Origin of the sequence: Micromonospora sp. NPDC049101, assembly GCF_040648675.1 — a bacterium.
Lineage (GTDB): Bacteria > Actinomycetota > Actinomycetes > Mycobacteriales > Micromonosporaceae > Micromonospora.
This window is the reverse complement of the sequence record NZ_JBEZED010000002.1, coordinates 288,358-346,028: the sequence shown is the minus strand read 5'-3', so window position 1 is coordinate 346,028 and position 57,671 is coordinate 288,358. Positions and strand designations below refer to the sequence as shown.

12 protein-coding genes (2 of these 12 only partly in view) are annotated in these 57,671 nt (G+C 74.9%); all 12 read right to left on the bottom strand.

Annotated elements, in window-relative coordinates; genetic code table 11:
- Positions 1-4,236 carry the start of a type I polyketide synthase gene (locus AB0B57_RS03975; RefSeq protein WP_357064903.1) on the bottom strand. Its footprint begins 6,648 nt before the window's first position, so only the first 4,236 of its 10,884 coding nucleotides appear in the window; its start codon is at positions 4,234-4,236; its stop codon lies off the left edge, out of view.
- Between the two features lie 62 nt (positions 4,237-4,298).
- Positions 4,299-9,290, bottom strand: a complete 4,992-nt coding sequence (locus AB0B57_RS03970) for a type I polyketide synthase (protein WP_357064901.1) — start codon at positions 9,288-9,290, stop codon at positions 4,299-4,301.
- A 42-nt stretch (positions 9,291-9,332) separates the two neighbouring features.
- Positions 9,333-18,674 (bottom strand): type I polyketide synthase, encoded by a 9,342-nt coding sequence (locus tag AB0B57_RS03965; RefSeq protein WP_357064900.1) that lies wholly within the window; start codon positions 18,672-18,674, stop codon positions 9,333-9,335.
- A gap of 2 nt (positions 18,675-18,676) precedes the next feature.
- On the bottom strand, positions 18,677-24,961 hold the full coding sequence (locus AB0B57_RS03960; protein ID WP_357064899.1) for a type I polyketide synthase: 6,285 nt from the start codon (positions 24,959-24,961) through the stop codon (positions 18,677-18,679).
- Between the two features lie 21 nt (positions 24,962-24,982).
- Positions 24,983-39,682, bottom strand: coding sequence for a type I polyketide synthase (locus AB0B57_RS03955; RefSeq protein WP_357064897.1), 14,700 nt, complete (start codon positions 39,680-39,682; stop codon positions 24,983-24,985).
- A gap of 152 nt (positions 39,683-39,834) precedes the next feature.
- Positions 39,835-40,233: a nuclear transport factor 2 family protein gene (locus AB0B57_RS03950; RefSeq protein ID WP_357064895.1), complete on the bottom strand. Its 399-nt coding sequence runs from the start codon at positions 40,231-40,233 to the stop codon at positions 39,835-39,837.
- Between the two features lie 127 nt (positions 40,234-40,360).
- Positions 40,361-43,207 (bottom strand): AAA family ATPase, encoded by a 2,847-nt coding sequence (locus AB0B57_RS03945; protein ID WP_357064893.1) that lies wholly within the window; start codon positions 43,205-43,207, stop codon positions 40,361-40,363.
- 448 nt (positions 43,208-43,655) lie between these two features.
- Positions 43,656-48,899 carry a type I polyketide synthase gene (locus AB0B57_RS03940; RefSeq protein ID WP_357064892.1) on the bottom strand — a complete coding sequence of 1,748 codons (5,244 nt, stop codon included), beginning with the start codon at positions 48,897-48,899 and terminating at the stop codon, positions 43,656-43,658.
- A 52-nt stretch (positions 48,900-48,951) separates the two neighbouring features.
- Entirely contained in the window at positions 48,952-49,143 is a 192-nt protein-coding gene (locus AB0B57_RS03935) for a ferredoxin (protein ID WP_357064890.1), read from the bottom strand.
- Positions 49,140-50,372, bottom strand: coding sequence for a cytochrome P450 (locus AB0B57_RS03930; protein ID WP_357064888.1), 1,233 nt, complete (start codon positions 50,370-50,372; stop codon positions 49,140-49,142). The genes AB0B57_RS03935 and AB0B57_RS03930 overlap by 4 nt, the downstream gene beginning before the upstream one ends.
- Positions 50,373-50,399: 27 nt before the next feature.
- Positions 50,400-51,941, bottom strand: a complete 1,542-nt coding sequence (locus AB0B57_RS03925; protein ID WP_357064887.1) for a long-chain-fatty-acid--CoA ligase — start codon at positions 51,939-51,941, stop codon at positions 50,400-50,402.
- Positions 51,938-57,671, bottom strand: partial view of a type I polyketide synthase gene (locus AB0B57_RS03920; RefSeq protein WP_357064885.1) — the 3' portion only. Its footprint extends 581 nt past the window's final position; 5,734 of the gene's 6,315 nt are visible here — the last part of the coding sequence; its start codon lies off the right edge, out of view; the stop codon is at positions 51,938-51,940. The genes AB0B57_RS03925 and AB0B57_RS03920 overlap by 4 nt, the downstream gene beginning before the upstream one ends.

Sequence of the window (57,671 nt, the reverse complement as noted above, 5' to 3'; positions counted from 1 at the left end):
GGTCTCGTCGCCGGCCAGCGCGTCGGCGAGCGCGGCGACCGCCGCCTCCGGGTCCATCGGAGGGACACCCGCGGCGCGCAGCCGTTCGCCGATGGCGCCGTCGGCCAGCCCGCCGCCGCCCCACGAACCCCACATCACCGAGGTGGCCGGCAGCCCGGCCCGGCGGCGGTGCTGCGCGAGGGCGTCCAGGTAGGCGTTGGCGGCGGCGTAGTTGGCCTGCCCGATGTTGGGGAAGACGCTGGCGAACGACGAGAACGTGACGAACGCGTCCAGTCCGAGATCGGCGGTCAGCTCGTGCAGGTGCCGGGCGGACAACGACTTGGCGGCCGCGACGGTCTGCGCGCGGTCCGGGGTGAGGGTGTCCAGGATGGCGTCGTCGGTGATGCCGGCCGCGTGGAACACGGCGGTCAGCGGGTGCGCCGCCGGCAGCGACCGCAGCAGCGCGGCCAGCGCGTCCCGGTCGGCGACGTCGCAGGCCGCCAGGGTCACCTCGGCGCCCAGGGCGGTCAGCTCGTCGCGCAGTTCGGTGGCGCCGGGCGCGTCCGCGCCCCGCCGGCTGGTCAGCACCAGGTGCGCGGCGCCGGAGCGGGCCAGCCAGCGCGCCACGTGCGCGCCGAGCGCGCCGGTGCCGCCGGTGACCAGCACGGTGCCGTGCGGCTGCCACACGTCGGCGGGACCGGTCGGGCGGGTGGCGCGGGCGAGCCGGGCGGCGAGCCGGCCGGTGCCGCGGATTGCGATCTGGTCCTCGCCGTCGGTGGCGGCGAGCGTCGCGACGAGCCGGCGCAGAGCGGTGCCGTCGGGTGCTTGCGGGAGGTCGGCGAGCCCGCCCCAACGCTCCGGGTACTCGAGCGCGGCGACCCGGCCCACGCCCCAGGTGTGTGCCTGGTCGGGCTCGTCGAGCGGGTCGGTGGCGGAGACCGCGACCGCACCCCGGGTGATGGTCCACAGGTGGGCCGAGGGCGCGTGTTCGGCGACCCGGCGGACCAGCGCGAGCGTGGCGACGGTACCCACGGTGAGCGCCGGGAAGCCGGGGTGGTCGCGGGTGTCGAGCGGCAGCAGCGACAGCACACCGGCGACACTCGTGTCGCCGGCCGCTTCGCCCAGCGCGGCGGCCAGCGCGTCCGGCGTCGTGGTGGCGGCGTCCACGGTGACCCGGCGAGCCTCGGCGCCGTGCTCGCCCAGCACGGCGTCGATGTCCGCGGCGAGTGCCGTGGCGGCCGGGGTGTCCGGCGTGACGAGCAGCCACGTGCCGGTCAGCGTTGGCCGGTCGGTGTCCGGCAGCGGTTGCCAGGTCAGGTGGTACCGCCAGGAGTCGAGACGGGAGCGTTCCCGCTGCCGGCGCCGCCAGGTGGACAGGGCCGGCAGCACCCGGCGCAGGTCGTCGGCGCCGGTGTCCAGCGACTCCGCGAGCGACGGCAGGTCCTCGTCCTCCACGGCCTGCCAGAACCGGTCCTCGGCCGGATCGGTGGTGCGGGCGGGCGGGTCGCCGGCCGGTGCCTCCAGCCAGTACCTGTCGCGCTGGAAGGCGTACGTGGGCAGGTCGACGGTGGCGGCGTCGCCGGACAGCGGCGCGAACGAGACCGGCAGACCGGCGGTGAATCCCTCGGCGAGCGACGTGACAAACCGGCCGGGGCCCCCGTCGTCGCGGCGCAGGGAGGCGACCACGGCCACCTCGACGCCGGCGTCGTCGGCGGTCTCGGTGATGCCGAAGGACAGCACCGGGTGCGCGCCGCACTCGACGAAAACGCTGTGCCCCGCGCCGGTCGCGGCCCGCACGGCGGCCTCGAAGCGGACCTCCTGCCGCAGGTTGCGCACCCAGTACGCGGGACCGAGGCCCGCCGTGTTGATCGTGGCGCCGTCCACCGCGGAGAAGAACGGGATCCGCGACTCGCCGGGGCTGATCCCGTCGAGGGCGGTCAGCAGTTCGGCTTCCAGGGCGGCCACCTGCGGCGAGTGGGAGGCGTAGTCCACCGGGACCCGCCGGACGCGCACGCCGTCGGCCGCCAGCGCGGCGGTGACCTCGTCGATCGCGGCGGGCTCGCCGGAGAGCACCACCGAGCGGGGGCCGTTGACGGCGGCGACCGCGACCGTCCCGGCGTACCCGGCCAGGCGGTCCCGTGCCTCGTCGGCGGAGAGCGCGACGGAGGCCATGGCACCGGAGCCGGCCAGCCGCTCGCGGATGATCCGACTGCGCAGCGCGACCACCCGGGCCCCGTCGGCGACCGACAGCGCGCCGCACACCACCGCGGCGGCGATCTCGCCCTGGGAGTGCCCGATGACCGCGGCCGGGCTGACGCCGAACGACTCCCACAACCGTGCGAGCGACACCATCACCGCCCACGACGCCGGCTGCACGACGTCGACGTCGGCGAGGTCGCCGGCCAGGGCCTCGGGCAGGTCCCAGTCGGTCACCTCGCGCAGCGCGTCGGCGCATTCGCGCAGCGCGTCGGCGAACACCGGGAACGCGGCCGCGAGGTCCAGGCCCATCCGGGACCACTGCGCGCCCTGACCGGGGAACACGAACACGGCACGGTCGCCGCGTACGCCGGCACCGGACACCGCCTCGGCCGCGGCGGTTGCGCCGGCCACCGCCCGCAGGCCGGACAGCAGCGTGTCCCGGTCGGCGCCGACGGCCACCGCCCGGTGCTCCAGTTTCGCCCGGTGCTCGGCCAGGGACCGGGCGACGCCCGCCGGAGTCCACTTCGGATCGTCGTGCAGACGGTCGAGCAGCCGGGTGGCCTGGGCCTGGACGCCGTCGGCGGTCTTCGCGGACAGCGGCCACGGCACCACTCCCCCACCCACGGCCGGCGCGGGCGGGCCGGCGTCCGGCTCGTCCGCGACGTCGTCGCTGCCGGCCTGTTCGAGGATGACGTGCGCGTTCGTGCCGCTGATGCCGAACGACGACACGCCGGCGCGGCGCGGTTCGCCGGTCTCCGGCCACGGCGCCGACTCGGTGACCAGCGAGACGTCGCCCGCGGTCCAGTCGATGTGCGGCGACGGCTCGTCGGCGTGCAGGGTCCGGGGCAGCACGCCGTGCTGGAGGGCGAGCACGGTCTTGATCACACCCGCGACACCGGCGGCCGCCTGAGCGTGGCCGATGTTCGACTTGAAGGAGGTCAGGTGCAGCGGACGGCCGGCCGGGCGGTCCTGCCCGTACGTGGCCAGCAACGCGTGCGCCTCGATCGGGTCGCCCAGCGTGGTGCCGGTGCCGTGCGCCTCCACCAGGTCGACGTTGCTCGCGGTGAGCCGGGCGTTGGTCAGGGCCTGGCGGATCACCCGCTGCTGGGCCGGCCCGTTCGGCGCGCTCAGCCCGTTGCTGGCGCCGTCCTGGTTGACCGCGGAACCCCGGACCACGGCGAGCACCGGGTGCCCGTTGCGGCGGGCGTCGGAGAGCCGTTCCAGCAGCAGGACACCGATGCCCTCGGCGAGGCCGAGCCCATCGGCGCCCGCGCCGAACGCCTTGCAGCGGCCGTCCTTGGAGAGCCCGCGCTGGCGGCTGAACGCCACGAAACCCTCCGGGCCGGACAGCACCGCGGCACCGCCGGCCAGCGCCATGCCGCAGTCACCGTGCCGCAGCGCCAGGTTCGCCAGGTGCACGGCGACGAGCGACGACGAACACGCGGTGTCCAGCGTGACCGCCGGCCCCTCCAACCCGAAGGTGTACGCGATGCGCCCGGAGACCACGCTGGCGTTGCTGCCGGTGAGCAGGTGCCCCTCCATGCCGTCCGGCACGCGGGCGAGGTTGTTCGCGTAGTCCGGGCGGTTCGCGCCGATGAACGTGCCGATCCGGCGTCCCCGCACCGACTGCGGATCGATGCCGGCCCGCTCGAACACCTCCCAGGAGGTCTCCAGCAGCAGCCGCTGCTGCGGGTCCATGGCGAGGGCCTCGCGCGGCGAGATGCCGAACAGGTCGGGGTCGAACTGCGCGGCGTCGTGCAGGAAACCGCCGTGGCGCACGTACGACTTGCCGGGCGCGTCCGGGTCGGGGTCGTAGAGGCCGTCGACGTCCCAGCCGCGGTCGACCGGGAAGCCGGAGACCGCGTCCTGCCCGTCGAGCACCATCCGCCAGAGATCCTCCGGTGAGGCCACCCCGCCGGGGAAGCGGCAGGCCATGCCGATCACCGCGATCGGCTCGTGGGCCGCGTCCTCGAGGGTCCGGAGCCGTTGCTTGGCCTCGTGCAGGTCGGCGGTGACCCACCGGAGGTAGTCACGGAGGGTGTCTTCGTTGCTTGCCACTGGTGTCTCCCGCGAAGGTCGCCGAGGGTGTCGTCTGAGAGGTCGTACGGGGGCCCGCCGAGTCAGGAACGGCCCAGCTCACGCCGGATGAAATCGAACATCTCGTCATCGGAGGCCGACTCCAGCCGTTGGGCGACGGAGGCGCCGGCCGCCGCTTGGCCGGCACACCGCTCCTGGAGCCCGCGCAGCCGGTCGGCCAGCGGGCCGCGTTCCAGGTCGTCGAGCGTCACGCCGCCGAGCGCGGTCTCCAGCCGGTCGATCTGGGCGTGCAGCGATTCGGCGGTGACCAGGGTCTCCGCCAGCAGTTCCCGCTGGAGCAGGGCGGCGATGGCCGCCGGGGTCGGGTGGTCGAACACCAGGCTGGCCGGCAACCGCAGGCCGGTCGCCCGGCCCAGCCGGTTCCGGAGGTCGACCGAGGTCAGCGAGTCGAACCCGAGGTCCTTGAAGGCCCGCGACGCCGCCACCTCACCGGTGCCGTCGTGGCCGAGCGCGGCGGCGGCGTGGTCCCGGACCAGGTCCACCAGGTGCCGCTGGGCGTCGGCGGGAGGCATGCCGGTGAGCTGCCGGAGCAGCGGTGACGCGTCGGCGGCCTCGTCCGGTTCGGCGGGCTCGTTCTGCCGGCGTAGGGCCTGGACCGCCTCGGGCAGCTCGTCCAGCAGGTGCGTGGGCCGCGCCATGGTGAACAGCGAGACGAAGCGTTCCCACTCGATGTTGGCCAGCGCCACGTACGTGTCGTCGTTGTCCAGCGCCTGCATCAGCGCCGCCACCCCCAGGTCCGGCTCCAGGAACGGCAGGCCCTGGGCCTGGGCCCGCTCACTGATCGCCATCCGCTCGGCGACGTAGCTCTCCTGGATGTCCACCGGTCGCCAGACGCCCCAGGCCACCGAGGTGGCGGTGAGTCCGCGGGCCCGGCGGCGGTGGGCGAGCGCGTCGAGATGGGCGTTGGCGGCCGCGTACGCGCCGTGGTAGCCGCTGCCCCAGAACGCGGCGATCGACGAGTACAGCACGAACGCGTCGAGGGTGTCGGCGGCGAACAGCCGGTCCAGGTTCTCCGCGCCGGCCACCTTCGCGGCGTACGTGTCGGCGTACTGCTCCATCGTCGTCTCCTCGAGCGAGCCGAGGTCGATGTGCGCGGCGGTGTGCACGACGGCGGTGATCGGCGGCCCGTCCGCGGTCACCTGGTGGACCACCGCGGACAGCTCGTCGTAGTCGGTGATGTCGCAGGCAGCGTTCGTGACGCGCACCCCGAGCTCGCCCAGTTCGGCGGCGAGCTCCCGGGCGCCCGGCGCGTCCGGGCCACGGCGACTGGTGAGCACCAGGTGCTCGGCGCCGTTGCCGGCCAGCCAGCGGGCGAGCAGCCGGCCGAGCGCGCCGGTGCCGCCGGTGATCAGGACGGTGCCGCGCGGGCGGTACTCCCGTACCGGCGGGCGGTCGGGGAGCCGGTCGCGGACCATCCGGCGGGCGAGGACACGCTCGCCGCGTACCGCGAGCTGGTCCTCGCCGTCGGTGCGGCGCAACGCTCCGGCGAGCTGTCCGGCGTCCGCCACGGCGGGCAGGTCCACCAGACCGCCCCAGAGGCGGGCGTTCTCCAGCGCGGCGACCCGGCCGATGCCCCAGAGCTGCGCCTGCACGGGGTCGGCCAGCGGGTCGGCGTCGTCCACCGCGACGCCGCCCCGGGTGACGCACCACAGCGGGCCCGGCAGGCCGGAGTCGATGAGCGCCTGCAACAGGCACATCGTCCCGGCGCCGGCGACGGGGACGCCGGGGCGGTCGGGGTGGTCGGCGGTCTCCAGCGCCCAGAGGTTGAGCACACCGCCGAGGCCGGTGCCGTCGCCGAGGGTCTCGGCGAGCCGGACGGCGAGCTTGCCGCGGTCGGCGTCGGCCGGCGCGACGGTGAGCGTGACGACGTCGGCGCCGGCGTCGCGCAGTGCGGCGGCGACCCCGGTGGCGAACTCGCCGTCCGCGGCCGGCTCCGGCACGACCATCAGCCAGGTGCCGGTCAGCGCACCGGGTGCCACGGCGCCGGCCGGCCGCCAGTCGACGCGGTAGCGGAGGTCGTCCAGGGCGGCGCGTCGGCCGCGCTCGCGGTGCCAGCCGGACATCGCGTCCACCACACCGCCGAGGGTCTCGGTGTCACCGACCTTCAGCATGCCGGCGACGGCGGCGACGTCACGGCCGTTGACGGCGGCCCAGAAGCGGTCCACCTCGGCGTCGCCGGTGACGGTGGGCCGGGCGGTGGGGGCGGGCGATTCGAGCCAGTAGTGCTTGTGCTGGAACGCGTACGTGGGCAGCGGCACCCTCCGCCGGCCCGGGAAGGAGGGCGCCCAGTCGACCGCGACGCCGTGCACGTGCGCCTCGGCCAGCGCCGCGAGGAAGCGGGCCCGGCCGCCGTCGCCGCGGTGCAGGGAGCCCACCGTGACCACGTCGGTCCCGGCCGTCTCCTCGATCGCGCCGGTGAGCACCGGGTGCGCGCTGACCTCGATGAACACCGTGTGCCCGGCGTCGTGCAGCAGCCTGGTGACGGCCTCGAACTCGACAGTCTGCCGCAGGTTGCGGACCCAGTAGTCGGCGTCCATCAGGGTGTCGATCGGTCCGGGCTGCACGGTGGACCAGAGCGGGACGGTGGTCGCCCGGGGGCGGATCTCGCCGAGCTCGGCCAGCAGCTCCGGCCGGATCGTGTCGACAGCCGGCGAGTGGGAGGCGTAGTCGACCGGCAGGCGCCGGGTGCGGATGCCGTCGGCAGCCGCCGCGGTGAGGAACTCGTCGAGCGCCGCGGGCTCGCCGGCGACGACTGTGGAACGGCTGCCGTTGACCACCGCGACGCCGAGTCGGCCCGCCCACGGGGCCAGCCGCTGCGCCACCTCCGCCTGGCCGAGCGCGACCGAGCCCATGGCGCCGTGGCCGGCGAGCCGCTCGGCGATGACGCGGCTCCGGCGGGCGACGATCCGGGCGCCGTCCGCGAGCGTCAACGCGCCGGCCACCACGGCAGCGGCGATCTCGCCCTGGGAATGGCCGACGACAGCGGCCGGCTCGACGCCGTGCTCGCGCCACAGCGCGGCCAGCGACACCATCACCGCCCACGAGGCGGGCTGCACCACGTCGACCCGGGTGAGGTCGCCGCCAAGCTCGGTCAGTAGGTCCCAGTCCACGTGCGGGCGCAGCGCGTCCGCGCAGGCACGCAGGGACGCCGCGAACGACGGGTACGCCGCGGCCAGCTCGACCGCCATGCCGGTCCACTGGGCGCCCTGTCCGGGGAAGACCAGGACCGGCCGTCCCGCGCCGGCCACGGCCGCCCCGCTGAGCGTCGTGTCGGCGGCCGGGGCGGACGCCGGGTCGGCGATCGCGGCCAGACCGGCGAGCAGCTCCGCCCGGCCGGTGCCGATCACCGCGGCCCGGTGCTCGAGCGCGGCCCGGGTGGTGGCCAGCGACCAGCCGACATCGGCCGGATCGACGTCGGCCAGGTCGGCGGCGGCCGAGTCAGCGCCGGCGGTAGCCAGCTCGGCGCCGGCCAGCTCGGCGCCGGCGCCGGCGCCGGCGAGGTAGTCGTGCAGGCGGGCGGCCTGGCGGCGGCGGGCTTCCGCGGTACGGCCGGAGACGACCCAGGCGACCGGCTCGCCGAAGGCCGGCGTCACCGGCGGCGCCTCGGGTGCGCTCTCGGCCTGTTCCAGGATGAGGTGGGCGTTGGTGCCGCTCATGCCGAACGCGGAGACGCCGGCGCGGCGCGGTCGGCCCGAGCCGGGCCACGGCACCTCGTCGGTGAGCAGCCGGACCGCACCGCTGCTCCAGTCCACCTCGGGGGTGGGGACCTCGGCGTGCAGGGTGCGGGGCAGCACACCGTGCCGGATCGCCTGGACCATCTTGATCACCCCGCCGGCACCGGCGGCGGCCTGGGCGTGACCGATGTTGGACTTGAGCGACCCGATCCACAGAGGCCGGTCGGCGGGGCGGGTCCGGCCGTACGCGGCGAGCAGGGCCTGCGCCTCGATCGGGTCGCCGAGCCGGGTGCCGGTGCCGTGCGCCTCGACCGCGTCGACCTGGTCCGGGGCGAGTCGGGCGTCGGCCAGCGCGGCCTCGATCACGCGCAGCTGGGCCGGGCCGCTGGGCGCGGTGAGGCCGTTGGAGGCGCCGTCCTGGTTGATCGCGGAACCGCGGACGACGGCGAGCACCGGGTGCCCGTGGCGGCGGGCGTCGGAGAGCCGCTCGACGAGCAGCACGGCCACGCCCTCGCCGAGCCCCATGCCGTCGGCGTCGGCCGAGAAGGCCCGGCAGCGGCCGTCGCGGGACAACCCGCGCTGCCGGCTGAACCCGACGAACTCGGCGGGCGTCGACATCACCGCCACACCGCCGGCGACGGCCAGCGTGCAGTCATCCTGGCGCAGCGCCTGCGTCGCCAGGTGCAGTGCCACGAGCGACGACGAGCACGCCGTGTCGAGGGTGATGGCCGGACCCTCCAGGCCGAACGTGTACGCCACCCGCCCGGAGACCACGCTCGCCGCCGCGCCGGTCATCAGGTGCCCCTCGAAACCGGCCGGCACCTCGGTGACCCCGGAGCGGTAGTCGAGCGGGTTCGCACCGAGGAAGGTGCCGATCCGCTGGCCCCGTACCGACAGTGGGTCGATGCCGGCCCGCTCGAACACCTCCCACGTGGTCTCCAGCACGAGCCGCTGCTGCGGGTCCATGGCGAGGGCCTCGCGCGGGGAGATGCCGAACAGCGCCGGGTCGAACCGGCCGGCGTCGTCCAGGAAACCGCCGCGCTCGACGTACGTGCGGCCCTCCGCGTCCGGGTCGTCGTCGTGCAGGGCGGCCAGGTCCCAGCCCCGGTCGGCGGGGAACGCCGAGACCGCGTCACCGCCGTCGCCGAGCAGTCGCCACAGGTCCTCGGGGTCGCGGACACCACCGGGGAAGCGGCAGGCCATGGCGACGATCGCGACGGGTTCCTGGTCGCGGTCCTCCGCGGCGCGCAGCCGGGCCTGGGCCTGCTGCAGGTCAGTGGTGACCTTGCGCAGATAGCCGAGGAGCTTCTGTTCGTTCGCCGACGTAGGGGTGTCCGACATGGTCTTCTCCAGTTCGGTGCGAGGGCTCGTGCCGGGCGGCGCTCAGGGGGTGGTGAGGCCCCGGTCGATCAGGTCGAACAGTTCGTCGGCGGACGCGGACGACACGTCCACGGCGGTCTCCCGGGCGACCGCGTGGTCGCCGTTCGTGCCGGTGATGCTCCAGACCAGGCTCTGCAGGCGCTTGGCGATCAGTGCGCCGGTCTCCGGGTCGGGCGGTGTGGCGCCCAGTGCCGCCTCCATCGCCGACAGGGAGCCGAGCATCGGATGACAGTCCTGGTCCGGCACCAGCCGGTCGACAAGCTGGGCGGCCAGTTCGGCCGGTGTCGGGTGGTCGAAGACGAGGGTGGCGGGCAGGGTGAGGCCGGTCGCCGTCCGCAGCCGGTTGCGCAGCTCGACGGCGGTCAGCGAGTCGAACCCCATGTCGCGGAAGGCGCGCCCGGTGTCGATCGCCTCGGCGCCGCCACCGTGGCGGAGCACCGCCGCGGCCTGCGCCCGGATCAGGTCGAGCACCAGGTGCTGCTGCTCCACCCGGGGCCGGCCGGACAGTTTCGCGGCGAACTCGCCGGTGCCCTCGGCCGCGTCGCCGCCGGTAGGTTCGTCGGCGGCGATCTGCGCCTCCGGAAGGTCGGCGAGGAGGCGGTTGCCGCGGGCCATGGTGAACAGCGCGGTGAACCGGTCCCATTCGACGTCGGCGACGGCGACGACTGTCTCGTCGTGGCCGGCGATCTGCTGGAGCGCCGTGAACGCCGGGCCGGGGTCGAGCAACGGCAGGCCGTGCCGGCTGGACTTCTCGTTCTTGAGGGTCCGGATGCGGGTGTTCCGCTCGTCCCAGTCGTTGGCGGCGTCCCAGATGCCCCAGGCGATCGAGGCGGCGGCGGAACCGTTCGCGCGGCGGCGTTCGGCGATCGCGTCGAGGTGGGCGTTGGCGGCGGCGTACGCGCCGTGGTCGCCGCTGCCCCAGAACCCGGCGATCGACGAGAACAGCAGGAACGCGTCCAGGTCGGCCCCGGCGAAGATCTCGTCGAGGTGCTGGGCGCCGACGACCTTGGCGCGGCAGATCTCGGCGAGCGTGGCCGCGTCGAGGTCGGCGAGCGAGCCGAGGCCGATGTGCGCGGCGGCGTGCACCACGGCGGTGATCTTCTCTCCGGCGTCGCGCAGGCCGCCGACCAGGCCGTCGAGCGCGTCCCGGTCGGTGATGTCGCAGGCGGCGACAGTCACCCGGGCGCCCAGCTCGGTGATCGCGGCGGCCAACTGGGGCGCGCCGATCGCGTCGGTGCCACGGCGGCTGATCAGCACCAGGTGCTCGGCGCCGTTGCGGGCGAGCCACCGGGCGAGGTGGCTGCCGATCCCGCCGACGCCGCCGGTCACCAGGACGGTCCCGCGCGGCTGCCAGGGCCGCGTCGGGGTACGCCCGGCCAGCGGCGCCCGGGCGAGCCGGCGGACGAACGTGCCGCCCGGCCGGACGGCCAGTTGGTCCTCGCCGTCCGGCGCGGTGAGCGCCCGCGCGACCTGACGCAGCGCCCGGTCGTCGAGGTGCTCCGGTAGGTCGATGAGGCCGCCCCAGAGGCGGGGGTGCTCCAGCGCGGCGACCCGGCCCCAGCCCCACACCTGCGCCTGGCCGGGCGCGGTGACCGGCTCGCCGCCGCCGGTGCTGACCGCGCCCCGGGTGAGGAGCCACAGCGGCGCCTCGATTCCCAGGTCGTGCAGGGCCTGCAGCAGGTGGAGGCTGCCGACGGCGCCGACGCTGAGGCAGGGGTGCTCCGGGTGGGCAGTCTCGTCCAGCGCCCACAGACCGACCACCCGGCCGATCGTGGTCCCGGCGGCGGCCAGCTCGCCGATCCGGGCGGTGAGCACGGCACGGTCCAGGTCCCCGGCGGTGACGTCGAGGCGGTGCACGTCGGCACCGCCGGCCGCCAGGTGCGCGGCGAGCGCGTCGCCGGCCGGCTCCGCCCGGTGCGCGACGACCAGGACGGCGCCGGTGAGCGGCGGCGTGACGGCGCCGGGCAGCGGCCGCCAGTCGATGCGGTAGCGCCAGGAGTCGATGGTGCTGTGCTCGCGGTGCCGGCGACGCCAGCCGGACAGGGCCGGCAGCACCCGTTCGAGGTCGTCCGGACCGGCACTCAGCGAGTCGGCCAGGGACTCCAGGTCCTCGCGTTCGACCGCCTCCCAGAACTTCGCCTCGACGTCGTCCCGGGCGCTCGCCGGGGTTTCGGCCGGTTCGGCCCGCAGCCAGTAGCTCTCCCGCTGGAACGGGTACGTGGGCAGGTCGGCCAGTGGCCCCTCCCCCACCAACGACCGGAAGTCCACCGGCACCCCGGCGACGTACGCCTCAGCCAGGCTGGTCACGAAGCGACGGGCCCCGCCGTCGTCGCGGCGCAACGAGCCGACCGCCTCCGGAATACCGAGGGTCAGCACCGGGTGTGAGCTGCACTCGATGAACGTGTCGAACCCGTCGGCCCGCAACACCTCCACCGTCGCGGCGAACTCCACAGTCTGGCGCAGATTCCGATACCAGTACCCCGCATCCATCGTCGCCGTGTCGAGCACACCCCCGGTCACCGTCGAATAGAACGGCACCCGCGACCCCCGCGGCTCAATCCCACCCAACGCCTCGAACAGATCCGCACGCAGCACCTCCACCTGCGCAGAATGCGACGCGTAATCCACCGCCACCCGACGCACCCGCACCCCAGCGGCATCCCACGCCGCGACCAACGCATCGACCTCCCCCGGGTCCCCCGAGATCACCACCGACGACTCCGCGTTCACCGCCGCCACCGCCACCCCACCAGTCAACGCGGCCCGCACCTCACCCACCGGCAACGCCACCGCCGCCATCGCACCCCGACCAGCCAACCGTGACGCGATCACCCTGCTCCGCAGGCCGACCACCCGCGCACCATCGGCGAGCGACAACGCACCCGCGACCACCGCCGCCGCGATCTCCCCCTGCGAATGACCGACCACCGCCGCCGGTGTCACCCCGAACGACTCCCACAACCGAGCAAGCGACACCATCACCGCCCACGACGCCGGCTGCACCACCTCCACCCGCGACAGATCACCCGACAACTCGGCCAGCAGATCCCAACCCACCACCGGACGCAACGCATCCGCACACTCCGCCAACGCATCCGCGAACACCGGAAACGCCTCCGCCAACTCCACACCCATCCCGGCCCACTGCGCACCCTGACCCGGGAACACGAACACCGGACGGTCGGGCGAGGCCGCGCTCGCCGTACCGACGATGTCGGCGACTCCGGCGGCGACCCGGTCCAGGCCGGCGACGAGCTCGGGCAGGTCCGCGCCCACCACGACGGTGCGGTGGCTCAGCTGCGCCCGGGTGCGGACCAGTGACCGCGCGACGGCGGCCGGGTCCGCGTCCGCCAGGTGCTCACGGAGCTGGGTCGCCTGGGCCTGCAAGGCCCGGCCGCCGCGCGCGGAGAGCACCCACGGCACGACAGCGGCCGCCGGATGCTCGGCCGGAGTCGTCGCGGGCTCTGGCTGCTCGAACAGGATGTGGGCGTTCGTGCCGCTGATGCCGAATGACGAGACGCCGAAGCGGCGCGGCGCACCGGTCTGCGGCCAGGGCCGGGCCTCGTCGAGCACTGTCACCCCGCCGGCGGACCAGTCGATGTGCGAGGAGGGCGCGTCGACGTGCAGCGACTTCGGCAGGGTGCCGTGCCGCATGGCCTGGACCATCTTGATCACGCCGGCCACACCGGCGGCGGCCTGGGTGTGCCCGATGTTCGACTTCAGCGAGCCGATCCAGAGCGACCGGTCCGGGTCGCGGTCCTGCCCGTACGTGGCCAGCAGCGCCTGCGCCTCGATCGGGTCACCAAGCGTGGTACCCGTGCCGTGCGCCTCCACCGCGTCCACCTCGGCAGCGGACAGACCCGCATCGGCCAACGCCTCCCGGATCACCCGCTGCTGCGACGGACCATTCGGCGCGGTCAACCCGTTCGACGCACCATCCTGGTTCACCGCCGAACCCCGCACCACCGCCAACACCCGATGCCCGTTACGCCGCGCGTCAGAAAGCCGCTCGACCAGCAGCAGCCCGATCCCCTCGGCGAGCCCGAACCCGTCGGCGGACTCGGCGAACGGCTTGCAGCGCCCGTCGGGGGCCAGGCCGCGCTGACGGCTGAACTCGGTGAACGCGGCCGGGGAGGACATCACGGTGACACCGCCGGCGATCGCCATCGCGCACTCGCCGCGGCGCAGCGCCTGGGCCGCGAGGTGCAGGGCGACGAGCGACGACGAGCACGCGGTGTCCACCGTGACGGCCGGGCCCTCGAAGCCGAACGTGTACGCGATGCGGCCGGACGCGACACTCGCGGTGCTGCCGGTCATCCGGTAACCCTCGAGCCCCGCCGGCACCGGCACGCCGGGGTCGGTGATGCCGTAGTTGTGGTGGGTGAGCCCGGCGAACACGCCGGTCCGGCTGCCCCGCAGGGTCTCCGGGTCGATGCCGGCGTTCTCGAACAGCTCCCAGCCGACCTCGAGCAGGAGCCGCTGCTGCGGGTCCATGGCGAGCGCCTCGCGCGGGGAGATGCCGAAGAAGTCGCTGTCGAAGCGGTCCGCGTCGTGCAGGAAACCTCCGACCCGGACGTACGTGCGGCCGGGCGCGTCGGGGTCCGGGTCGTACAGGCCGTCGACGTCCCAGCCGCGGCCGGCGGGCATCGGGGTGATCGCGTCGCCCGCGGAATCGACGAGCCGCCACAGGTCGTCCGGCGAGGCGACCCCGCCGGGCAGGCGGCAGGCCATCCCGACGATGACGATCGGGTCCTCCGCGCCGGTGTGCACGGCGGCGGGCGACTCCGGCGTGTGGTCGCCGCCGGTCAGGGCGGTCCGCAGGTGCTCGGCGAGCACCCGGGGCGTCGGGTAGTCGAACACCAGGGTGGCGGGCAGTTGGAGCCCGGTCAGGCCGTTGAGCCGGTTGCGCAGCTCGACGGCGGTCAGCGAGTCGAAGCCGATCTGCCGGAACGCGTGCCGGGGGTCGATCGTGGCGGGCCCGTCGTGGCCGAGCACCAGCGCGGCGTTGACCCGGACCAGCTCGGTCAGCTCGCGGGTCTGCGCCTCCGGCGACAGGGTCCGCAGCCGCCGGGTCAGCGTCCCGGTCTCTTCTGCCTCCGGCACCTCGACGGTGGTGAACGCCGCCCGGGCCTCCGGGATCTCGTCGAGCAGCCGGCTGGGCCGTTCCGAGGTGAAGACCACGGCGAACCGGTCCCACCGCAGGTCGATCACGATCGGACAGGTCTCGTCGTGGTCGAGGGACTGCTGCAGAGCCCGGGTGGCGGCGTCGGCGGACATCTCGAAGATGCCGTGCCGCCGTGCCCGGTCACCGACGGCACCCTCGGCCATCCCGGCGCCGGCCCAGGTGCCCCAGGCGACGGCGGTGGCGGGCAGGCCGTCCGCGCGGCGCTGCGCGGCGAGGGTTTCGAGGAAGACGTTGCCGGGCGCGTAGTTGCCGAGGCCCGGCGTGCCGAAGGTGGCGGAGAACGACGAGAAGAGTACGAAGGCGGAGAGATCGAGGTGCCGGGTCAGCTCGTGCAGGTGTACGGCGCCCAGGGCCTTGACCCGCAGCACCCGGTCGGCGCGGGCGGGGCTCAGCGCGTCGACCATGCCGTCGTCGAGCACCGCGGCGGTGTGCACGACGGCGGTCAGCGGGCGGTCGGCCGGGATGGCGTCGAGCTGCGCGGCGAGCTGGTGGCGGTCGGTGATGTCGCAGGCCGCGAGGGTGACCTCGGTGCCGAGCGCGGTGAGTTCGCGGCGCAGTTCCGCGGCGCCGGGCGCGTCGGCTCCCCGGCGGCTGAGGAGCAGCAGGTGCGGTACGCCGGCCCGGGCCAGCCACCGGGCGACATGGGCGCCGAGCGCGCCGGTCCCACCGGTGACCAGGACGGTCCCGTCGGGACGCCAGGTGCGGCCCGGCGTCGCGCCGTGCAGCGGCGCACGGACCATCCGGCGGGCCAGGACGCCGGTGGGCCGCAGCGCCACCTGGTCCTCGTCGCCGAGGCCGGCGAGGACCGCGGTGAGCCGGTCGCGGGCGTCCGCGTCGGGTGTGGCGGTCAGGTCGATCAGGCCACCCCAGAGGTCGGAGTGTTCCAGGGCGACGGCCCTGCCAAGCCCCCACAGCGCGGACTGCGACGCGCTGGCGGGTCGTTCGCCGGGGGTCGCGGCGACGGCGCCCCGGGTGGCGCACCACAGGCGGGCCCCGGTGCCGGCGTCGGCCATCGCCTGGGCGAGCGCGAGGTTCGCGGCGTACCCGGCGGTGACGGCCGGGTGGTCCGGCAGCGGGTGCTCGTCGAGGGCGAGGAGGGACAGGACGCCGGTCAGGCCGTCCCGTCCGGCGAGGTCGCCGCCGAGGGCGGCGCGGTCGGCGGTGGCGGCGTCGAGCACCAGCTCGGTGACGTCGGCGTCGGCGTCGCGGAGGGCGCGTACGGCCTCCGCGGCCCACGGTTGGGTGGGGCCCGCCGGGATGACGACAAGCCAGGCGCCGGTGAGGGTGCCGGGGCCGGTGACGGTGACCGGACGCCAGTCGATGCGGTAGCGCCAGGAGTCGAGCGTGGCCTGCTCCTGCCGGCGGCGGCGCCATCCGGTCAGGGCGGGCAGCACCCGCCGCAGGTCGTCCTCGGCGGTCGCCAGCGAGCCGGCCAGGGCGGCCACGTCCCCGTTCTCGACGGCCGTCCAGAAGCCGTCGTCGTCGCCGCCGCTCGTCGCCGCCTCGGCCGGGACGAGCCAGTAGTGCCGGCGCTGGAAGGCGTACGTGGGCAGCTCGGCCAGTGGCCCCTCCCCCACCAACGACCGGAGGTCCACCGGCACCCCGACGACGTACGCCTCACCCAGACTCGTCACGAACCGACGAGCACCACCGTCGTCGCGGCGCAACGAGCCGACCGCCTCCGGAACACCCACCGTCAACACCGGGTGTGAGCTGCACTCGATGAACGTGTCGAACCCGTCGGCCCGCAACACCTCAACCGTGGACGCGAACTCGACAGTCTGGCGCAGGTTCCGGTACCAGTACCCGGCATCCATCGTCGCCGTGTCGAGCACACCCCCGGTCACCGTCGAATAGAACGGCACCCGCGACCGCCGGGGCTCGATCCCGGCGAGCGCCTCGACCAGATCCGCACGCAGCACCTCGACATGCGACGAGTGCGACGCGTAATCCACCGCGACCCGCCGCACCCGCACCCCAGCGGCGTCCCAACCGGCGACCAGAGCGTCGACACCCGCCGGGTCACCGGACACCACCACCGACTCCGCCGCGTTCACCGCCGCGACCGCTACACCATCGGGCAGCACCGCCCGCACCTCATCCACCGGCAGAGCCACCGATGCCATCGCACCCTTACCGGCCAACCGTGACGCGATCACCTTGCTCCGCAGGCCGACCACCCGGGCACCGTCTTCGAGCGACAACGCACCGGCGACCACGGCCGCGGCGATCTCCCCCTGCGAGTGGCCGATCACCGCCGCCGGTGTGACACCGAACGACTCCCACAACCGGGCCAGGGACACCATCACCGCCCACGACGCCGGCTGCACCACATCCACCCGCGACAGATCACCTGCGAGCTCGCTGCGCAGATCCCAACCCACTACCGGCCGCAACGCCTCCGCACACTCCGCCAACGCATCCGCGAACACCGGAAACGCCTCCGCCAACTCCACACCCATCCCGGCCCACTGCGCACCCTGACCCGGGAACACGAACACCGGACGCGACGCCGCCTCCGCGATGCCACCCCCGGGAACGACAGTGTCCAGGCCGGACAGCAGCTCTTCCCGGGTCGATCCGACGACCACCGCGCGCCGGCCGAGCACCGCGCGGCCCCGCGCCAGGGTGCGGGCCACGGCGTCCGGCGCGGCCGTCGCCGCGGCCGCACGCAGTCGTTGCGCCTGGGCGAGCACCGCCTCGGGATCGTGGGCGGACAGCACCCAGGGCAGCATCCCGCCGCCGACCCGCGCCGGCGCGACTGCTGCCTCCTCGTCGGGGGCCTCCTCCACGATCACGTGGGCGTTGGTGCCGCTCACGCCGAACGACGAGACCGCGGCACGCCGGGTGCGGTCACCGGCCGGCCAGGGACGGGCCTCGGTCAACAGGGACACCGCGCCGGACGCCCAGTCGACGCGGGGCGTCGGCTCGTCGACGTGCAGGGTGCGGGGCAGCAAGCCGTGGCGGAGCGCCAGCACCATCTTGATCACGCCGCCGACGCCCGCCGCCGCCTGGGCGTGCCCGATGTTCGACTTGAGCGAGCCGAGCCAGAGCGGCCGGTCCGGCTCGCGGCCCTGCCCGTACGTCGCGAGCAACGCCTGCGCCTCGATCGGGTCGCCAAGCGTCGTGCCGGTGCCGTGCGCCTCCACCGCGTCCACCTGGTTGGAGGCGAGCCCGGCGCTGGCGAGCGCCTGCCGGATCACCCGCTGCTGCGACGGACCGTTCGGCGCGGTCAACCCGTTCGACGCACCATCCTGGTTCACCGCCGAACCCCGCACCACCGCCAACACCCGATGCCCGTTACGCCGCGCGTCGGACAGCCGCTCCACCAGCAGCACACCGACACCCTCGGCCCAGCCGGTGCCGTCCGCGGCACCCGCGAACGGCTTGCAGCGCCCATCGGGGGCCAGTCCGCGCTGCCGGCTGAACTCGGCGAACAGTTCCGGCGAGGGCATCACGGTGACCCCACCGGCCAGCGCCAGCGAGCACTCGCCCTGGCGCAGCGCGCGGACCGCGAGGTGCAGGGCGACAAGCGAGGACGAGCACGCGGTGTCCACCGTGACCGCCGGACCCTCCAGCCCGAACGTGTAGCTGATCCGCCCGGTGATGACGCTGGCCGCCTTGCCGGTCATCGAGTAGCCCTCGAGTTCCTGCGGCGTGCTGCCGAACTTGGCGCCGTACCCCGGGTGGCCGGCGCCGATGAACACGCCGGTGTCGCTGCCGCGCAACGTGCCGGGGTCGATCCCGGCGCGTTCCAGCGCCTCCCAGGAGCTCTCCAGCAGGATCCGCTGCTGCGGGTCCATCGCCAGTGCCTCGCGGGGGGAGATGCCGAACAGGCCGGCGTCGAACTCGCCCGCGTCGTGCAGGAAGCCACCCTCGCGGACGTACGAGGTGCCCGGTGTCCGCAGGTCCGGGTCGTAGAGCGCGTCGAGGTCCCAGCCGCGGTTCACCGGGAAGCCGCTGATCGCGTCCCGGCCACCGGCGACCAGGTCCCACAGGTCCTCGGGGGACGCGATGCCGCCCGGGTAGCGGCAGGCCATGCCGACGATCGCGACCGGTTCCTGGTCGCGTTCCTCCAGATCGGCGAGGCGCTGGCGCGCGTCCCGCAGGTCGGCGGTGGCCCGCTTGAGGTACGAACGGAGCTTCTCTTCGTTGCTCATGGTCACCTGTCCCGGGCCGCGTCAGGAGTGCGAAGTTCGTCGTCGAGCAAGCTGAACAGTTCGTCGTCGGTGGCGGTCGCCACGTCACCGACCGCGTCGGCGGGCCGGTCCGGGGTGTCGTCCCAGCGGGCGAGGATGGTGCGCAGCCGCAGGCTGATCTCGAGGCGTGCGGCGTCCCCGGCGACGAGGCCGGCGAGTTCCGCCTCCAGCCGTCCGAGGTCGTTGAGGATCCGGGGCACCGCCCGGCTCTCGTCGGCCGGATCGAGGTGGGTGATCACGTGCGCCGACAACTCACCCGGCGTCGGATGGTCGAACACCGCCGTCGCCGCCAGCCGCAGACCGGTCACCGCGTTCAACCGGTTTCGCAGTTCGACGCCGGTCAGCGAGTCGAAACCCACCTCCCGGAACGGCCGGTCCACCGGAACCCCGGTCACGTCACCGAATCCGAGCACCGCCACGGCCTGCTCCCGGACCAGCTCCACCACCAGCCGGAGCCGTTCCTCCCCGGACACCGACTCCACCCGCCGCAACCACTCCCGCCCGTCCGGCGCCGCCGTGGAGCCGGCGGTCGCGCGGCGGGTGGCGGGCCGGACGAGCGCGCGGAACAGCGCGGGCACGGGTTTGCCGGCGGCGGCGGTCGCGCGCAGGGCGCCGAGGTCGAGGCCGATCGGCACGGCCAGCGGCTCGTCGAGGCGCAGCGCCGCGTCGAACAGCGACAGTCCCTCGGCCGTGGTGAGGGGACGCGCGCCGGAGCGCTGCACGCGGGCCCGGTCGACGTCGCCGAGCTTGCCGGTGATCGTGCTTTCCGCGTCCCACAGCCCCCAGGCCAGCGAGACGGCGGGGAGGCCGCGGGCACGGCGGTGGGCGGCGAGCGCGTCGAGGTACGCGTTGGCCGCGGCGTAGTTGCCCTGCCCGGGTGTGCCGACGATGCCGGACGCGGACGAGTACAGCACGAACGCGGCGAGATCCTGGCCCGCGGTCAGCTCGTGCAGGTGCCACGCGGCGTCCGCCTTGGCCCGCAGCACCCGGTCGACGTGCTCCGGTGTCAGCGACCCGAGCACCGCGTCGTCGGTCACCCCGGCGACGTGGATCACCGCGGTCAGCCGCCGTCCGGCCAGCAGCGCCGCGGCCTGATCACGATCAGCGACGTCGCAGGCGACGATCGTCACCTCGGCGCCGGCCGCCTCCAGCTCGGCCCGCAGCTCCGGTGCGCCCGGCGCCTGCGGCCCCCGCCGCCCGGCCAGCACCAGCCGGCGGACCCCGCGCGCGGACACCAGGTGCCGGGCCAGAGCCGCGCCCAGGGTGCCGGTGCCGCCGGTGACCAGGACCGTGCCGTCCGGGTCCCAGGCGGGCGGTACCCGCAGCACCACCTTGCCGACGTGGCGGGCCTGGGCGACGAACCGGAACGCCTCCGGCGCCTGCCGCACGTCCCACGACGCCACCGGCAGGACCTGCAGCGCACCGGCGGTCACCAGCTCGACCACCTGGCGGAGCATGGTTCCGATCGCGGCCGGGCCGGCCTCGACGAGGTCGAACGCCCGGTACGTCACGCCCGGCCGGTCGGCGGCGATCACGGCCGGGTCCCGGATGTCGGTGCGGCCCATCTCCACGAATCGGCCGCCGCCGGGCAGCAGGTCCAGCGACGCGTCCACGTACTCGCCGGCCAGCGCGTTGAGCACCACGTCCACGCCCCGGCCGCCGGTCGCGGCCAGAAACCGGTCCCGGAACTCCAGCGACCGGGACGACCCGATGTGCGTGTCGTCCAACCCGAGTCCGCGCAGCACGTCCCACTTGCCGGGGCTCGCCGTCGCGAAGACCTCCGCGCCCAGGTGCCGGGCCAGTTGCACCGCCGCCATGCCCACCCCACCGGCGCCCGCGTGCACCAGCACCACATCACCCGGACGCACCGCGGCGATCTCCACCAGGCTCATCCACGCGGTGGCGAAGACGATGCCCACCGATGCCCCGGTCTCGAACGACCATCCGGCCGGCAGCGGCACGATCATGCGGGCGTCGGCGACCGCGTGGGTGCCGAACGCGCGCGGGATCAGGCCCAGCACCCGGTCACCGGCGGCGAGACCGGTGACGTCCGGGGCGACCTCGGTGACCACGCCGGCGCCCTCGTCACCGAGCCAGGGCGCGGCCTCGCCCGGGTACATGCCCAGGGCGATCAACGCGTCCCGGAAGTTGACCCCGGCGGCGCGGACCTCGACGCGGATGTGGCCCGGGGCGAGCGGGCCGGTGACGTCCGCGCCGGCGGGCGCTAGGTGCAGCGCGTCGAGGGTGCCGGCGCCGGTGCTCTCCAGCCGCCACGGCCGCTCGGCCGGCGGTTCGAGGGTGTCGCCCTGCCCGGCCGGCGTCAGCCGCGGCGCGCGCACCTCGGCCTCGCCGATGCGGACGTGCTCCTCGCCGCGCCCGACCGCCTCGGCGATGTCCTCGGCGGTGAGCTTGGCCCGGTCGTTCTCCACAAGCGCGAAGCGGCCCGGGTGCTCGGCCTGCGCGGAGCGGACGAGACCGCCCGCGGCGGCGTGTGCCAGGTCCCCGGAGCGGATGACGAAGGCGAGGCGGGCGTCGGCGAAGCGGGCGTCGGCGAGCCAGGCGCGGGCCAGGCCGGCCACGTCGTTGACCGCGGCGCGCGGGTCGATCGCCTGTTCGACGTACGCGATGACGAGGTCCGGCACCGGGTCGGCGGCCAGCGCGGACAGGTCCGTGGCGCCGACCGGCAGCGCGGCGACGACCGGGGCGTTTCCGCCGGTCGCCGCGAGCGGCGTCCACTGCACCCGGTAGAGGTTGGCGACCGGCGCGGCCGCGGGGTCGGCGATCGGCCGCAAGGTCAACGCGTCGACGGCGACGACCGGCGTGCCGGCCGGGTCGGTCGCGGTGAGGCTGAGCGTGTCCGCGCCCGTGGCCGTCAGGTGCACCCGCAGACTCCGCGCGCCGGTGGCGTGCAGGCGCACACCGTCGAACGCGAACGGCACCATCGGACGGCCGGCGCCGACGCCGGTCAGCGCGACCGGGTGCAACGCGGCATCCAGCACGGCCGGGTGGATACCGAACCCGGCGAGGTCCAGGTCGGCGGGCGCGACGACCTCGGCCCACACCTCGTTGCCCGACCGCCACGCCGTCCGCACGTTTCGGAAGGTCGGGCCGTAGACCGAACCGGCCGCGTCCAGCCGCTCGTAGAACCCGTCCAGGTCCACCGGCTCCGCACCCGGCGGCGGCCATGCCTGCCCGGTGGCGGCCGGCGACGGCCCGGTGTCCTCGGCGAGCGTCCCGGCGGCATGCAGCGTCCAGGGCTGCTCGTCATCCGGCCGGGAGTGAATCCGGACGTGGCCGTCGGCGTCCACGCCGACCTGCACCTGCAGCCCACCCGAGTCGGGCAGCACCATCGGCGCCTGCACGGTCAACTCGTCGACCCGGCCCACGCCGGCCTCGTCGCCGGCCCGGATCGCCATCTCGACGAGCGCCGTGCCCGGCACCAGCAGTCGGCCCGCGATCCGGTGGTCGGCCAGCCACGACTGCCCGGAGCGGCTGACCCGCCCGGTGAGCACCACCTGGCCACCGTCGGCCACCGCCACCGCCGCACCCAGCAACGGATGCCCGGCGGCGGCCAGCCCCAGATCCGCCGGATCGGCGGCGCCGGTCCGGTTCAGCAGCCAGTACCGCTCCCGGTGGAACGCGTACGTCGGCAGATCCACCACCCGGCCACCGGCGTTCACCGCCGCCCAGTTGACGGCGACGCCGACCGTCCACGCCCGGGCCACACCTTCGACGACCGCGACGTCCTCGTCCCGGTCCTTGACGCACAACGCGATCGCGGCCACATCCGACTGCCCGGCCAGCCCGGTCAACGTGGCGTCGGGGCCGATCTCGAGACAGGTCCGCAGCGGCGGCAAGGCCGCCACGGCATCGGCGAACCGCACCGTCTGCCGGACGTGACCGACCCAGTACCCGGGATCCGACCAGTCACCGGCCGCCGTGGACACGAACGGGATCCGCGCCGGGCCGAACGTCAGCCGCGACACCACCGCCCGGAAGTCGTCGAGCATCGGGTCCATCAACGACGAGTGGAACGCGTGCGACACCCGCAGCCGGCGTACCCGCACACCCTCGTCCCGCAGCACCGCCTCGATGGCGGCGAGCCGGTCACCGGCACCGGACAGCACCACCGACGACGGACCGTTGACCGCGGCCACCGACACATCGTCGAAGCGGGCCACCTCCGCCTCCGGCAACGCCACCGACAGCATCACCCCGCCGGCGGGCAGCGCCTGCATCAACGCACCCCGCGACACCACCAGCCGGGCCGCGTCCGGCAACGACAGCACGCCCGCCACGTGCGCGGCGGCGATCTCCCCCACCGAGTGACCGACGAGCACCGAGGGCCGCACGCCCCACGACTCCAGCAGGCGGAACAACGCGACCTCGAACACGAACAGCGCCGGCTGCGCGAACTCCGTACGCGCCAGCAGCTCGGCGTCGTCGCCCCACACCACCGCGGCCAACGAACGCCCCAGGACCGCGTCCACCTCCGCGCACGCCTGCTCCCACGCCGCCCGGAACGCCGGGAACGACCCGGCCAGCGCCCGGGCCATCCCCAGCCGCTGCGAACCCTGACCCGCGAACAGGAAACCCACGTCACCGGTGCCGGTAGAGGGCAGGACACCGGAGATCTCCCGGCCGCCCGGCCCGAGGAGCACGCTGCGGTGCGCGAACGCCTGGCGGGTCGTGGCGAGGGAGAAGCCGACGTCCACACCGGAGACGTCCGCGGCGGCGATGTGGTCGCGCAGCCGGTCCACCTGGCCGCGCAGCGCCGGCGCCGAGCGGGCCGACACCGGCCACGCCACCACGGCCGGCTCCGGGCCGGACGGCGGGACGTCCGCGGCGTCGGGCGCGGCCTCCAGGATCACGTGGGCGTTCGTGCCGCTGGCGCTGAACGACGAGATCGCGCAGCGGCGGGCACGCCCGGTCTCCGGCCACGCGATGGCGTCGGTGAGCAGCTCGACCCGGCCGGCGTCCCAGTCCACGGCGGGCGTCGGCTGGTCGATGTGCAGGGTGCGGGGCAGCCGGCCGTGGCGCATGGCCAGCACCATCTTGATCACCCCGGCGGCGCCGGCCGCGGCCTGGGCGTGGCCGATGTTCGACTTCAGCGACCCGAGATAGAGCGGCCGGTCGCCGTCGCGTTCCTGCCCGTAGGTGGCCAGGATCGCCTGCGCCTCGATCGGATCGCCCAGCCGGGTGCCGGTGCCGTGCGCCTCCACCGCGTCCACGTCCGCCGCCGACAGCCGAGCGGCCGCCAGCGCCTGCCGGATCACCCGCTGCTGCGACGGCCCGTTCGGCGCGGTCAGGCCACTGGAGGCGCCGTCCTGGTTCACCGCGGTGCCGCGTACCACACCCAGCACCCGGTGCCCGTTGCGCTGGGCGTCGGAGAGTCGCTCGACCAGGAGCACGGCGGCGCCCTCCGCCCAGCCGGTGCCGTCGGCCGCCGCGGCGAACGCCTTGCACCGCCCGTCCGGGGCAAGCCCGCGCTGGCGGCTGAAGCCGATGAACACGTCCGGGGTGGCCAGCACGGTGACGCCGGCGGCCAGGGCGAGCGAGCACTCGCCCTGGCGCAGGGCCTGCGCCGCCAGGTGCAGCGCGACGAGCGACGACGAACACGCAGTGTCGACGGTGACCGCCGGGCCCTCGAAACCGAACGTGTACGCGATCCGGCCGGAGAACACGCTGCCCGCGTTGCCGGTGCCGATGAACGCCTCGACGTCCGGCGGCACCTGATCCATCGGGGCGCCGTAGTCGTGGTACATGATTCCGGCGTAGACGCCGGTCCGGCTGCCGCGCAGGGTGCCCGGGTCAATGCCGGCGCGTTCCATCGCCTCCCACGACGTCTCCAGCAGCAGCCGCTGCTGCGGGTCCATGGCGAGCGCCTCCCGTGGGGACACTCCGAAGAACGCGGGGTCGAAGTCACCGGCGTCGTACAGGAAGCCGCCCTGCCGGACGTATGAGGTCCCCGGCAGGTCCGGGTCGTCGCTGAACAGCCGGTCCAGTGGCCAGCCCCGGTCGGTGGGGAAATCGCCGGCCGTGTCCCGCCCGGCGTCCACGAGGTCCCACAGCTGCTCCGGTGAGGTGACGCCGCCGGGCAGCCGGCAGGCCATGCCGACGATCGCGATGGGCTCCGCGGTCAGCTCCTCGTTGCGGCGGCGGAGCCGGTCGCTCTCCTTCAGGGCGTTGCGCAGCGCGGTGACGACCCGGTCGGGTGCGGCGGGCGTCGGGCTGGTTCCGTTCGGCACGGTGCTCTTCCTTCCGGGCGCTCAGCGCTCGAGGTCGTCGGCGAACTGCACGAGGGCGTCGAGGTCCATGTCGTCGATGCTGATGTCGTCGACCCGGTCGCGGGCGGCGAGCGTGATCGCGGGTTCCGTGGTGGTGACGGCCCGGCCGGCCAGGTGCAGCAGGGTGTCCAGCACCCCGGCGTCGCGGAGGCGGCCGATCGGGATGTCCGCGAGCGCCCGCCGGATCTCGTCGTCGCCGTTCGTGGCCGGCGCCGGCGCCAACTCGGCGAGCAGGTGCCGGGCGAGCGCGTCGGGGGTCGGGAAGTCGAAGATCAGGGTGGCGGGCAGCCGCAGCCCGGCGTCGGCGGCGATGCGGTTGCGCAGTTCGACAGCCATCAGCGAGTCGAAGCCCTGCTCCATGAAACCGATCTGCGGATCCACCCGGTGCGCGGCGTCGTGGCCGAGGACACCTGCCGCGTACGTGCGGACGGTGCCGACCATCCAGTCCGGCCGGCGGTCGAACGGGATCGCGGCGAGCTGCCGGGGCAGGGCCGGCTCGGATCCGGCCGCGGCGGCCGTGGCCCGGCGGGTGGCCGTCGGCACCAGGCCGCGCAGCACGGCCGGCACGGTCTGCTCGCGCAGCGCCGCCAGGTCGAGCCGCACCGGGACGACGTGCGCCCGGTCCCCGCGCACCGCCGCGTCGAACAGCGCCAGCGCGTTCGGCACGGGCAGCGGCCGGATGCCGGAGCGGGCCCCGCGGGCGAGGTCGGCCGCGCCCAGGGCGCCGGTGATGCCGCTGGCCGGTTCCCACAGCCCCCAGGACAGCGAGACGGCGGGCAGCCCGGCGGCCCGCCGGTGCGCCGCCAGCCCGTCCAGCAGGGTGTTGGCCGCGGCGTAGTTGGCCTGCCCGGCGTTGCCGAGAATCCCGGACAGCGACGAGAACAGCGCGAACGTCGCCGGGCGCAGTGGCCGGGTCAGCTCGTGCAGGTGGATCGCCGCGTCGGCCTTGGCGTGCAGCACCCGGTCGAGCCGGTCCGGGGTGAGCGCCTCCACGACGCCGTCGTCGACCACACCGGCGGCGTGCACCACACCGGTCAACGGGTTGTCCGGCGAGAACCGGGTCAGCACCGCGGCGAGGGCCGTGCGGTCGCCGGCGTCGCAGGCCACCACGTCGGCGTGCGTGGCTCCGGCGTCGCGGAGTTCGGCGGCGAGGTCGCCGCTCGGGTCGCCGGTGCGGCTCAGGAGCAGCAGGCGGCGTACGCCGTGGGCGGTGACCAGGTGGCGGGCGAGGAGCCGGCCGAGGGTGCCGGTGCCGCCGGTGACCAGGACGGTGCCCGCCGGGTCGAACGGCACGACGCCGGCCGGCTCGGCGGCCGGGGTCACCCGGTGCAGCGCCGGGGTGAACAGCGCGCCGCCGCGCAGGACGGCCTGCGGGTGACCGGCGGTGAGCGCGGCGGCCAGGGTGGCCCGGGAGGCGGTGTCCCCGTCGGTGTCCAGCAGCGCGAACCGGCCAGGGTGCTCGGTCTGCGCGGAGCGCACGAGCCCCCAGGCGGCGGCACCGGCCAGGTCGGTGACGTCCTCGCCGGCGGTGGAGATCGCGCCGCGGGTGACGACGACGAGGGTGGCGCCGTCGTAGCTGGGCTCGGCGAGCCACTGCCGGACGTCGGCGAGCAACTGCCGGGTGACCCGGTGGACGGCGTCGTCGGCCCCGGCGTCGTCCGGCCCGTGCCCGGGCACGGTGCGGATGACTGTCGCCGGCACCGCCCCGCCGGTCGCCACCTGCCGGGCCAGGGACTCGATGTGGGCGTACTCCTGGACCCCCGGGAGCGAGCTGAGGTCGTGCAGGAGGCCGAGGCCACCCGGGTCGAGAACCGCCCACTCGTCGCCGGGCCGGGCCCCGCCGGGCCGGTCGACGCCGGCCACGCGTTCCCAGCCGAGCTCGTAGAGCGGCTCCGACGCGGCGTCACCGGACAGCGGCCGGGAGGTGAGGGCGTCCACGGTGAGCACCGGCATGCCGGCCGGGTCGGTCAGGGTCAGGGTCACGGTGTCCGGCTGGGGCCGGGTCATGCGTACCCGAACGGTCGTGGCGCCGGACGCGTGCAGCGAGACACCGCTGTACGCGAAGGGCAACTGCACCCGGCCGTCCGCCGGGTCGCCGAGCAGGGCGGGGTGCAGGGCCACGTCGAGCAGGGCCGGGTGCACGCCGAAGCCGGCCGCGTCGGTGGTCTCGGCCAGGACCGCCTCGGCGAGGAGCTCGTCGCCGTGCCGCCACGCCGCGGTCAGACCCCGGAACGCGGGCCCGTACGCGTATCCCCGCTCGGCCAGCGCCGGGTAGAAGGTGGCCAGGTCGACGGGTTCGGCACCGGCCGGTGGCCAGGCCTGGTCCGGCGCGGCGACCGGGGCGTCGGTGTCGGTGGTCATCCGGCCGGTGGCGTGCAGCGTCCACGGCTCGTCACCGGCGTCGGCGCGCGAATGGATGCGGACGTTCCGCTCGCCGTCGACGGTCACCTGCACCTGCAGCCCGCCCACGTCCGGCAGCACCATCGGCGTCTGCAACATCAGCTCGTCGATCCGCCCGGCGGCCACCTGGTCACCGGCCCGGATCGCCATCTCCACCATCGCCGTACCCGGCACCAGCACCCGGCCGGAGACCTCGTGGTCGGCCAGCCACGGCTGCTCGGACCGGCTCACCCGCCCGGTCAGCAGCGCACCGCCACCGTCGGCCATGGTCACCGCGGCACCCAGCAGCGGATGTCCCGCCGCGTCCAGCCCGAGCGCCGCGGCGCCGTCCGTTCCGACGGCCGACCCGGGCAGCCCGGACAGCCAGTACCGCTGGCGCTGGAACGCATAGGTCGGCAGGTCCACGACCCGGCCGGTGCCGCCGTTCACGGCGACCCAGTCCACCGGCACACCCTGGGTCCACGCCTGGCCGACCGCCTCCAGGGTGGACACGCTCTCGTCGCGGTCCGCGGCGCACAACGCGATCACCGCCAGATCCGGCGGGGCGGTGGTCCCGCCACCGCCCGCGATCCCCAGGTAGGCGCGCATCGCGGGCAGGGCCGGGGCCGCATCGGTGAGCCACTGACGGCCGGTCCAGTACGCCGGATCCGACCACTCGCCGGCCGCCGCGCGGACAACCGGAAGCGCCGTACGGTGGAAGGTCAGCTCCGCGGCCGCCGCGCCCTGGGACGCGACCAACCGGGCGGCGTCGGCAAGCGAGAGCACCCCGCTCACGTGCGCCGCCGCGACCTCGCCCACACCGTGCCCGGCCAGCACCGAAGGCCGCACACCCCAGGACTCCAGCAGCCGGAACAGCGCCACCTCGAAGACGAACAACGCCTGCTGCGCGACGTCCGTGCGGGACAGGGCTTCGGCGTCGTCGCCCCACGCGTCCTCGGCCGTCGACCGGCCCGTCACCGCGTCCATCGCCGCGCACGCCTCGTCCCAGGCCGCCCGGAAGGCCGGGAACGTCGCCGCCAGCGACCGGCCCATCCCGAGACGCTCCGAACCCTGACCGGCGAACAGGAAACCCACCCCGTCCGGGCCGGCCGTCGGCACGGCGCCGGAGACCTCACCACGATCGGGACCGACCAGGACCGAGCGGTACGCGAACTCCTGCCGGGTCGTCGCCAGCGAGAACCCGACGTCGGTGGCGGACAGCCCGGTGACCTCGCGCAGACGGTCCACCTGGCCGCGCAGCGCCTCCGGTGAGCGGGCCGACACCGGCCAGGCCACCAACGGCGGCTCGGGCGTCGCGGCGTCCAACTCCTCGGCCTGCTCCTCGATCGGCGCCGCTTCCAGCACCACGTGCGCGTTCGTGCCACTGATGCCGAACGCGGAGACCGCCGCGCGCCGGGGGCGGCCGGTGCGCGGCCACGGCCGGGGCGCGGTCAGCAGCTCGATCCGGCCGGACTCCCAGTCCACCTCCGGCGACGGCTCGTCGACGTGCAGCGTCTGCGGCAGCCACCCGTGCTGGAGGCAGAGCACGGTCTTGATGACTCCGGCGATGCCCGCCGCGGCCTGGGGGTGGCCGATGTTCGACTTGAGCGACCCGAGGTACAGCGGGTCGGCGGCGCGATCCTGCCCGTACGTGGCCAGCAGCGCCTGCGCCTCGATCGGGTCGCCCAGCGTGGTGCCGGTGCCGTGTGCCTCGACCGCGTCCACGTCCGCCGAGGTGAGCCCGGCGTTGGCCAGGGCCTGCCGGATCACCCGCTGCTGCGACAGCCCGTTGGGGGCGCTGAGGCCGTTGGACGCGCCGTCCTGGTTGGTGGCGGAGGCGCGGATGACGGCGAGCACCCGGTGGGAGTTGCGGCGGGCGTCGGAGAGCCGTTCGAGCATCACCACGCCGACGCCCTCGGCCATGCCGATGCCGCCCGCGTCGGACGAGAAGGTGCGGCAGCGGCCGTCGCGGGAGAGCCCGCTCTGGCGGCTGAGCCCGATGATGCCCTGGGGGGTGGACATCACGGCGACCCCGCCGGCCAGGGCGAGCGAACACTCGCCGTGCCGCAGCGCCTGTGCGGCCAGGTGCAGCGCGACGAGCGACGACGAGCAGGCGGTGTCCACGGTGATCGCCGGGCCCTCGAGGCCGAACGTGTAGGCGATCCGACCGGAGACGACGCTGGTGTGCCCGCCGGTGAGCAGGTGTCCCTCGTACCCGTCCGGGACACGGCCGACCGAGGAGCGGTAGTCGGAGGGGTTCGAGCCGATGAACGTGCCGGTGGCGCTGCCCTTCAGCGTGGCCGGGGCGATGCCGGCCCGCTCCATCGCCTCCCACGACACCTCCAGCACAAGCCGCTGCTGCGGGTCCATGGCGGTGGCCTCGCGCGGCGCGACACCGAAGAATCCGGCGTCGAAGCCGGCGGCGTCGGCCAGGAAGCCGCCGTCGCGGGAGTACGTCTTGCCGGTGGCGGCCGGGTCGGGGTCGAAGAGGCCGTCCACGTCCCAGCCGCGGTCGCGGGGGAACGGGGTGATCGCGTCCCGACCCTCGGTGAGCAGCTGCCACAGCTCCTCCGGGGAGCTGACGTCACCGGGCAGCCGGCAGGCCATGCCGATGATGGCGATCGGTTCTGCGCTGTCCACGGTGACCGGCGCCACGGCGACCTGATCGGCCCCGTCGGCGCCGAAGCAGCGCTCGTGCAGGTGGGCGGCGAGCGCGGCCGGCGTCGGGTAGTCGAAGGTGAGGGTGGCGGGCAGCCGCAGCCCGGTCGCGGCGCCGAGACGGTTGCGCAGGTCGACGGAGGTGAGCGAATCGAACCCGAGGTCGCGGAAGACGCGCTCGGGCGGCACGTCGGTGTCGGCGCCGTGACCGAGCACGGCCGCGGCCTGGGCGCGGACCAGGTCGGTGAGCTCGCGGTCGCGGTCGGCCGGCGACATGCCCCGCAGGCGGGCGAGCAGCGCGGAGGTGTCGCGGTCGTTGCCTTCCGGTGGCTCGGCCTCGGTCAGCGCCTCCGGGATCTCGGCCAGCAGCGGGCTGGGCCGCGACGCGGTGAACAGCGTGGTGAACGTGGGCCAGTCCACGTCGGCGACGGCGACGCTGGTCTCGTCGCGGTCGAGGATCTGCCGCAGCGCGACGCAGGCCGCGTCCGGGTCGAGCAGCGGCAGGCCCTGCGCCCGGGCCCGGTCGGTGATGGTCTTGCGGTCGGCGGCGCTGAGGCTGTCCCAGTCGTTGTACGCGTCCCAGATGCCCCACGCGATCGAGGTGGCCGGGAAGCCGTCCGCCCGGCGGCGCTCGGCGAGGGCGTCGAGGTGGGCGTTGGCGGCGGCGTACGCGGCGTGGTTGCCGCTGCCCCAGAGCGCCGCGATCGACGAGAAGAGCACGAACGCGTCGACGCCGTCGTGCCGCAGCAGCGCGTCGAGGTGGTCGGCGCCGGTCGCCTTGGCGGCGAGCACGGCGGCCAGGTGCTCGGGGGTGGCGTCCGCGACGGCGGCGAGTTCGGCGTGCACGGCGGCGTGCATGACGGTCCGGACCGGGTCGCCGTCGGCGTCGAGCCGGGCGAGCAGCGCGGCGACGGACTCGCGGTCGGCGACGTCGCAGGCGGCGACGGTGACCCGGACACCCAGCGCGGTGAGTTCGCGTTGGAGGTCGTCGGCGCCGGGGGCGGCACCGCCGCGGCGGCTGGTGAGCACCAGGTGCCGGGCGCCCTCGTGGGCGAGCCAGCGGGCGATGCGGGCGCCGAGCGCGCCGAGGCCGCCGGTGATCAGGACGGTGCCCTCGGGGTCCCAGCGAGCTGGGGCGGACGCGCCGGAGAGCGGGTCACGCACCATCCGGCGGGCGAGGACGCCGGTGTCCCGGACGGCGACCTGGTCCTCGCCGCCGTCGGCGAGGATGCCGCAGATCCGCCGGGTGACGCGGCCGTCCACGGTGGCGGGCACATCGATGAGCCCGCCCCAGAGTGCGGTGTCCTCCAGGGCGGCCACCCGTCCGAGCCCCCAGGTCTGCGCCTGTACCGGGCTGGTCGGATGGTCGTCGCCGCCGGTTCCGGCCGCACCCCGGGTGAGGGCCCAGACGGGTGCGGCGGCGCCGATCGAGCGCAGTGCCCGAAGGAGGGCGAGGGCACCGGCCAGGCCGGTGGGCACGGCCGGGTGGCCGGGCAGCGGGCGCTCGTCGAGGGCCCAGAGGGAGAGCACGCCGTGTGGCTGGGGCGCGTCGGTCAGGGCGTCGCGCAGGCGTCCGGCGAGGGTGTCGGGGTCGGTGTCGGCCGCCTCGACGACGAGCCGGACGGTACGCGCGCCACGGGCCTCGATCGCGCCGGTGACCGTGTCGGCGAGGTCGTCGGTGAGGTTGCCGGGGACCAGCACCAGCCAGGTGCCGGACAGCACCGGCACCGCGCTGACCGGGACCGGCCGCCACTCGACGCGGTAGCGCCACGAGTCGATCGTGGTGTCCGTACGGCGGCGGCGACGCCACCCGGACAGCGCCGGCAGCACCCGTTCGAGGTCGTCGCGCCCGGCGCGTAGGGAATCGGCGAGCGATTCGAGATCCTCGCGGTCGACGGCCTCCCAGAACCGCGCCTCCACCTCGTCGGTGCCGGTCACCGCGGCGCCGGCCGCGTCCGCCTGGAGCCAGTAACGGCTGCGCTGGAAGGCGTAGGTGGGCAACTCCACCTGCGGTGCGCCGCCGAACAACGCGTCGAACCGGACCGGGATGCCGTAGGCGTGCGCCTCGCCGAGACTGGTGACGAACCGCCGCGCTCCGCCGTCACCACGCCGCAACGATCCGACCGCCTCCGGAATGCCGATGGTCAGCACCGGATGCGAGCTGCACTCCACGAACGTGTCGAACCCGTCCGCCCGCAACACCTCGACCGTCCCCGCGAACTCCACGGTCTGCCGCAGGTTCTGGAACCAGTACTCCCCGTCCATGGTCGACGTGTCGACCACCGACGCGGAGACTGTCGAGTACAACGGGATCCGCGACCGCTGCGGCTCGATCCCGGCGAGCGCGTCGATCAGCTCGGCACGCAGCACCTCGACGTGCGGCGAGTGCGACGCGTAGTCCACCTTGACCGGCCAGACCCGCACCCCGGCCTGTTCCCAACCGGCGACCAGCGCGTCGACCCCGGCCGGATCGCCGGAGACCACGACGGATTCCGCCGCGTTCACGGCCGCGATCGCGACACCCTCCGGCAGCACCGCCCGCACTCGCTCGGGTGGCAACGCCACCGCCGCCATCGCGCCCTTGCCGGCCAACCGGGAAGCGATCACCTGGCTGCGCAGGCCGACCACCCGGGCACCATCGGCGAGCGACAACGCACCCGCGACCACCGCCGCGGCGATCTCCCCCTGCGAGTGGCCGATCACCGCTGCCGGGCTGACACCGAACGACTCCCACAACCGGGCGAGGGACACCATCACCGCCCACGACGCCGGCTGCACCACCTCCACCCGCGACAGATCACCCGACAACTCGGTGAGCAGATCCCAACCCACCACCGGACGCAACGCCTCCGCACACTCCGCCAACGCATCCGCGAACACCGGGAACACCCCGGCCAGTTCCACGCCCATCCCGGCCCACTGCGCGCCCTGACCGGGGAACACGAACACCGGACGGCCCGGCGAGGCCGCGTGCACCACCCCCGACACGCTCGGGGTGCCGGCCTCGATCGCCGCCAGGCCGGCGAGCAGCTCGGTCGGGGTGGCGCCGACCACCACCGCGCGGTGTTCCAGCGCGGCCCGGGTACGGACGAGCGACGCGCCGACGGCGGCCGGGTCGAGCTCGGTGGCGTGCGCCCGCAGCCGGGCGGCCTGGGCGCGCAGGGCCTGTGGGTCGCGGGCGGACAGCACCCACGGCAGCACGCCGTCGCCGATCGCCGGCGGACCGGCGGGCGCCGGACGGGCGGCCTCGGGGCCCGGGAACTCCAGCACCACGTGGGCGTTTGTGCCGCTGGCGCCGAAGCCGGAGACGGCAGCACGGCGGGGCGCGCCGGTCTCCGGCCACGGCAGTGCCTCGGTGAGCAGGGTGACGTCCCCGGCGTCCCAGTCGATCCGGGACGAGGGCGCGTCCACGTGCAGCGTCCGCGGCAGCTGGCCGTGCCGCATCGCCATGACCATCTTGATCACGCCACCGACGCCGGCCGCCGCCTGGGCGTGACCGATGTTCGACTTGAGCGAGCCGAGGTACAGCGGGCGGTCTCCGGTGCGCTCCTGCCCGTACGTGGCCAGCAGCGCCTGCGCCTCGATCGGGTCACCAAGCGTGGTACCCGTGCCGTGCGCCTCCACCGCGTCCACCTCGGCAGCGGACAGACCCGCATCGGCCAACGCCTCCCGGATCACCCGCTGCTGCGACGGACCATTCGGCGCGGTCAACCCGTTCGACGCACCATCCTGGTTCACCGCCGAACCCCGCACCACCGCCAACACCCGATGCCCGTTACGCCGCGCGTCGGACAGCCGCTCCACCAGCAGCACACCGACACCCTCGGCCCAGCCGGTGCCGTCCGCCGCGTCGGCGAACGGCTTGCAGCGCCCGTCCGTGGCGAGCCCCTGTTGGCGGCTGAACTCGGCGAACACGGTCGGGCTGGACATCACCGTGACCCCGCCGGCCAGGGCCATGTCGCATTCGCCCTGCCGCAGCGACCGGACGGCCAGGTGCAGCGCGACGAGCGAGGACGAGCACGCGGTGTCCACCGTGACCGCCGGGCCCTCCAGGCCCAGGGTGTACGCGACCCGGCCGGACGCGACGCTGGCCGAGGTGCCGGTCGCCAGGTAGCCCTCGACGCCCGCGGGCAGCCGGGTCACCCGGCTCGCGTAGTCGTGGTACATCACGCCGGCGAACACGCCGGTACGGGTGCCGTGCAGCGTCGCCGGGTCGAGGCCGGCCCCCTCGACGGCTTCCCACGACGTCTCCAGCAGCAACCGCTGCTGCGGGTCCATGGCCAGCGCCTCCCGTGGGGAGATGCCGAAGAACCCGGCGTCGAAGTCGGCCGCGTCGTGCAGGAAGCCACCCTCCCGGACGTACGAGGTGCTGACGCCCCCGTTCGCGGCGAACAGCGCGTCGAGGTCCCACCCACGGTTTGCCGGGAACGCGCCGACCACGTCGGCGCCGTCCGCGACGACCTGCCACAGGTCGTCCGGCGAGCCCACCCCGCCGGGGAACCGGCAGGCCATGCCGACGATCGCGATCGGCTCGTCGGTGGCCGCCGCCGGGACCGCGCGGGCGCCGGCCGGCGGGGCGGAACCCTCGCCGAGCACGTTGACCAGGTGGGCGGCCAGCCGGGCCGGGGTGGGGTGGTCGAAGACGGTGGTGGCGGCCAGCCGGATCCCGGCGGCGGCGTTGAGCCGGTTGCGCAGCTCGACCGCGGCGAGCGAGTCGAAGCCCAGGTCCCGGAACGACCGGTCGGGCGGCACCGCCCCGACGGAGTCGTTGCCGATGACGGTGCTCGCGTGCCGGCGCACCAGGTCGAGCGCGGCGAGGTCACGCTGGTCGGCCGGGAGGGCGTGGAAGCGGCGGCCGAACTCGGAGTCGGCGGCGGCGCGGCGGCCCCCGGCGGCGCGGCGGCGAGCGGCCGGCACCAGGTCGGCCAGCAGCGGAGACACGGCGTCGCCCGCCTCGCGCATCGCCGCCAGGTCGAGGCGGGCGGCGAGAACCGCCGCCGGTCCGGCGGTCAGCGCCGCGTCGAGCAGCGCCAGGCCGTCCGCCGTGGACATCGGGGCGATGCCGGTACGCGCCAACCGGCGCCGGTCGCCCTCCGCGAGGTGGCTGGTCAGGCCACTGGCCTCGGCCCAGTAACCCCAGGCGATCGATACCGCGGGCAGCCCCTGGTCGCGGCGGTGGGCGGCGAGGGCGTCGAGGTAGGCGTTCGCCGCGGCGTAGTTCGCCTGCCCGGCGGTGCCGAGCGTCCCGGCCGCCGACGAGAACAGCACGAACGCGGCAAGTGGCGCGTCGGCGGTCAGCTCGTGCAGGTGCGCGGCCGCGTCCGCCTTGGGGCGCAGCACACCGGTGATCCGGTCGGTGGTCAGGGCGGGCAGGACGCCGTCGTCGAGCGCGCCGGCCGTGTGCACGACGGCGGTGAGCGGATGCCCCGGGTCGACCAGGCGCAGCGCGGCGGCGAGCGCGTCCCGGTCGGCGACGTCGCAGGCCACGATGTCGACGTGCGCACCCCGGGCGGACAGGTCTTCGACGAGGCCGGCGGCACCCGGCGCGTCCGGGCCGGTGCGGCTGAGCAGCAGCAGGCGCCGGATGCCGTGCGCGTCGACGAGGTGGCGGGCGACGAGCGCGCCGAGGGTGCCGGTGCCCCCGGTGACGAGCACGGTGCCGGACACGTCGAGCGGGTCACCGCTTCCCGGTGGCACCGGCGACAGGCGCGGGGCGTGCGGTACGCCGTCGCGCACGGACAGTTGCGGTTCGGCGCAGGCGAGGGCGGCCCCGATACCGGGCAGGCTCGGATCGGCGGGTCCGGCGTCGAGTTCCAGCAGCGCGAACCGGCCGGGCTGTTCGGTCTGCGCGGACCGGATCAGCCCCCACACGGCGGCGTGGCCGAGGTCGCCGCGGCGGGTGACGAACGTCAACCGGCTGCGCGCGTGGCGCTCGTCGGCGAGCCAGTTCTGGGCGAGCGTCAGCGCGTGGGCGGCGGCCCGGTGCGGGCCGGCGTCGGCGGGCATCTCGGCGAGGACCACGTCGGCGGCGGGCCCCTCGTCGGCGGGCCCGGTCGCGCCGGCCGGCAGGACCGCGACGCTGGGCGCGTCGACGCCGGTGAGCGCGGGGACCGGCACCCATTCGGTGTGCAGGAGTGTGCCGGCGGACGCCTGCGGGGCGGCGCCCGGTGCGCGCAGCGCGAGCGACTCCACGGTGGCCACCGGCTCGCCGTCCGCGTCGGCCAGCCGTACCGTGACGGTGCCGTCGCCGGTCGGGGTGACGTGCACGCGTACCGTCTCGGCGCCGGTGGCGTGCAGGGTGACACCACTCCAGGCGAACGGCAGCCGCAGCCCGTCCGAGTCGCCGGACGGGAGCAGCACGGTGTGCAGGGCGGCGTCCAGCAGCGCGGGGTGCAGGCCGAAGCCGTCCGGCCGGTTGCCGTCGGGCAGCGTGGCCTCGGCGTAGACGGTGTCGCCGTCGGTCCAGGCGGCGGTGAGCCCCTGGAAGGCCGGGCCGTACCGGTAGCCACGGTCGAGCAGGCCGGGGTAGAAGTCGTCGAGCGGGACGGGCTGGGCCCCGGCCGGCGGCCAGGCGCGCAGGTCGAACCCGGGCGCGACGGTGGACGGGATGAGGGTGCCACTGGCGTAGCAGATCCAGGCCGCTGTCTCGTCGGCGGCGCGGCGGCCGTGCACGGTGACGGCACGCCGGCCGCCGGATTCGGCCGCGCCCACCGCGATCTGCACGTCGACACCCGCGCGGGCGGGGATCTCGAGGGGCGTGTGCAGGGTGAGGTCCTCGACGACCGGGCTGCCGATCTCGTCGCCGGCCCGGGTGGCCAGTTCCACGAAGGCGGCGCCGGGAAACAGCACGCGCCCGTCGACGGCGTGGTCGGCGAGCCACGGGTGGGTGGCCAGCGAGACCCGGCCGGTGAGCAGCGCGCCGTCGGCTCCGGCGAGGCGGACGGCGGCGGTGAGCAGCGGGTGGCCGGCACCGCCCGGTCCGCCGGGGGTGGGACGCAGCCAGTAGCGCTCCCCGCCGAAGGGGTAGGTGGGCAGGTCGATGATCGGGCCGTCGCCGATCAGCCGGGCGAAGTCGACAGGCACCCCGGCGACGAAGGCGTCCCCCAGGCTGGTCAGGAACCGGTGGGCGCCACCGTCGTCGCGGCGCAGGGAGCCGATGCCGGTGGTCAGCACCGGGTGCGAGCTGCACTCGATGAGCGTGTCGAACCCGCCCGCCCGCAACACCTCGACCGTGGACGCGAACTCCACGGTCTGCCGCAGATTCCGGTACCAGTACGCCGCATCCATCGTCTCGGTGTCGAGCACACCCCCGGTCACCGTCGAGTAGAAGGGCACCGCCGACGCGCGCGGAGTGATCGTCCGCAGCGCGTCCAGAAGCTCGTCGCGGAGCACCTCCACCTGCGGTGAGTGCGAGGCATAGTCCACCGCGACGCGGCGCACCCACACCTGCGCGGCCTCCCAGCGCGTCACCAGGGCGTCGATCTCGCCCGGGTCGCCGGAGATCACCACCGAGGTGGGGCCGTTGACGGCGGCGACCGCGACACCGCCGGTCAGCGCGGCCCGCACCTCGTCCACCGGCAGGCCGATCGCGGCCATCGCGCCCCGGCCGGCGAGCCGCGCCGCGATCACCTGGCTGCGCAGGCCGACGATCCGGGCGCCGTCGGCGAGCGACAGTGCGCCGGCGACCACGGCGGCGGCGATCTCACCCTGCGAGTGGCCGACGACCGCGGCGGGGGTCACCCCGAAGGACTCCCACAGCCGGGCCAGGGACACCATGACCGCCCAGGACGCCGGCTGCACCACCTCCACCCGCGACAGGTCCCCGGCCAGCTCGGTGTGCAGATCCCAGCCCACCACGGGTCGCAGAGCCTCGGCACACCCGGCCAGCGACTCCGCGAACACCGGGAAGGAGGACGCCAGCTCCAGACCCATGCCGGCCCACTGCGCGCCCTGGCCGGGGAACACGAACACCGGACGCGCGGCCGACTCGGCCACCCCGTCGCCGGGCACGATCGAGCCCAGGCCGGCGACCAGGTCCTCGCCGGTCGACGCCACCACGACCGCGCGGTGACCCAGCAGGGCCCGGGTACGGAGCAGGGACCGGGCCACCGTGGCCGGGTCGGCGTCCGCCGTCGAATCGCGCAGCCGCCGGGCCACCGCGAGCAGCGCCTCCGGGCTGTCGGCGCTGAGCACGAACGGCAGTGGCGTGCGGGCCGGGGTGGAAGGGGCCTCCGCGTCGGCGGGCTCGTCGGCCTGCTCCAGGACGATGTGGGCGTTGGTGCCGCTGATGCCGAACGACGAGACCCCGGATCGCCGGGGCTCGCCGGTCTCCGGCCACGACCGCGCCTCGGTCAGCAGCGACACGCCGCCGGACTCCCAGTCCACATGGGAGGACGGAGGGTCGGCGTGCAGCGTGCGCGGGAGCGTGCCGTGCCGCATCGCCATGACCATCTTGATCACACCGGCCACACCGGCGGCCGCCTGGGTGTGCCCGATGTTCGACTTGACCGACCCGAGCCACAGCGGGCGGCCCGGCTCGCGGCCCTGCCCGTACGTGGCCAGCAGCGCCTGCGCCTCGATCGGGTCGCCGAGCCGGGTGCCGGTGCCGTGCGCCTCCACCGCGTCGACCTGCGCCGGGGTGAGTCCCGCGTCGGCCAGCGCGCGGCGGATGACGTCCTCCTGGGCCTCGTCGTTCGGCGCGGTCAGGCCGTTCGACGCGCCGTCCTGGTTGACCGCCGAGCCGCGGATCACGGCCAGGACCTGGTTGCCCTGCCGGCGCGCCTCGGAGAGCCGTTGCAGCAGCAGCATGCCGACGCCCTCAGCCGGTCCGAAACCGTCCGCGGCGTCGCCGAAGGCCCGGCATCGGCCGTCGGCGGACAGTCCCTGCTGGCGGCTCAGGCTGACGATCCAGTTCGGTGCGGCCATCACCGTGACACCGCCGGCCAGCGCCATCTCGCACTCGCCGTGCCGCAGCGCCCGGACCGCGAGGTGCAACGCGACAAGCGACGACGAGCAGGCCGTGTCCACGGTCACGGCCGGGCCGCGCAGCCCGAAGGTGTACGCGATCCGGCCGGACAGCACGCTTGTGGTGTTGCCGACCGCGAGGTATCCCTCGAGGTCCTCGGCGGCCGGGTCGCCGTGCCGCGGCGCGTACTCCTGGGGGGCCGCGCCGACGAACACGCCGACGTTCCCGCCGTGCAGCGCGGTGGGGGCCACCCCGGCGCGCTCCAGCGTCTCCCACGACGTCTCCAGCAGCAGCCGCTGCTGCGGGTCCATCGCCAGTGCCTCGCGCGGCGAGATGCGGAACAGCCCGGCGTCGAACCTGGCGGCGTCGTCCAGGAAGCCGCCGCCGCGCAGGTAACTCTTGCCACCGGCCAGCGGATCCGGGTCGTACAGCCCGTCGAGATCCCAGCCCCGGTCGCCGGGCAGCGCCGAGATGCCCTCCGCGCCGTCCGCCAGCAGCTGCCAGAGCTGCTCGGGCGAGCCGACGCCGCCGGGGTACCGGCAGCCCATGCCGACGATCGCGATCGGCTCCCGCCGGCGCTCCTCGGACGCGGTCAGCCGCTGCCGGGTCTGGCGCAGGTCGGCGGTGACGCGCTTGAGGTAATCGCGGAGCTTGTCTTCGTCGGCACTCGTGGCAGGCATGAACGCAACTCCCGGACGATGGGTGTGGGTGACTCGCGGGTAGCGCCGAGCCGGCGTGGAGTCGGTGTGCATTGATCCTGGGCTGGGGCGGCGGTCACCACCTCGGGGACGGCCCCCGGCCGCCACCCCAGCCTTCGTCGCCCCGGGTTTGCTCAGCCGGCGACCGGGGTCACGTCGGTGGCGCCCCAGTAGGCGTGCATGGCCTCGATGGTGCCGTCCCGCCCCACCTCGAACGTGGACACGACGTTGACCGAGAGCCGGGAACCGGCCGGGCCCTGCGGGTTGTTGATGGTGGCGGTCAGCGGGATCGCGACGCTGCGCTCGTCCTGGGCGCCGGTGGGCACGCCGGGCACGTCCTTGGTGCCGAAGTCGTGCACCAGTCGGTGGAAGTAGGCGCGCAGCCCTTCCTCGCCGCTGACCAGCGGGATGCCCACCGGGTCGGCGATCACCGCGTCCGGCGAGAAGAGCTTCATCAGTCCGTCGATGTCGCCGGCGTTGACTCGCTCGAAGTATTCGAGCACCACCGCCTTGCGCTGAGCATCATCCGGCACGGTGTCCTCCTGGATCTGGTCGGTGAGATGTCCGTGCCAGTCTGGGAGGGCCCGGTGTTCGGGCGGCTCGGGTCGGGCCCCAGCCAGGGCCCCAGGGTTTGCCCCCGGGGCCCCGGGCCCGGTCGGGTCAGGTACGCGCCAGCGCGTCGCGCAGTTCCTCGCGCGACGTGATGCCGAGTTTGCGGTACGCCTGGCTGAGGTGCCACTCGACGGTCTTGACGGTGACGAACAGGATCCGGGCGATCTCCCGGTTGCGTTTGCCCTCGGCGGCGAGCAGCGCCACCCGGTGCTCGCGCGGGCTCAGGCCGGCGAGCCCGGTACGGGCCGACTCGCGGACCCGGACACCCATCGTGGCGAGCTGCTGGCGGGCCTTCTTGGCAAGCACCCGGGCGCCGGTCGCCTCGGCGATGTCGTTCGCCGTCCGCAGCCGGACCCGGGCCCGCTGCGACTCCCCCGCCCCACGCAGCGCGATGCCGAGCTGGATCAGCACCGTGCACTCGTCGATCAGCGCGCCGGTGCCCTCCAGCAGGGTCGCCGCCTCTTCGAGCAGGTCGAGTTGCCGGCCGTCGGTGACGGTCCGGGCGTACGCGCCGAGGGCGGCGCCGATGACCCGGTCCTCACCGAACGCGCGCGCCGCGGTCAGGTGGCGGTGTGCGAGGCGGCGGGCCTCGTCGCGGCGGCCCAGGTCGGCCAGCGCCTCGACGGCGGGCACCGACGGGCTGAACGCCGGGCAGCGGGCGCCCCAGTCCTCCAGCAGCTCGTGGGTGCGGAGCAGGTCGAGGGCGCCGGCCTCGGCCAGGTTCTGCGCGATGTGGAACCGGCCGCGGGCCAACATCAGCGGCAGGAACAGCACCTGGTGCGGGATCTCGGCGCTCATCCCGTACCGCTTGAACGCGTCCACCGCGCCGCTTGTCTGGTTGCGCAGCAACAGCAGTTCGGTGAGCGCGAGCACGGCGAACGGGCGGCCCAGCGCCGGCAGGTCGTCGGGCGTCGCGCCGGCCAGCACGCCGGTGGCGTCACCGTCGGCCTCGGCGAGCATGCCGCGGTTGAGGTGCACGTACGCGCGAAGCGATCGCAGGTCGTCGGACGCCAGGCCCAGGCGCAGTCCCTCGGCCCGCTGGATGGCGTCGTCGAGCACCGCGCCCGCCTCCGACAGCCGGCCGCAGCAGTACAGGCACAACGCGATCAACCAGGCGGCCTGGGCGCCGCCGTCGGGTTCGCGGACAAGCGGGCCCTGCAGCAACGCGTCCTCGCAGAGCGGGATGACGTTGGTGGCCGGTTCGCCGTTGAACAGCGCTTCGAACGCCTGCTGTGCGCGCAGCAGCGCCAGCGCGCCCACCGCCGCGTCCGGGCCCGCGTCGCCGAACTCGGCGAGCGCGCTCTCCGCGACCGGTCGGGTCGCCGAGGTCAGCTGGGCGATCTTGATGATCTCGGCGTGCAGTCGGTTGGCCAGCTCGGGGTGCTGGTCCTGAGCCTCCAGCCGGACGCCCTGGAGAACGTCCAGGGCCTCCTTGTAGCGGACCGCGGCGGTGAGCGCGCCGCTGAGGTTCAGGGCGATGGACGCGCGGGCGGCGGTCTCGACCGTCAGGTCCAGGGCCTGGGTCAGGTGCTCGACCGCGCCGGCGTCCCGGGCGCGGTGTTCGGCCTCGCCGAGGTGGGCGAGCAGCCGGGGCAGCATCTCGGCCGACACGGCCTCCTGCTCGGCCCGGCGGAACAACGCCACCGCGAGGGTGAAGTCGCCGAGCCGCAGCGCGCGTTGCCCGGCCGCGATGAGCACCTCGGCGACCCGGCTGTCGTTGGACGGCGGAGCGTGCAGCAGGTGCTCGGCGACCTGCTCGGGCGGCGCGCCGCTGCTGGCCAGCGTGCGCGCCGCGCTGGTATGTGCTCGGTAGCGGGTGGTGCGGGGCATGTGCTCGTAGACCGCGTTGCGCACGATCGGGTGCACGTAGCGTAGGTGGGTGTCGGACTCCACCACGCCGATGTCGATCAGCACGCTGGCCGCCTCGGCGACCTCGTGGCGGGACAGGCCGGTCACGCCGGCGAGCTGGTCGAAGTCCCCGGAGTTGCCGAGCACCGCCAGGCCACGGGCGAGGGTGGTGGCGTTGTCCACGTGCTCCTGGGAAGCGCGCTGCACCCAGCGGTGCACGACCCGGGCCACGTTGCGTGGGCCGGCCCGGGCCACCAGGGCGGGACTCAGCGGCCGCTCGGCGCCGCTCTCCGCCCGGATCTCGCTGATCAGCTCGTGCAGGAAGAACGGGTTGCCGCCGGTGGCCTGGTGGCAGACCCGGACCAGGGCGTCGTCGGGCAGGAAACCCAGGGCCGAGGCGAGCACCTCGCGGACGCCCTCCTCGCTGAGCACGCCGACCGGCAGCAGGTGCACGGCGGGTGACGTCACGAACGCGTGCGTGACGTCGACGTTGTAGCCGCGGTCGACCGATGCCGTGGTCGCCACGCACAGGATCGACTGCTGCTCGAGCCGACCCTCGATGTAGTGCAGGAAGCGCAGCGACGGGCCGTCGGCCCAGTGGATGTCGTCGAGAAGGAGCAGCAGCGGCTGGCGGTCGGCGAGGTTGACGAGCATCCGGTAGAGCCCCCGCAGCACCGACTGTTCACGCGCCGGGTCGTCGCTGTGCGGCTCGCCGCTGTGCGGGCCGGGCGTCGTCTGGTGGTGGAACAGTGGCGCGGCGAGCGCGGCCGCGCCGGTGAACACCGCGGCGCGTTCTTCCTCGGTCATCGACGAGAGGTGGTACTCCAGGAGCTGCCGGACGACGCCGTACGGAAATCCGGTCTCGAACTCGCTGCCGCGCGCCTGGAGGATCGCGAAGCCCTCGACCCCGCCACGGTCCTTGACCGCCTTGAGAAGGGCGGTCTTGCCGGTGCCGAAGTATCCCTCGACCAGGACGAGCGCACCGGCGTTGCGGTGGCAGGCCTGGAAGGCGTCGTCCACGACCCGGAGCTGGTGTTGTCGCTCCACCACTAGTGTACTGTCGGTTCGCAACTTGATTCTCGTTTGCGTCACTGAGGACCCCCCGTTCCCGTTAGCAACACTCACAGACGGGCCGTCGGGCGAAGCGGCGCTCGTTGCTCTCCCAGAGGACCACCGGCTGCGTCTGCGGCATCCCCCCGGATGAAAGCTCGACCACGCCCTTCGCCGTCGACTCCATGATGCGCAAGACCCTCGTCGATGGACACCCCTATAGGGGTGTGGTGAATAGGGGTGCCGGAGCACACGTTTTGACCCGGGATCACGGATCACCGGGCCTGGCTAGGGGGTCACTTCATGAAGCCCGCAGGCTCGTTACCAATCGTTTACACAATGGACGGTGCGGCGACAGAAGCGGCCGCCTGACGGTGGTTCCCGGTTCCGGTGAACTGCCGGCGCGGCTCCGCGCGGGGACGGGCGCGTGGGTCGGCCGGCCCGGTCACCGGAGGTCGAGTTCGTCCGCGGCGAACAGCCCGAACATCTCGCGGTCCGGTTCGTCGCGACCGGCTCGCCGGGACCGCGGCAGCAGGGTGCGCAGGTGGTCGGCCAGCTCGGCTGGGGTCGGGTGGTCGAAGACCGCGGCCGGTGGGAGCCGGATGCCGGTCGCGGCGACGAGGTGGTTGCGCAGTTCCACCGCGGCGAGCGAATCGAACCCGGCCTCCCGGAACGACCGACCGGCCAGGATGTCGCCGGCCGACCCGTGTCCGAGGACCGTGGACGCACTCCCCCGCACCACCTCCAGCAGGACGCGCCGGCGTTCACTCTCGGACAGCGCCGTCAGGCGTTGCGCCAGCGCGGGTCCACCGGCCGCACCGGCGGCGCGACGCATCGGAGCGCGGACCAGGGACCGCAGCAGCGAGGGCGCGCCGCCCTCGGCCGCCCGGAGGGCCGCCAGGTCCAGCCGTACCGGCACCACCGTGCTCGCGTCCATCCCCAGTGCCGCGTCGAACAGCGCCAAGGCGTCCTCGGTGGACAGGTCCCGCATTCCCGCGCGGCCGAGCCGGGCCCAGTCGCCCGCGTCCAGCCCGCCGGTCATGCCACTGGTCTCGGCCCACAGGCCCCACGCCAGCGACAGGGCGGGCCGGCCGCGCTCCCGGCGGCGGGCCGCCAGGCCGTCGAGGAAGGCGTTGGCCGCGGCGTAGGCGCCCTGACCGGCGGTGGGCAGGACGCCCGCGACGGACGAGAACAGCACGAACGCCGACAGGTCCAGCCCGGCGGTCAGTTCGTCCAACGCGACCGCCGCGTCGGCCTTCGGCGCCAGTACCCGCTCCAACTGCTCGTCGGTGATCATGGTGACGGTCGCGTCGTCGACCACACCGGCGAGGTGGACCACGGCGCGTAACGGCGCGTCTGCGGGGACGGCGGCGAGCAGCGCGGCCAGCGCGCCCCGGTCGGTGACGTCGCAGGTCACCACGTCCACCCTCGCCCCGAGGTCGGCGAGTTCCGCGGCCCACCCGGCGGTGTCACCGGCGGTCGGGTCGCGCCGACCGGTGACCAGCAGCCGCCGCACCCCGTGGCGGGTCACCAGGTGGCGGACCAGCCGCCGGCCCAGCGTGCCGGTGCCCCCGGTGACCAGGACCGTGCCCGTCGCGGACCCGAGGAGAGTGGCGGCGCGCGTCGGGTGTGCCCGGACCAGGCGCGGTACGAGTGCCTCGCCGTCGCGGAGCACGAGGTGGTCCTCACCGGCGGCGGCCGCGAGCGCGACGGCGTCCAGGATCGGAGTCTCCCGGCCGAGTCGGTCACCGGTCACCAGCAGGAACCGGCCCGGATGCTCGGCCTGCGCGGAACGCACCAGCCCCTCGGCCGCGGCGTGGGCGGGCAGACCCGCACGCGTGACGACCGCGAGCCGCATACCGGCGTGGTGTTCCTCCTCCAGCAGCCAGCTGCGGATCAGCGCCAGAGCCTGCCGTACCGCGCCCCGCGCGTCCGCTCGCGGATCGAGCGCGGCGACGGCCACCCGCGGCGGTCCGGCGGGATCCGCCGCGGCCGGCGGAGAGACCAGGGCGCGCGGGCCGAGCGGGGGCAGCGGTACGGCGCGCCGGACGTCGGCCGGCCGGCCGGACACGGGCACCTCCGCCACGACGAACAACGCGTCGCGCCCGGGCCACGCCTCGCTCGCGTCCCCAGCGGGTGGCGGCCGCAGCGTCAGCCCCTCGATGGCCGCGACCGGGTCGCCGGACTCGTCGGCAACGGTTACCGACACCGTCCCGGCGACCGCCGGGGCGAGCCGCACCCGCAGCACGGTCGCGCCTGTCGCGTACACCTCGGCGCCTTCGAAGGCGAAGGGCAGCACGCCTGCGCCGCCGGTGGGCACCAGGCCGGTCAGGACGATCGGGTGCAGCGCGGCATCCAGCAGGGCGGGCTGCACCAGCCAGCCGGTCGCGTCGACGCCGTCCGGCAGGGCCACCTCGGCGAACACCTCGTCGCCGCGCCGCCAGGCGGCCCGCAGGCCCCGGAAGGCCGGCCCGTACCGCAGGCCGGCGCCCGCGAGGCGGGCATAGCAGCCGGTCAGGTCGAGCGGATCGGCATCCGGTGGCGGCCAGATCGGGAGCCCGGGACCGGGCACGTCGGCCGGGGCGAGCACGCCGGACGCGTGGCGGGTCCAGGGTCCGCCCGCGGCCGGGCCGGGCCGGGCGTACACCTCCACCCGGCGCCGCCCGGCGTCGTCCGCCTCGCGCACGACGACCTGGACGTCCATCCCGTCGCCGTCGACCAGCACCAGCGGGGTGTGCAGGAGAAGTTCGTCGAGCCGGTCGCAACCGGCCTCGTGGCCCGCCCGCAGGGCCATGTCCAGCAGGGCCGTGCCCGGCAGCACCACCCGCTCACCCACCCGGTGGTCGGCCAGCCACGGCCAGGTGGCCACCGACAGCCGTCCGGTGCGGACCGTGCCCCGGCCGTCGGCGAGCTCCACCGCTGGGCCGGACAGCGGGTGGCCGGGATCCGGGGCCGGGCCACGCGCGGACGGCCGGAGCCAGAACCGCTCGCGCCGAAAGGGGTAGGTCGGCAGGTCCACCCGCTGACCGCCCGGGCAGAGCGCCGCCCAGTCCACCTCGATCCCGGAGGTCCAGGCCCGGGCCAGACCCTCCACGACGACTACCGGCTCCGGGCGTCCCGGGCGGCCGAGCGGGCAGAGCACCACCTCGTCCGGGCTTGTCAGGGTGTCGGCGGCCAGCCCGGACAGCACGCCGTCCGGGCCGACCTCCATCAGGTGGCGGATGCCGGCACCCTCCAGCGCCCGGACGGCGTCGGCGAAACGCACCCCCTCGCGGGCGTGCCGCAGCCAGTAGCCGACCGAGGTGAGGTCACCGGGCCCGGCGCGACGGCCGGTCACCGTGGACACCACCGCCGACCGTGGCTCCCGGAACGTGAGTCCGGACAGCACGGCGCGGAAGCCGGCAAGCATCGGCTCGACCAGCGGCGAGTGGAAGGCGTGGCTGACCCGCAACCGGCGGGTCCGTACCCCGTGGCCGGCGAAGTGCCCGGCGAGGTCGGTCACCGCCCGCTCGGTGCCGGAGACCACGACCGCCGCCGGGCCGTTGACCGCGGCGATGCCGGCGTCGCCCGCGCGGCCGGCCAGCGCCGCCAGCACCTCGGCCTCCCCGGCGGCGACGGCCAGCATGGCGCCGGCCTCCGGGAGCTCCTGCATCAGCCGTCCCCGGGCCGCCACCAGCGCGCAGGCGTCCGGCAGGTCGAGGACGCCGGCGACGTGCGCCACCGCGATCTCCCCCACCGAATGGCCCACCATCAGGTCCGGGCGGGTCCCGCAGGACGCGAGCAGACGGAAGAGCGCCACCTGGTAGGCGAACAGCACCGGCTGGGCCCACTCGGTCCGGCGGAGCGCCCGCTCGTCCGCACCGAAGGCGACCTCGTCCAGCCGGCCGGGAAGCATGCCGTCCAGCACGTCACGCGTCTCGGCCCAGGCCGCCGCGAACTCCGGGAAGGCCGCGTACAGCTCAGCGCCCATGCCGGGTCGTTGCGCGCCCTGGCCGGCGAAGAGCAGACCCAGGCTGGTCCCGACGCCGCGGGTCACGGAGCGGACCACCCCGGCCCGCGGGGCGCCGGAGACGACAGCTTCGAGCCCGGCGCTCAACTCCGCCCGTGAGTGCCCGGCCACGACGGCCCGGTGCTCCAGTGGCGTCCGGGTGCGGGCCAGCGACCAGGCGACGTCCACCGGCCGCGCGGCGGCGCAGGGTTCCCCGGCGGACCCCAGCAGGGCCGCGGCCCGGTCGCGCAGCGCGTCCGCGTCACGCGCCGACAACACCCAGGGTACGACGACGGGCTCGGCCGGCTCCGGTCCGTGGTCCGCCCGGGGAACGCCGGCGACGTCCTCGATGATGACGTGGGCGTTGGTGCCGCTGATGCCGAACGACGAGACGCCCGCCCGCCGTCTCCGGTCGGTGCCCGGCCAGGGCTGGTCCTCGGCGAGCAGCCGCAGCCCGCCGGTCCAGTCGATGTGCGGCGAGGGGGTGTCCGCGTGCAGGGTCCGGGGCAGTAGGCCGTGCCGCATGGCCATGACCAGCTTGATGACCCCGGCCACACCCGCGGCGGCCTGGGTGTGGCCGATGTTGGGCTTCACCGTGCCGATCAGCAACGGCCGGTCCACGGGACGGTCCCGGCCGTAGGTGGCGGTCAGCGCCTGTGCCTCGATGACGTCGCCCAGCCTGGTGCCGGTGCCGTGGGCCTCCACCACGTCCACGTCGGCGGCGGCCACCCCGGCGTCGGCCAGCGCCTGCCGGATGACCTGTTCCTGCGCCTCGTCGTTGGGGGCGGTCAGGCCGTTGGACGCGCCGTCCTGATTGACCGCCGAGCCCTTCACCACGGCGAGCACCGGATGCCCGTGCCGCCGCGCGTCGGTCAGCCGTTCCAGCAGCAGCAGCCCCGCGCCCTCGGCCGGGCCGAAGCCGTCGGCCGTCGCGGCGAACGCCTTGCACCTGCCGTCCGCCGCCACCGCCTGCTGCCGGCTGAGGCCGACGAGCCAGTTCGGGGTGGACATGACGGTGACCCCGCCGGCCAGCGCCATCGTGCACTCGCCGCGCCGCAGCGCCTGCACGGCGAGATGCAGCGCCACCAGGGACGAGGAACAGGCCGTGTCCACGGTGATCGCCGGGCCGCGCAGCCCGAACGTGTAGGCGATCCGGCCGGACAGCACGCTCGTGGTGTTCCCGACGGCCAGGTAGCCGTCCAGGTCCCGGCCGGCCGGATCACCGAACCGCGGCGCGTACTCCTGGGGGGCGGCGCCGACGAAGACGCCGGCCGTCTCGCCGCGCAGGTCTCCAGCGGGCAGACCGGCGCGTTCGAACGCCTCCCACGCCACCTCCAGCAGCAACCGCTGCTGCGGGTCCATGGCGAGCGCCTCGCGTGGCGAGATGCCGAACAGCCCGGCGTCGAACCCGGCGACGTCGCGGAGGAATCCGCCGGCGCGCAGATAGCTCGTCCCGGGTCGCAACGGGTCGGCGTCGTACAACGCGTCGAGGTCCCAGCCGCGGTCGGCGGGCAGCGGCGAGATCGCCTCCCGGCCGCCGGCGACCAGGTTCCAGAGCTCCTCGGGTGAGCTGACTCCGCCGGGGAACCGGCAGGCCATCGCGACGACGGCGACCGGCTCCCGCAGGCGCTGCCTGGTCTGACGCAGATCAGCGGTGGCCAGCCGGAGGTACTGGCGCAACTGTTGTTCGCTGGCGGACACGGCGGGGACTCCCCAGGGGCGAGGCGGGGTGGGGGCGGGGCGGACGGGGCGGCTACTCGATGGTGATCACCTGGGCCGGGCAGCCCAGCACCGCCTCCTCCACCGCCTCGTGCTGGTCGGCCGGTGGTTCCGCCTGCAGCACCCGGACCACGCCGTCCTCGTCGCCCTGGTCGAACACCTCAGGTGCGGTGAACGCGCACACGCCCGATGCCACGCACCGGTCGGCGTCCACCCTGATCCTCATGCCGACGCCCCAGCCGTCGCGGGCCGGATGGCGGTCCAGTCCACCGGCACCTCGGCCGGCCCGAACACCGGCGTTCCGGTCTTGAACGGCACGTCCGCCAGCGGCGTCGCCAGGCGCAGCGACGGCACGCGGCGCAGCAGCGTCTCCAGGACCACGGTGAGTTCGAGTCGCGCGGTCTGCTGCCCGAAGCACTGGTGGGTGCCGTAGCCGAAGCCCATGTGCGGGTTGGGCCGCCGGCCGACGTCCAGCCGATCGGGGTCGGCGAACGCCTCGGGATCGCGGTCGGCCACCTGGATGGCGGCGACGACGTAGTCCCCCGCGGCGACCGGATGGCCGCCGATCTCGGTGTCGCGGGTCGCCTGGCGCACGATCCCCGGCGCGCCGCCGAAGAAGCGCACCAACTCCTCCACCGCGCCGGGCACCAGGGTGGGATCGGCCCGCAGCCGCTCGAACTCCGCCGGGTGCGCCAGCAGGGCGAGCACGCCGTGGGACATGACGGTGGCGGTGGTGTCGAACCCGACGGCCAGCATGGTGGCGGCGATCGCCACCAGTTCCGGGTCGCTGAAGGGTCGGTCGCCGGCGGCGCTGCGCGTGATCATGCGGCTGAGGGCGTCGTCGCCGGGGTGCGCGCGCCGCTGCACGATCATCTTGTAGAGGTACGCGTGCAGGGGCTGGACCGCGGCGGCGAGGTCCTCCTTGCTGGTGCCGGTGAACACCGCCGTGGCGGCGTTCTGGAAGAGCTCGCGATCGCCGGGCGGCACCCCGACGAGGTCGCCGATGGTGGCCGCGGTGACGGGCAGGGCGAAACCGGTGTAGAAGTCGGCCGGCGGGCCGGCGGCGGCCATGGCGTCGAGTCGGTCGTCGACGATCTGCTGCACGATCGGACGCAACGCCGCCATCCGCTTGGGCGTGGCGAGTTCGGGGGCCATGTGCTGGCGGAAGCGTTGGTACTCCGGGCCGTCCAGCCGGGTGAACTCGCCCACCCCGATCGGCCGGTCCGGGTCGGCGTGCGCCATCAGGTGGATGGCCTGGCCGGCCCGGCTGCTGAAGCGGTCCGCGTCGCCGAGGACGTCGCGGACGTCCGCGTACCGGGTGACCAGCCAGGCGGTCAGCCCGGTCGGGCATCTCACCCGGGTCACCGGCGCCTCGGCGCGCAGCCGCGCCGTCTCCGGCGCCGGGCCGAACGGACACTCCTGCAACCGGGGTGTCGGCAGGGGCGCAAGGTCCATGGGGTTCTCCGTCTCCGGTGCGTCTGGTCAGGAAAGGTCACGCAGCTGGCGGCGCAGGACCTTGCCACTGGCGTTGCGGGGCAGGGCGGCGACGAAGGCGTACTCGGTGGGAGCCTTGTAGTCGGCCAGCCGGTCCTTCAGGAAGGTCCGCAGCTCGCGGGGGGACGGCTGGTGGTCCGGCCGGGGCACCACGAACGCCTTGACCGCCTCGCCGCGGACCTGATCGGGCACCCCCACCACGGCGACCTCGGCCACCGCCGGATGCCGGCCGAGGGCCTTCTCCACCTCGGCCGGGTACACGTTCTCCCCGGCCACCAGGACGACGTCCTTGATCCGGTCCCGGATGTAGAGGTAGCCGTCCTCGTCGAGGTAACCCGCGTCGCCGGTGTGCAACCATCCGCCGGCGAGGGCGCTCTCGGTGTCGCGGGGACGCCGCCAGTAGCCGTCCATGACGGCGGGGGTGTCGAGGTAGACCTCACCGACCTGCCCGGCGGGCAGCGGGTGGCCCGCGCGGTCCACGATCTGCACGGCCACCCCGGGGTACGGGCGGCCGGCCGCGGTGAGGCGGGAACTGCCCGGCACGTGGTCGGACGGCGGCAGGCAGACCGCCGACGCGCAGGTTTCGGTGAGCCCGTAGATCTGGGCGAACTGGCAGCCCATCACGTCCAGGCAGCGCCGCAGCAACTCCTCGGGGATGGGGCTGCCGCCGTAGACGACCTTGCGCAGGCCGACGAAGGCGTCCCGTCCGGCACCCGGCTCGTCCAGCAGGATCCGCAGCATGGACGGCACCATCATGGTGTTGGTGATGCCGCCGTCGCGGATCAGGGCGAGGGTCCGCGCGCCCTCGAAGCCCTGCCCGATCACGCTTGTGGCGCCGGCCCGGAAACCCTGCAGGAACCACCACGGCGGGCCGATGTGGTGGCCCGGCAGGACGTGCAGGATGCGGTCGTCCGCGCGCAGTTCCAGCCAGTCGAGCCGGTGCCGGGCGAGCAGGTCGTTGACCGCCCAGAAGCTGCCCTCGCCGAGCACCACACCCTTGGGCGCGCCGGTGGTTCCGCTCGTGTACATCTGCATCAGCGGGCGGCCGGGACCGGCGGTGGCCGCGGGGATCGAGGCGCCGGGCCGGCTGCGGGCCGGGAGACCCAGATCGAGCACGGTACGCAGGCCCGGCAGTGCCGCCCGCAGCCGTTCCACCCCGGGCCGCCGTTCGGGTTCGGTGACCAGGAGCGCGACCTCGGCGTCGCGCAGCACGTGCTCCACCTCCACCGGGGTGAGCCGCGGGTCGACCGGCACCAGCACCGCGCCGATCTTGGCGCAGGCCAGGAGAAGTTCGTGGTAGTGCTCGGTGTCCCTGGCGAGGTACCCGACCCGGGCTCCGGGGGTGATGCCGTCGGCGAGCAGCGTCTGCGCGGTGTCGTCGCTGCGCTCGTGCAGTTCGCGGAAGGTCAGCTGCCGCCCGCCGCACTCGACGGCGATCCGGTCCGGCCGGACCTCGGCGTGGTGCGCCGCGGTGGCGGCGATGGTGGCGAACCGCGGGGTGGAACCGGCGGACGGCCCGGCGTGGCTCATCGGGTCTCCCCGTCCGTGCCCGCGTGGACGGTGGCGAGCTGCCCGTCGATGAACTCGGCGAGCTGGGCGACCGACGGATGGTCGAAGACACTCGCGGTGGACAGCGGCATCCGGAAGCACGTCTCCAATGCGTTCTTCAACTCGACGGCGGCCAGCGAGTCCAGGCCGATCTCGAAGAAGCGGGCGTCCGGCGGCACGTCGTCGGGGCCGTCGTAGTGCAGCTGGGTGGCGATCAGACCGCGTACCGTCCCGGAGACCGCCTCGCGCCGGTCACCGTCCGGGAGCGCCAGCAGCGCCCGCAGGTCGACGGTGGCGGTCGGCGCGGACGGGCCCCGGCCGACCTCGTGGTAGAGGCTGTTGGGCTGCGGGCGGGTCGACGCGCACCGGTCCCAGTCGACCTCGGCGATCGTCACCTGAGCGGGTGGCCGGCTCAGCAGGCGCAACAGCGCACGCACCCCCACGGCCGGCCGGAAGAAGCCGAACCCCTGGCGCTCGATGTTCGTGACGTACTGCCGGTCCATGCCCGCCGCCAGGCCGATCTCGCCCCAGGCTCCCCAGTTGACCGAGGTGCCGGGCAGCCCGGCGGCGTGCCGCCGGCGCATGAGATCGTCCAGGAACGCGTTGCCCGCGGCGTAGTTCGCCTGGCCGGCGGTGCCGAGGATCGAGGTCGCCGACGAGTAGCCGATGAAGAACCGCAGCTCGGGATGGTCGAGGGCGGCCCGGTGCAGCAGCAGGCTGCCGTACACCTTGGCGTGGAAGACGGTGTCGATGCTCTGCCAGGTCTGCGCGGCCACCGGCGCGTCGGCCAGCACGCCCGCCGCGTGCACGATGCCGCCCAGCGGCTGCGGTCGCGACGCCAGCTCGGCGAAGACGCGCCGGACGTCCGCGGCGGTGCCGACGTCGCCGGCGCAGGTGATCAGCTCGGTGTCCGGGCCCAGCCTGGCCCGCAGGGCGGCCAGGTCGTCGGCGGGCGGGATGCTCCGGCCCAGCAGGGCGATGTGGCGGGCGCCGTGCGCGACGAGGCGTTCCGCGACAAGCCGACCCAGCGCACCGAACCCGCCGGTGACCAGGTACGTACGGTCCGGGCCGATCTCGACCGGTCGCCCGGCCGGCGACGGCTCGTCGTCGAAGCCGATGACCAGTTTGCCGATGTTGGCGCCCCGGCTGAGCACCCCGAACGCCTCCTCGACCTCGTCGAGGCTGTAGACGGTGGTGGGCAGGGCGCCGAGGTCCCCGGCGGACACCAGCTCCATGACCGGGCCGAGCACCGTCCGGGCGAGTTCCTGGTTGTCCGCCGTGCCGGCCGCGCCGAAGTCGAAGGTGCGGTAGGTGACGTCGGGCCGGGCGTGGCTGATCTCGGCGGGCGTCCACGCGCCGATCTTGCCGAGTTCGACGAACCGGCCGTCGCGCCCCAGGGACCGCAGGCTCGCCTCGACGTAGTCGCCGCCGAGGCTGTGCAGGACGACGTCGACGCCCTCGCCGTTGGTGGCGGCCAGGATCTCGTCGGCGAAGGCGCGCGTGCGGGAGTTCATCAGGTGCCGCACTCCCTGGGCGCGCAGGACCGGCCACTTGTGCGGGCTGGCGGTGGCGAAGACCTCCGCCCCGGCCCGTTGGGCGATGCGGACCGCGGCCTGGCCGACACCGCCGGCCGCGGCGTGCACCAGGACCCGGTCACCGGGCCGGATCCCCGCCAGCCGGTGCAGCGCGTGCTGGGCGGTGAGGTAGGCCACCGGCAGGGCCGCGGCCTCGGCGAAACTCAGCCGGGCGGGCTTGCGGGCGGCCAGCACCGATTCGGTCGTCACCATCCGCCGCAGAGCCCCGATGTGGGCGCCGACCACGGCGTCACCCACCCGGAACGGGGCGAGGGGGCCGGCCGCGGTCACCACGCCCGCGTATTCCAGTCCCAGCGGCAGCTCCGGCGGTGCGAGCCCGGCCTCCTCGGCGACCTGTCGGTGCAGGCCCAGCACGTTGAGGACGTCCTTGACGTTCAGGCCGGCCGCGTGGACCCGTACCTGGATCTCACTGCCCCGGGGGGCCGGCGGCTCGGCGAGCGGCACCGCGGCGATGCCACTGAACTGGCCGTACTCCCTGACGACCAGTTCGCGGTCGGTGCGGGGGCCGCCGGTGCCGGCGTACACCCGGCGCACGTGGCGCAGTCCGCCGCGGTAGGCCACCTGATACTCGGCGGAGTCCCTGGCGGCCCACTCGTCCAGCAGCGCGGCGGCGTTGCGGCCGGCGTCGTCCGAGGTGGACGGTGGCAGGTCGACGAGGGTGACCCGGTAGGCGGGGTACTCGGTCCACATGGTGTGGCCGAAGCCCCACAGCGTGGCGGCGGCAGCCGGCTCCGCCGCGACCGCGCGCTCGGCGCCCGGCACCCACTGGCCGTTCTCGGTGACCAGCCACAGCCGCTGGTCCGGACCGAAGCCGGCACCGGCCAGCGCGTCGCGCAGGGCGAGCAGGTCGCGGTAGTTGCGCTCGCACTCGGCGGGCAACTCCTCGCCGGGCTCCGGCGGCCGCCAGAACCAGCAGACGTGGGTGGGTCGCTCCGGCAGCAACCTCGCCGCGTCGGCCGCCGAGTCCGCGACGAGGAGTGTCACGTCGCGCTCCCGCGCCGGATCGGCCAGCGCCGCGAGGCTGGCCGGCGACGGCCCAACGAGCAGCACCCGGCACGGCTCCGCACCGGTGACCCGCAGCGAGCGCTTGATCCACCGCACCTCGGAGAGCATCCGGTCTCGGTCCGGGGCGGCGTTGGCCACCCGCCGCAGCGTCAGGCCGGCCAGCACGAAGACGGCCCGGTCGCCGTCCAGCACGAGCAGGTCCGCGGTGGGCGGCTCCGGCTGCTCCCACCGGTCCGTGCCGTCGGCGGGCGCGTTGATCCGCAGTACGCTGCGCAGCGTCTCACCGCGCGGCTTGCGCAGCAGCCGCCAGCCGTCGAAACCGACCGGCATGGCGACCGTGTCGCTGTCGTCGGCGAACATCGCGATGGTCTGGAAGGCACAGTCCAGGACGGCCGGCGGCAGGTGCTCGCCCAGGGCCGGTTCCGCCCCGCGTAGCGCACCGACGGCGAGACCGGCGCCGTGCCGGGAGGCCCCGGTCAATCCCTGGAACGCACCGCCGTACGTCACGCCGAGCTCGGTGAAGTCGGCGTAGAGGTCGTCGGCCGACCGCCGGGCGGTGGGCTCGCCCGCCGCGTCCGCCAGGCCCCGCAACTCGCGTTCCGTGCCGGCGAGCCGGGCCGTGGCTTCGTCCGCACCGGAGGCCCGGACGGTGGCGGTGACGTGGCGGCGCTCGATCGGCTCGCCCGCCGGATCGTCGTCCCGCGCCACGCTGGTGATCTCCACCTCCGCGACGCCGTCCGGGCCGTGCCGCAGCCGGGTCCGGAGCTCGACGGCGCCCTCCTCGGGAACGAGGAGCGCCTCGTGGATCGTCAGGCCGGTGACCGGTAGCCCGGTCTCACCGAACACCGCGTCCTGCAGCGCCAGCAGCATCTCCACGTAGCCGGCGCCGGGGAAGACGATCCGGCCCATCACCTGGTGGCCGGCCAGGTAGGCAGGTCGGCGGGCGTCTATTCGCGCGGCGTACGCCCGTACCCCGGTAGCGCGCTGCTCCTCGGTGGTGACGTCCCGGCCGAGCAGTGGGTGTGTGCCGGACCCGCCACGCGCCGGGCTGGCGTCGATCGCCGCCGGTAGCCAGTGCCGTCGCCGGTCGAAGGCGTACGTGGGCAGGGTGACCCGGCGCCCGGGACGGCCACTGTGGTAGCCGGACCAGGAGACCGGGACACCGGCCACGTACAGCTGGGCGAGGGCCTGGCGGGCCACCGTGCCGTCGGTGTCCTCCGGGTGCAGGGTGTTCAGCCACTGGTGCTCGCCGGGCAGTTCGAGGCACTGCTTGCCCAGGCCGATGAGCTCGGTGGCCGGACCGACCTCCAGGAAGACGTGGCTGCCACGGGCGGCGACGGCCCGTACCCCGTCGGCGAAGCGCACCGGCTCCCGCAGGTGGCGTCCCCAGTAGCCCGGGGTGGACAGCTCGGCGGGGTCGGCGACCTCGCCGGTGAGATTGGAGATGAGGGTGAACTCCGGGCGGTGGAACGTGAGGCCCGCGACGATGTCGGTGAGCTCCTCGGCGGCTGCCGCCATCAGCGGTGAGTGGGAGGCGCAGGACACCGCGATCCGCCGGTGCTTGATCTCGCGTTCGGCCAGCCGCTCCTCGACGGCAGCCAGGGACTCCCGGCCGCCGGAGAGGACGAGCTGCCGGGCGCCGTTGACCGCGGCCACCGACACGTCGTCTTGACTGGCCAACAGGGGGGTGACGTCCGGCAGCGGCGCCTCGACCGCGGTCATCGCCCCCGGCGGCGACTCGTCCATGAGCCGGGCCCGGTGCGCCATCAGGGTGACGGCGTCATCGAGGGTGAACAGCCCGGCGGTGGTGGCCGCGACGATCTCGCCGATGCTGTGGCCGGCCAGCACGGAGGGACGTACCCCCCACGACAGCCACAACTGCGCCACCGCGTACTCCAGCATGAACAGGGCGGGCTGCATGTAGCGGATGCGGTGGATCAGCTCGGCGTCGTCGGCACGGCCGAGCAGCATGTCCCGGACCGATCGCCCGAGGTGCGGGGTGAACAGCCGGTCGCAGGCGTCGAGGTGTTCGCGGAACGTGTCGTGGCGCTCGTAGAGGGGCCGGCCCATGCCGACGTACTGGGAGCCGCCGCCGGAGAACAGGAACGCCACCTTCGGCGGGCCGCTCGTCCGCTCCGGTCGCCCGGACCGGGTCACGGCACGGTCGAGCAGCCGGGCCACGTCGTCGTGGTCCCGGACCACCCCGGCGGTCCGCAGGTCGAAGTGGGCCCGGCCGGTGGTGGCCGTGTGACACAGGTCCGCGACGTCGAGGTCCGGCCGGTCCCGCAGCATCCGCTGGTAGCGCCGGATCTGTCCGCGCAGCGCGGGCTCGCTCTTCGCGGAGAGGGCGAAGATGTGCTCCTCCCCGGGCCGGGGCTCCGGCCCCGGACCGGCACCGGGCGCCTCTTCCAGGACGACGGAGGCGATGATGCCGGTCAGGCCGAAGGAACTGACGAGCGCCCGCCGGGGCTCGGCCGTCCAGGGGCTGCCCTTGGTGGGCACGGTTACCGGAATGGTGTCCCAGGGAATGCGGGTGGACGGCGTCTCCAGGTTCAGGTGCGGATAGATCTCGCCGTCGCGCATCTGCAGGACCGTCTTGATGAGACCACCGACGCCCGCGGCCGACTCCATGTGCCCGATGTTCGTCTTGACCGAACCCACCACCAGCGGATCTTGTCCGGTGTGGCCGGCTCCGAAGACGGCGTTGAGCGCGCCCATCTCGATCGGGTCGCCCAGCGGGGTGCCCGTGCCGTGCGCCTCGACGTAGGAGACGTCGCCCGGCTGAAGGTCGGCCACCGCGAGCGCGGCGCGGATCAGCCGTTCCTGGGCGGTGCCGTTCGGGACCATGAACGAACTGCTCTCGCCGTCCTGCCCGACGGCTGAGCCCCGGACCACGGCGTACACCCGGTCGCCGGCACGCCGGGCGTCGGAGAGCCGTTTGAGCACGACGACGCCACAGCCCTCACTGCGGCAGTAGCCGTCGGCCGCGTCGTCGAAGGTCTTGCACCGGCCGTCGGGGGCCAGCATGTTGCCGTGGCTGGCGAGGATGTGGGCGCGCGGGCTGTGGATGGTGTTCACGCCGCCGCACAGCGCCAGGTCGGTCTCGCCGGCC

What these genes read in the sequence shown, in the direction of transcription:
- AB0B57_RS03970 (WP_357064901.1), bottom strand. Translation starts at nt 9,290, where the DNA reads ATGTCGGACACCCCTACGTCGGCGAACGAACAGAAGCTCCTCGGCTAT.
- AB0B57_RS03965 (WP_357064900.1), bottom strand. Translation starts at nt 18,674, where the DNA reads ATGAGCAACGAAGAGAAGCTCCGTTCGTACCTCAAGCGGGCCACCGCC.
- AB0B57_RS03955 (WP_357064897.1), bottom strand. Translation starts at nt 39,682, where the DNA reads ATGCCTGCCACGAGTGCCGACGAAGACAAGCTCCGCGATTACCTCAAG.
- AB0B57_RS03935 (WP_357064890.1), bottom strand. Translation starts at nt 49,143, where the DNA reads ATGAGGATCAGGGTGGACGCCGACCGGTGCGTGGCATCGGGCGTGTGC.
- AB0B57_RS03930 (WP_357064888.1), bottom strand. Translation starts at nt 50,372, where the DNA reads ATGGACCTTGCGCCCCTGCCGACACCCCGGTTGCAGGAGTGTCCGTTC.
- AB0B57_RS03925 (WP_357064887.1), bottom strand. Translation starts at nt 51,941, where the DNA reads ATGAGCCACGCCGGGCCGTCCGCCGGTTCCACCCCGCGGTTCGCCACC.